The organism is Silvanigrella paludirubra, assembly GCF_009208775.1.
Classification (GTDB): Bacteria; Bdellovibrionota_B; Oligoflexia; order Silvanigrellales; family Silvanigrellaceae; genus Silvanigrella; species Silvanigrella paludirubra.
In genome coordinates this window covers 461,372-519,042 of record NZ_WFLM01000002.1, presented here as the reverse complement: position 1 = coordinate 519,042, position 57,671 = coordinate 461,372, and the positions used below count along the sequence as shown (strand labels likewise).

Sequence of the window (57,671 nt, the reverse complement as noted above, 5' to 3'; positions counted from 1 at the left end):
ATCAAATATATCTGTAAGGGAAGGTAATAAAGATAAACTAGGATCACGATTTATTTGAGCGCATTCGCTAATTACTTTTGCACAAGCAACTAACATTTCATTATTTACGCGCGTAGCTTTAGAAGAAACTACTCCTAATCCTAATCCAGGGAACACAAAAGCGTTGTTACATTGTCCAATTGGATAAACTTTTCCATTATATCTTACATCTTGGAAAGGACTTCCTGTAGCAACAAGAACTTTTCCGTTTGTCCATTCAATTAAATTTGAAGGTAAAGCTTCACAGCGAGATGTCGGATTGGATAAAGGGAATATCAGAGGACGATCGCAGTAAGAAGCCATCATTTTTACAATTTCTTCTGTGAAAGCTCCTGTTTGTGTGGATGTCCCAATTAAAATGGTCGGTTTTACATTTTTTACCACTTCAGAAAGCTGGATAATTTTACCTTTTACTCTATCCCAGTCCGTGTAAACCTCTACAGGCTGTGCATATTTCTTTTGAAAATATTCTAAATGATCCATATTTGAGTGAAGCATTCCGTTCATGTCTATCAAAAACATTCTTGATAAAGCTTCTTTTTCTGATAGCCCATCTACCATCATGGCTGCTACAATTTGATCAGCAATGCAGCATCCTGCTGTTCCTGCACCATGAATGACAACTCTTTGTTCACTCATTTTTGTTCCGTTAACTTTGAGTCCTGCAAGAATTGCGCCTAAAGTAACAGCCGCGGTTCCTTGCATATCATCATTAAAAGTACACATTTCATCTTTATATCGGTCTAAGTTTTTTCGAGCAGTTTGGCGGCCAAAGTCTTCCCAATGTAAGTAAACATTAGGAAAACGCTTGCGAAGTGCACTTACAAAAGCATCAATAAAATCGTCGTATTGTTCTCCACGAATTCTTTCGTGGCGCCATCCTAAATAAAGTGGATTTTGTAAAAGATCTTTATTATTTGTTCCAACATCTAAAACAATTGGCAATACTTTTGTTGGGTGAAAGCCTGCGCAAAGTGTATACATGGCAAGTTTTGCTATGGAAATAACAATTCCGCCTACCCCTTGATCGCCAATTCCTAAAATAGCTTCTGAGTCAGTAACGCATACAGCGCTAACATCATACGCTTCAGGTATATTATTTAAGATATCTTCAATTTGTGCCATTTGAGGATAAGAAATAAATAATCCTCTAGGTCTTCTAAAGTTTTGATTAAATTGTTGAACAACATCACCAACAGTAGGTGTATAAAAAACGGGAACCATTTCCACTAAATGTTCCTGAAGTAACCTAAAAAACAAAGTTTCATTTCTATCATAAAGCTGAGTTAAAAAGATATTTCTTTCGATATCGGTTTCTTTTTTTAGATATTGTCCATAAACGCGGACTGCTTGTTCATCTAAGGTCTCTACTACATTAGGAATTAAACCATTTAGTTTAAACTCTCTTCTCTCTTCAAGTGTAAAAGCAGTATCTTTATTTAAAAAAGAATTTAAAAGAAGCTGTTTACCTGTAATAGAAACTTCGTAATATTTTTTTCCATCAAATGAATTTCGTTTTTCTTTAAACATGAAAGACTCCAAAAAGTAATTTTATAAATTCCAATCAATTTCATTTTGTCGATATGATTTTAATATTTCATTAACTGTTGAAAAATGTTTGCAGCCAAAAAAACCTCTATGTGCTGAAAGAGGTGATGGATGGACCGATTTTAATATTTTGTGATTTGGATTTGTGATCATTTTTGCCTTTGATTGTGCGGCTGCACCCCATAATAGAAAAATAATTGGGCTTTCTTTTTCATTTAATAGTGAAATAATTTTATCGGTAAAAATTTCCCACCCTTTTTCACGATGTGAAAAAGCCATATTTTCCCTTACAGTTAAAACTGTATTTAATAAAAGCACCCCCTGATTTGCCCAACTTTCAAGGCACGTTTTTGTAGGTCTTTTTCCAGTGTTTGCATGTATTTCTTTAAATATATTATTTAAAGAAGGTGGTATAGCAGTGCCATTTTCTACAGCAAATGACAAGCCATTCGCCTGTCCTTTTCCATGATAAGGATCTTGTCCGATGATCACAACTCTTGTCTCATCATAGTCTACAAGTTTTAATGCGCGAAATATTTTATCTTTAGGTGGAAAAAAGGTGTGACCTGCCTGAAGTTCATTTTTTAAATGCAAGCGTATTTTTTCCATGTAGGGTTTTGAAAACTCATCAAAAAGAAAAGACCTCCAACCTTCCGCTAAGAAGGTGAGGTCTTTATTTTGATTTATTTGAGCATTACTCACAAGTATATCTCCAGTAAAATATCAAAAGAAGTTTAGTGCTAAGAAGCACATTTCTCGCTTTTTATCCTACTATCATTTTACAGATATACTCAACTATTTGCTGTTTTTCCTTATAACAATCTAAGTTATTAGGAATTTATTTTAGGCAATAGGGTAGTTTCTTTTTCCAGAGGTTTCAGAAGACTTTTTAGCAACGCCTCTGCCGCCAAATCCACCCATACGCTCAGGTTTTCCGCCTGGTTTTTTATTGTCTCCAAAACGATTACCAGAACTGTTTCCACCAAATTTTCCACCACGATCAGAAGAAGAGCGACCTCCTCCACCGTAACGTCCACCGCGATCACCACCACGACCGTAGCCGCCTCTTTGTGAGCGTCCACCGCGTTCAGATGAAGTAGAGAATTTTGCATTTTCTACATTAGAACCAAATTCTGTCTTGAAAGGAGGTGCGATGTCTTCTACATGAAGGCTTTTTCCTAGCTGTCTAGAAGCTTCTGATTTTAGAAGTGTGCCAAGAATTTCTTTTAATTTATCGCCATCAAGTTTTGAAATAATCTGTTCAACAGATTGATTTATATAGTCTTGAGCAGCAACAGTATTTTCATTTACGCGAAATAACATGTTGTTAAAAAATTGTGTTGCAATTTTTTTAGCATCAGGAAGTTCAATACGTGTTGGATTAATTTTAATTTTGTTACAAACAAATTGAAATTCTCTGCGTTCAACATGAGTAATAATTGTCCAAGCTTTACCTGTTGCTCCTGCGCGGCCTGTACGACCTGCTCTGTGCGTGTAGGTTTCTACATTTGTTGGAACAGTATAGTTAATAACGTGTGAAAGGCCTGTGATATCAATACCACGTGCAGCAACGTCTGTAGCCACTAAAATACGAAGTTGGCGATTTTTAAAACGCTCCATAGTTTGGCTACGGTCATTTTGTGTCATTTCACCATTTAAAACGCCTGCCGCAAAACCTCTTTCTAAGAGAGAGTTATGGATATTGCGTGTGTCTTCGCGTGTCTTACAGAAAATGATGGCATGCTCTGGATCATGATAAATAAGTAAGCCTAAAAGAGCGTCTAAATTACGACCCATTTTTACTTCAATAAAACCATGCTCAATTAAGCCAGTGCTTGTATCTGTGCTAGCCACTTTAACTTCAAATGGGTTTGAAACCATTTGGCGTGCTATATTAGTTACTTTTGGAGGAAATGTAGCTGAAAATAATAGAGTTTGAGCTTTTTTTCCAATAGCACCTTTGATTTTGATAATGTCTTCGGCAAATCCAAAATCAAGCATTTCGTCCATTTCATCTAAAACAAGAATCTCAACGCCAGTAAGGCTAATAGAACCTTGCTCTAATAAGTCATTAAGACGGCCAGGAGTCGCTACGACAGCGTCTACACCACGTTGTAACGTAGATGTTTGGTAACGATAGCTTTTACCACCTGTGATTGCGAGAATTTTGTAGCCTTGAGGTTTAAAGTTTGTTTCAAAAACATCTGCTACCTGTTGAGCTAGTTCTCTTGTAGGAGTAAGTACTAGAATGCGAGGTTTGCCTGCTACTGGCTTTTCAAGTCTAGCAAAAGCAGGTAATCCAAAGGCAAGGGTTTTGCCAGAGCCTGTGCGGCTTTGAGCAATTACATCACGCCCTGCAAGAACAGGAGCGTAGGTTGCTTGTTGGATAGGAGTTGGTTTAGTAATACCTTGTGATTCAAGGCCTGCGCGAATTGCTTCTGGCAATAAGTTAAAAATAGAAGACTCTTCTGTTGCAACAGTATTGGTATTTGTCATTTGCTTCCCAAAAAATAAAGAAAAGAAGGGGTTAGCTGCATAGAGCTAAGAACACTCAGGCGAGAATTGAGAAAGAATCATACAAGCCTGTATAAGAACAAGCAATATTAATAGGTTGCAACTTTGCGCGTCTAACGTGTACGCTTTGCAACAAAAGAGTTAGTCTTTCTGAACCCCTGCCAGCAGACCCTTAAACTGTATTATATGAAGGGTGTCAAGAGGGTTTTTTTTATTATTCAAAAATGGTATGTTAAGCGAGTTTTTGAACAGATTGATACGATGAGGTGTAACTATGGAAAATCATGATGAATTAAGAGTAGAGTTAGAAAAACTTAGAGCAGAAAATGCAGCTTTGAAAAGCGAAAAAAAACCAGCATCTTTAAGAGAAATTAGCTTTAAAGTTGCGGAAAAAGGAGGACTTTCTGTTTATGGATTAGGTCGTTTTCCTGTTACTCTTTATAAAGAACAATGGATCCGACTTCTTGACAAACAAGGTGATATAAGAAATTTTATTAAGGATAACGAAGAAAAGTTAAAATCAAGAGAATAATTTTATTTAGATTGGCAACAAAGTTGTGAAATTTTTAAAAGAGTTTAAAGAAATTGTTATTGTTTTTATTTGTGTGTTTGTATTTCGTTCTTCTTTTTTAAATTGGTATTTAATACCTTCAGGTTCTATGTTGCCAACTCTAAAAATTGGAGATCATGTAGTCGTAAATAAACTCTCTTATGGTTTTATGTTACCTTTTATGGAAACTAGAATTATGAGTTGGGATAAGCCTAAAAAAGGCGATATTGTTGTTTTTCAAGGACCTTCATCAGAAGGTGCTCAAGTTTTAATTAAACGAGTTATTGCTACAGCTGGCGATTATGTTTCGTTTGAAAATGGTATATTAAAAATAAATGGAATACCTTCTAAAGAAACAATAGAATTAAATAGATCTGTGCTTGAAGACATTGGTAATAATGATGATCTTTCAGATTATTTATTAATAAATGAATCTGGATTTTCAAAGTTACCTTATCATATTTTGCGCAAGAAAAAAGGTGGAGTAACAAGTGCGGAAAAGAAAACATGGATAGTCCCAGAAGGAAAAATATTTTGCATTGGAGACAATAGAGATAACTCCTATGACGGCCGCTTTTGGGGATTTATCGATCAAAGCTCAGTGTATGGAAGAGCATTTTTAATTTCTTATTCTACTGGGGATAAAGGAACTTGGCCTCATTTTAGAAATGAACGTTGGTTTATGAAGCTTACGAATTAATTTTTGAAATTATTTAGATACAAGTTTATCAGCTATATCTTGTCCTATATGATATAATTTTATTTTAGAATTTCTCATGAGTTCGTTTGCAGTATAACCCATATTTTCTTCTTCAACTAAAGTAATAATTTCAGATAAACCCAATTTTAATTTTAATTCTTGTTTATTTTTTGTTACGTTTCCGAATATTCCAATAAGTTTATGCTGATTTTTTAAAGCAAGTTGAGAAACAGTGCTCACTGTTTTTCCGTATAATGTTAAGTCGTCTAAACTACCTTCACCACAAACAATTAAATCGGAGCCTGTGAAACTGGGTGCTAAAGCGATAGCTTTTGCAATTTTTTTAGAACCCATTTCAATGCGAATATTATTAAATACAGCGGATAATCCAATACATATTCCTCCTCCAGCACCAGTAAAAGCATCTTCAAGTCGAGGAATATAGGGGAAATCATTTTTTAATATATTCCAAAAATGATAAATTTGTTTTTCAATATAAGGAATTGTGGAATCTTTAGCCCCTTTTTGTCTTAAAAAAGAAGCTAAAGTAACACCTGGGCCTTTTGCAGGAGCATTCACATCACATAAAGCTGTAATGCGACATTTTTTCATATAATCAGGAATCTCTTCTTTTTGAAAAGATCTTATTTTATTCATATTTTCTATACATGGACGTAGTCTTTTACCATTCTCATCATAAGCAGAAAGTCCAAAGGCACTTGCTATACCCCAGCCAGCATCTGCTGTTAATGTACCGCCTATACAAAGCCAAACCTCTTGGGGGCGTAAAGGAAATGCTTTTTGCAAAAGTTTGCCAAAGCCCCATGTATTTGATTCAAGTAATATTTCTTCAGTAGCTAAAGATTTTGCATTCCCCAATATTTCTGCTGATTCTAAAACGGCTAATCTTCTTGCATTTTGCCAATAAACATTTGCTTCCGTTGTTCTTCCAAGAAGATCGCAAACTTCAACTCTCAAGGAATCCATTCCTAAACTTGCAGCTAGAAGAGAGGCGCTCCCTTCTCCGCCATCTGCCATTGGTCTTTGAATAATTTCAATTTTTGGATTTCTATTTCGAATGCCATCGGCGACGAGTTCGCAAACTTGGCGTGCAGTAAAAGTTCCTTTGAATTTATCAAAGGCAAGAACGATACGCATGAATTTGGCCCCCTACCTCCGATCCATTTTCGGAGATTATAAGTTTTTTAACCCTAATTTAGTATATTATGAAAATCAGAGTTGTTCAAAAGTTACTCTTAATTGTGCATTGCTTTTATCATTCCTCTTTGTTAAAGAAGCCTAAGCAGAGGTATTTGTTAGTAACACTACAAACTGCTTCGTTTTTAGATTAAATTCTTCATTTGGGGTAATTACAATGGATACGCAGCTTGACGCAAAGCAAATGGAAATGAAACTTATTAAGATCGTAGCGGAAAAGTTGAATATAGAGGAAAAAAATATAACAACAGCTTCACGCTTTCAAGAGGATCTTGGTGCAGATTCACTTGATATTGTTGAGCTTCTAATGGAAATCGAAGAAGTATTTGGTGTAAATATTTCTGACGAAGAGTCTGAACGTCTTAAAACAGTTGGCGATGCTGTAAAATTCATCGTTGCAAAGCTTTAAGAGCTAAAGTGAATGAAGGCACCGTTTTTGGTGCCTTTTTTTTTGTTTTGAAATCGAGTTTCTCCATATGTACCAATTATACTTATGAGGGTTTATTATGAAAATAGCAATTGCAGCAGATCATGCTGGTAGAGAATTGAAAAGTTATGTTATCGATTTTTTAACTCTGACTAACCATCAGGTTCTTGATTATGGCGTTGCAGCAGATTCTTCAGCATCTGTAGATTATCCAGATTATGCAGATATCGTAGCTTCAGAGGTTTCAACAGGAAGATGCGATAGAGGAATTTTAATATGTGGAACTGGAATTGGAATGTGCATTACTGCCAATAAGTTTCCTGGTGTTAGAGCGGCTGTTGTCAACGATGAATTTACAGCTCGCATGAGTAGAGCACATAATGATTCAAATATTATGTGCTTAGGTTCAAGAATCGTAAATTATCAACGTGCCATCGATTTTGTTAAAATTTGGCTAGCCGCTGAGTGTGAAGAAGGCCGCCATAGAAGTCGAATTGGTAAGGTAACAGCTATAGAAAAGAGGCTTTCACAATGAATCATTTTCTTTCTTTTGATCGCACTGATTTATTAAAATCAGATCCTGAAATTGCTAATTTGTTGGCTAAAGAGAGTCATCGTTTGAATGATGGCTTAGAATTAATTGCTTCTGAAAACGTAGCAAGTCCTGCTGTATTAGCTGCTTTAAGCAGTGTTTTATCAAATAAATATGCAGAAGGTTATCCAGGCCGTCGTTATTATGGTGGTTGTGAGTTTAATGATCAGGTAGAGCAAATTGCTATAGATCGTATTAAAAAACTTTATGGTGCAGAGCATGCAAATGTGCAGCCTCATAGTGGAGCTCAAGCAAATCAAGCCGTATTTTTAGCGTTTTTAAAACCTGGCGAGACTTTTTTAGGTATGAGTTTACCTCATGGTGGTCATTTAACACATGGCTCTCCAGTAAATATCTCAGGTCTTTATTATAAAGCGGAATCTTATGGGGTCGATGCAAATGGTTTTATCGACTACGAAGAGCTTGCTAAAAAAGCTCGTGAATGCAAACCAAAATTAATTATTGCGGGAGCAAGTGCATATCCTAGAGTGATCGATTTCGCTAAATTTCGCCAAGTAGCAGATGAAGTGGGAGCGCTCTTAATGGTCGATATGGCTCATATCGCAGGATTAGTTGCAGGAGGACAGCATCAAAGTCCTGTTCCTTTTGCCGATTTTGTTACAACGACAACCCACAAAACTCTTAGAGGTCCAAGAGGTGGAGTGATTCTTTGTAAAGAAAAATATGCAAAAGCAATTGATAAAGCTATTTTTCCAGGATTGCAGGGCGGTCCTTTAATGCATGTGATTGGAGCTAAAGCGGTTGCTTTTGGAGAAGCTTTAAATCCTTCATTTAAGTTATATGCAGAACAAATTGTTGTGAATGCTAGAGTATTAGCAGAGACATTATTATCAAATGGAATTCATCTTGTTTCTGGCGGAACGGACAATCATTTAATTCTAATCGATCTTAAAGAATCACCGCTCAGCGGAAAAGATGCAGAAGAGCGTCTTGCTAAAATTGATATTACTGTGAATAAGAATAGTGTACCAAACGATCCACGCAAACCTATGGTAACAAGTGGGATTCGAATTGGAACACCAGCTGTAACGACTCGTGGTCTTGTTGCTGAAGATATGAAGATTTTAGGAGAAGCGATAGCTTTTGCACTAAAAAACGATGATTCTCTTCTTGAAAAAGCAAAAGAAAAGGTTTCATCTTTGTGCAAAAAGTACCCGCTTTACAATGGAGCTCTTCTCAACAAAGGTTATGTTTCCCCTTATTAGGAAAGTTTTTCCCATGAAGTGTCTTCAATGCCAAAACCCTGAAAGCAAAGTGCTTGAAAGTCGCGAAAGTCGTGATGGGAGGACGGTTCGAAGAAGAAGAGAGTGCGTAAGTTGTGGGTATCGATTTACAACGTTCGAGCGCTCGGAAGAACAACCTCTCTATATTATTAAACGAGATGGAACTCGTGAGCTTTTTAGTAGAGAAAAACTATTAAAAAGCATGGGAATAGCTTGTCAAAAAAGATCAGTTAGTACAAAAAGCCTCGATGCCATATGTGATTGGGTTGAAAGTGTTTGCCATTCCTCAGAAGAACGAGAAATTACAACCCAGAAAATTGGGGAGCTTGTTCTTGAAGCTCTTTTAAAGCTGGATCCTGTAGCTTATGTCCGTTTTGCATCCGTATATCGAGCTTTTTCAAGTCCCGATGATTTTGTTATTGAATTAAAATTATTAATTGAAAGAGCGCAAAAAAATAATTTTAATTTGGATCTTGAAAAAGAAAATTGAACTGAATATTTTGAATATATTGTGGTTATATTGTTAATTGGAGTTTCATATGTTTACTGGAATTGTGCAAGATATTGGTATTGTAGAATTTATATATCGCAATGAAAACTCGATAAGAATGGCAATATCTTCTGATCTAGATAAATGCCATATGGCTTTAGGGGCAAGTATATCTTGCAATGGTTGTTGTTTAACAGTGGTTGAATTTTTTCAAAATTCAAATAAAAATGTTTTTGTCGTTGATGTTGGATATCAAAGTCTTGCCTTAACAAACTTTGATAAAATGATTGTTGGTTCTCGTATAAATTTAGAGCCTGCTTTGCGTGTTGGTGATGCTCTTGGAGGACATCATATGACAGGGCATATAGACTATTTGGCAAAAATAAATGAATTTTACAAAATAAGTGATGAGTTTTGGAAATTGGTAATATCTATTCCAAAGCAATATTCTAAATGGATGGTTCCAAAAGGAAGTATTGGGATTGCTGGAATAAGTTTAACAATTGCTGGGATTACTTTAGAAAAAAATGAAGATTCTCTTATTGAAATTATGATTATACCACATACATATCTAAAAACAAATTTGCAGTTTTGCGCCTCACAAATGAGCATTGAAATTGAATTCGATCAATCTGTCAAAGCTATTGCTTCTATAGTCGAATCTATGTTACCTAATTATATTCAGGCTCGTAAATAAACGGCTTTAACAATTCAGGAAAATAATACAACTTATGTCATTTGATCTGCAAAAACAAAATGTTGCGGTTCATGCCTCTCGCCTTACTCCGGAATTCAGAAAAGCAATTCATTCAGAGTCTGGTATTACTCATTTGAAGCATGTAAAATCTATCCGGCAAGTAAATGATACAAGTCATTCTCAGGTTCTTGTTGAAACTTCAAAAGAAGATTCCCTTTTGATTTCAGATTCAAAAATTTATGCTTTGAAAAAGAGGCTTCTTGCACCTTCATGGTGGGTAGAAGGACTTTTATTGACATTAGGTTCAAAAGAAGCTTGGTTTGATTCTTTAATTTCAAAACGAGCGGGTAAAATAATTACTGCTCCTACTAATATAAATGCAAAAAATATGACTCTCATGTTTGCTATATGGCATGAGGCTTTGTCCCGAATTTTTTCATTAAAAAATGATGAAATGACTTTAAAATTTCCAATTAATAAATATTTAATTGGTACTCAAAAAGATGTTTATGAAAATTGTAAACAATTAGAAGATCTTTGGGCGGCTCCTTTAAACTTATTTGAAGTTAAACCCTCAAAAAAATCAAAATCTTTATCTTTATCGCGCGCGGGAAGCCTTGGTTTTGTTAGGCATGCACAAATAGAAAATGATGTAGATGGTATTTGGTTTTCATTAAGTCTTTCTCAATCCATTCAATCCTTTTATTATCCACAACGTATGAACCAGGATTCTTCTGCTATTAAAGCCTCATTTATTAGTATTAATCCTGTTGTAATTCAATCTATGGGGACAAAAGCAAGTCTTAAAAAAATTCTAAATTATTTGTTTTTAGAATTTTCAAAACAAGAAGGTGTTGAATATAACATTAATAATTGGAGTTCTGTTCCTTTAGATGCAAAAAATATCAGCTCTTTTCATAAAGAAATTTTAGCTAATGTTCCTGCGCTTTATGACCATGGGGTTTTAGGATGGAATATTGCTGCTCCTAATATAAAACTTTCAGATTTAAAAAATAAAATATTAGAAAACTCTTATAATGTAGATAACTCGTCAATGGGGTCTGTTGTTTATTGCTGGCAACTTTCTGAACAGGCTAAAGAGGCTTCTGAATTAGAACAGGCTATTAGTGATAAATTAATGTCTATGTCGCCTTCTTACGCTTCTCAACACCCTTCTTTTGCCGCTCCTATCGCTAAAATTGCAATGAAGTGTTCGGCAACTGGAGAAACTCTTTTTCCTGAGCCACCTCCAGATCAATTAAATAAAATTCGTAAAGAAAAGGCATTAAAAGCGGAAAAAATTGAAAAAAAGCAAGATAAAAAAGTGATTGTAACCAAAAAAGAAACTGTCGTAAAAAAAGCTTCTAAAAAAACAACGCATCAAACTCTTTTTGATTCTTCAGATCTTGTTCATAATGAAGATTTATCTTTAGATAACGTTATAAATGAGACTAAAAAGCAAATCATTAAAAAGAAAGTTATTTCTGTTAAAGAAACACTATCTGATAATGACTTTATAATTTTAGTTTCAGAGTTTTATGAATCTTTAAAACCATTGCAGAAAAAGGCTTTTGAGAGAGAACGGGCTGGTATGAATCCAGAGCAATTTAGAGTTTACATGACACCTATTTTAAAGAGAAAAAAAAGTAGAAAATTAAAATAAATGTAATTTAGTTATTTGTTTTTCTTTTTTAATATTTGTTTCATGGTTTCAAGTAGGCGTGTTTTTGCTAGCGGAAAGCTTTCTTTTTCTAAAAACTCAGTTTCTGAATTTGTGAACTTCCCTAAAACCCAGTTTGCAGTAGCACCCTTATGTTCAGGCTTACCAATTCCAATTTTTACACGATAAAACTTGTCTGAGCTTAGTTTATCCAAAATATCACGGATACCATTATGGCCGCCATGACCGCCTCCTAGACGCGTTTTAACGGCCCCTGGAGCTTGATCTAAGTCATCAAATATAACGATAAGTTCTTCTTCGTCTATTTTAAAAAAAGAAAGGGCTTGTTGCACACTGTTGCCTGATAGGTTCATGTATTCCTGCGGTTTCATTAGAAAAACATCATGACCCTGCCATCTTGTACGGGCAGTAAGCGCGCCAAATCTATTTTGAGACAAAAAAACACCGGATTCTGCTGCGATTTGATCGACAAGCATGAATCCGATGTTATGTCTTGTATTTTCGTAATTGCTCCCAGGATTACCCAGGCCAACAAGGATAAACACTGCTTTTTAGAGCTTCACAAGAGAAGCAAGAGCAAGGTTTTGGCCTTTACCAGTACGAACAACAATGCCTTCTCCAAGAGTAATATCATGAAGTTGGATAGATTGTTCTGCTTTTAAACCACTTACGTCAACATCAATTTGTTTTGGTAGCTTAGAAAGTGGAGCTTTTACTTCAAGGTAACGAGTACGGATACTGAATGAACCTTCTTTTTCTTGCTCACGTGTTAAACCAATAAAGTTTAAAGGAACGTGTGTACGAATGAGGTCATTAGGCTCTACTTCTTGAAAGTCAAAGTGAATTGGCTTGTCGTTGAGTGGGTTTACTTGAACTTCACGCATAAGAACTGTTTTTTCAACGCCGTCAAGAACGAGTTTTAAAACGCTAGAACGAGTGTGGCCTTTTGGAAGGTCGGAAACAGAGATTTCAATTTTTGTTGAAACACCCTTTTTGTAAAGGATTCCAGGTACAAGCCCGCTATGGCGTAGCTTGCGAACGGTTCCTTTAGATGCATCTCCGCGTAATTTAGCGCGGATTACAATGTTTTCTAATGTCATAGAGGTTACTCCTGTTAAGAGATCATTACCATAGAGTTTTATGGCAATGGAGTTCCTTATATCAAAAAACAGTCCTGAGCAATAGAAGGTTTTTAAAGTAATAAAAAAAGATTGCAGTTAAATAAAAGAACATTTATGTTGTTTTTCAATTCTAAAAAGGTGAGTTATTTATTGACTTTTACATTGTTTGAATTAAAGAGAAATTGTATTTGATTTTTATTAGTTTCTTCGTATATAACTTCATTTCTTAGTAGTTTTAAGGTCGTTAGTTTAACGTTAACTATGGAGTCCCCCATGAATTTTTCTAAAGTTATTCTTGCATCATCTGCGCTTTCTTTAGCATTTTTTGCAGCAAGTTGCTCAAGTACAAAAAAAGCAGAACAGCCAGCAGAACAACCAAAGCCAGTAGAAGTATCTTCTGAACCAGCAGCAAAAGTAGCAACTCAAAATCCTGAAACAGCTGGTGAGTTTAAAACTGTATATTTTGACTTTAACAAATTCGATATTCGTGGTGACCAAAAAGAAGTAGCAAATCAAATTGCTGAGCACTTAAAGGCTGCTCCAACTGTACAAGTTCAAATTCAAGGTAACACAGATGATCGCGGTTCTACTGAGTATAACATGGCTCTTGGACAAAAACGTGCTCAAGCGCTTAAAAACTATTTAATCGCAAACGGTGTTCAAAATACAATTGAAACTATCAGCTACGGTAAAGAGCGTCCTGCTGTTGCTGGAAATGATGAAGAAGCTTGGTCTAAAAATCGTCGTGATGATGTTGTTAAAATGAAATAATTTCTTTTTAATCATTTTTTCATAATTCCCAAATAAGATAATATATCTATTTTGGGAGTTTTTTTTTGTTTATATTTGAATTTATAAAAATAAATATTTAGTAAATTCTTGCAGTCAAATATCTAGAATCTAGGTAAAAAATTCTTTTTTATTTTAAAAAAATTAATATAACTTAACGAGAAACGTGTAGCTAATTTTAACGTAAAAATTTAAAATGGTGAAATTTATTTATGAAACAAAATGTATTAAGAAAAATAAATTTAATTTGTTTTTATAATTTTAAATATTTTTTAGCTATAATTTCTTTATTTATAATAACAGGATGTAATCAACTTTATGATTTAACTGATCCCTCTATTCCTTTACAGGCTTCAGCTTTCAATTCATTAGATGAACTTGTAAATTACTCGGCCTCTTTAGGATATGTACCTTCTTATACAACAAATGGCCGTGAATATGGCCTTATTAGTGGTGCCGATGTTGGTACTTGTGTTGTTATGAAAAATGGTAAAATCAAATGTTGGGGAAATAATTCATTTGGTGCATTAGGTAATGGAACAACTGTAGATTCATACACTCCTGTAACAGCTTCTATTCTTCCAGTAACAACTGTATCAAGCTCAGGTGATTTTGCTGTTGCCGTATCCGCTGCTTACCAAACTACATGCGCTTATTTTAAAAGCGGTTTTAAATGTTGGGGGAGCAATACAGTTGGGCAATTTGGAACAGGTAGTGTAACAGGAACAGCTGTATTAACGCCAACAACAGTAACAAATATTTCTGGTAAAAACCTAAAAAGTTTTGCTGTTGGAGATTCTCATGCCTGTGCTTTATACACTGATAATACGATTGGTTGTTGGGGTGATAATACACAAGGTCAATTGGGTGATGGTACGAATACAGCTAGGTTATCTGGAATTTACCCAAGTTTACCAGCAACTGATAAAGCAGTGTCCTATCTATCCTGCTCAGATGCAATGACCTGTGCAATTACAACATCTGGAAAAGGATATTGCTGGGGAAACGCATTAAGCGGCGGCGGAGGTTATAGAGGTTTTTTATTGTCAACATCACCAACATTATTATCAAATGGCTCTACGTCGGTTTCAAGTGGGGATGGAGACCATATGTGTTTTATAAATCCAAACCAATCAATGAGCTGTTATGGATCAAATGGTTCAGGTCAGTTAGGAAATAGTTCAATCACAAATTCAACGACTTTGGTTGGTGTTTCAAATATTTCTGGAGCAAGTATGAATGTGGGAGGAGATAGTCATACATGTGCTGTAACAAATGACTATTCTTCGGTTTATTGTTGGGGAGATAATAACTATGGACAGCTTGGTAATGCTTCGGGATTAACTCAGATTACAGCAGCAACAACACCAGTTTCAGGTTTTCCTTCAGGTACTAAAATTGTAGATATATCCGCCTCTGATAAAAATACTTGTGCTTTATTAAGCAATGATGATGTTTACTGTTGGGGAAGTAATCAAGGATCTAGCGGTGCTTATCTTGGTGTAGCAGCTGCCCAAGGGACAAAGTTTAATACAGCAGTTAAAGTGTTAAACAGAGCAGATCCTTAATTTTATGCCTTTGAGTTTTGCCTGATATTTTCTTCTAAAGAATCTACTATATCTTTTAAACTTAATTTATTTCCTACTAAAAGAGTTTGGATACCTAAGGTGTGAGCAGGGAGATCATAATAGGGATCATTTCCTATCATAATGGTTCTTTCTGGAGTTGTTCCAATTTTTTTTAAAGTTTCATTAAAAAAGTTTTTATGGGGTTTGGTGCTTTTCATTACATCCCATGAAGTAACAAGATCGAAATCATGTAAATACAAATCACTTGCTTTTAATCTTAATTCAATTTCTCTTCTGCCGAATACAGCGTTGGTTGCTAGTGTTATATGCCTATTACTTGTATGTAAAAGATCAACTAATTTTCTTGCATATGGGTCTGAATGAAGAAATAAACAAATAAATGGATAATCTGAATCAAAAAATTTAGACATAAATCTTTCAATTTTTAATCTATTTGTATTTAACTCAGTTGCAAGAGTTTCAAAAAAAGCATCTTCATTTGAAGAAAAAGAATGAGATGAAAGTAAAATTTCTTTTGTTTTTTGAGCTGCTTTTATTAATTGAGAGATAGATCCAAAACTTCGCATTCTGAATAAAACACCGAGGGCAAATAAATTATGAAATAAAGCACCAGGTTGATCAATTAATGTTCCATCCATATCAAGAAGAACATGTGTTTTACCATTCCACCAATCACCAGAAATTGTAATTTTATTACGAATTCGTTTTAACTCTGAACTTTTTTGAATAGGTTTAGAAAGTTCTTGTTTATTTTTCATTTTAAAGTACCTGTGGAAAAAATAACCATAGTGTTACAAAAAACTTTAACAACTTAATTTAGAATATTCCTTTTTAATAAGTTGAAGTCAATTGATTAACAGGCTAAACCTACAGGACTTGAGTTATTTTTGTTTCCTACGGTTATAAAAATTTCTTCAACCATTTTTTGCTCAAAAGAATTTGTAGGATAAATATGGAAAAGTTGCGTTAAAGATTCTTTTGTTGTGTTATTTAGCTGCCCAGCACGTTCCAGCCCTTTAATTAAAAAGTAAAGGCTTTGAATAGAGGCGTTCGTGCTAATATTATTTTGCATTTTTTCTATACCAATCGAAAATTGCCCTTGCGCAACAAGAATATAACCATGTAAAACTTTTGTGTCCAAAGGTACTTTTTGAATATTATCATAAGAATCAATTGCAGCTTCAAGCAATGTCTGCGCTTTTTTAAAATCTGTACCTTTCATAATGATGCTTAATGCTTCAAGTTCAAATAACTTTTGTTTTGTTACTTTTCCAGATAATCCATGATTATTTTTAGCTATAGATAACCATTCGTCTACGAGTGGCCAATTGCCAGATAAACTGTAAATTTGAGCGATACATGCAGATAAAGTAGCAAAATTTAATTCTTTATTATTTTTTTGTTTAAGTAATAACAGCATTTCTTGAACTGCTGTTCGCGAATTATAACTAGCACCAGATTTTGCTACAAAAAGAAGAAGATTGTCATTTAAATTTTCGCTAACTAATATAGCGCATTTTGCAATATTCCAAGCAAATTCGGAAAAATTATTTTGAATACATTCAAATCCATATTTCATTAACTTATCACAAAGAGCTTCTCTCTGATTTGCAGAAGAATTTGTGTTTAAAATAAATTCTTCTAAAAACTTAACAATAGCTTCATTTTCTTTTAAAAATTTATTTGATTCTATATTTAAGCAAGAGCGTAAAAGCAAGATTAAATAAGAATGATTCCAAGGATCAATAGTCAAAGATTTTTGAATTTCTGAATATGAATTTTGAAAATCACCTTCAGAATAATAGGCAGCAGCTATACTCCAATGCAACTCATTTGATTGCTGTTCTGATAAACTGGTTAACTGCAATCCTTCTTGAGCGATTTCTCTTGCTGTTGAATAATCTCTAATTTTAAGAAGAAAGAAAATATATCTTAATATTCCATCAGAATTAAAATAGTCTAATGAAAACATGTATTGGAAATATTTTTTAGCATCCTTATTGTTGCCTAATTTTGAGTGAATTTCAGCAAGATAATAATGAACTTCTGGATCAAATTGATAAATATTGTAAAGTTCATCTAACTGAATTAAAATAAGTTCGCTTGGTGTTTCATTTGAGATAGAGTCCCTAATTTTATTTTTTTTCAACATGTAATCGCTTACATCTACTTGGGATACTTTTAATCCACAAAGTAACATGCAAAAACGAATTTCAGGACTTCCATGTAAATTTTTATAAGCAACTTTTAGACATTCTAATAGGCCATCTGAAGGATTATTACTGACACAGTGAGATGCTGTTTGAATAACAAGATCATGTGAGGAATCTTTAGAAATTAAAATTGCAAAGTAACAGATACGAGCAACGGGTTTAAGCCCATATTCATCGCATAGTTGGGCAATAAAATAAATTTGATTCATATCGCGTGGCGATTTTTTACATGCAATTACAATATTTTCAACTTCAGCACGACAAGCTTCTGATGCTGGAATATTATTTGCCAATTTATAGGCTTGCATAGCACCTAATAAACAGAGTATTTCAATTTCTACAGGGACTTCCCCATATTGTTTTTGAAGCCAATCAGCTAAGGTTCTTAAAGCATTAATCGCATTTTTATGATCACCTAAATTTAAAAATTCATTATATAATGCAGTATGTGTTTCAAAATGACCATGAACTAAAAATTTATCAACTGCTTCAAATCTTTCAGCATAATTTGTGTTTGGATCAGAAATAGCACCAATTTGTTGGAGCTCTGTCAATGTTGCTAAAATAGAAGTTGAATTTGATTTTAATGAAAAAGCGTGTTTCCAATGTTCTATTGCTTCGCTAAGGCGGCCAATGCTTTCTAAGGCACAACCAGAAATGAACCAAGCTGCATAGTTCTCAGGATAATTCATTTGAAGCTCAACAGCCTTATTATAAAGTTCTTCTTTGGCGTTTAAGTTTTCTGTTACTCTATTTTTATTTTCATTCGGAAATTGAAGTTCTTGAATAGGAAAATCTTCTGGGAAATAATCATCAGGAATATCCAGAGTTCTATTTATTCTAATTTTTTTATTAGAAAGAATATTTATTAAAGGAGTTTTTGAATTATTTGGGTATTCAATTTCTCTATGAGAATGTTCAATATGTTTTCTGACATCTGCTTTTTTGTCTTTTTCTGTATCATTTTTAGACGAAATCCGTATACTTCCTAATAGTATAGCAAAATTGATAGCCTTGGAATCAGGGTGTTCTTTGCTCAATTTTTTTAGGTCGTGTATGAGTTCGGAGAGCGTATCTCTTTTTGTAGATACTTCCACTCTTCTAAATAAGATTTCATAATCATTAGGGAACTTAACAGAAAGTTGTTTTAAAATGGTTTCTGCTTTTTCAAAGTCTTGAACAAATATAAATTTGTTTGCTGTTCCTAGTTTGTTTTCGAGTTCATTATTGATTAGCTTCCTAGGGCGTGTTTTAGAGGAGAAATTCATGCTACAGACAATATTTTGTCTTAGCTTCAGGCTTTTGTATTGTGAACCTTTTGCCCTTACCTGCATAATTTCTCCAACAAAGGTTTGACTACTTATATGAATTCGGTCTTTCTGATGGATAGCTGAAGTTTATTTTAAGGACTTAATGTTATTTGACTATATTTTAAAAATGGATTCATATAAAGCACTGAAAGTGCTGCCTATTATGGAGATGATAGAAAAATGCAGAAGATTCTTGGCCTTGATATTGGAACCTATTCAATTAAGGCTGCTATTATTTGGAATGATTATAAAATCATAAATGATTATAAAAATTACCTTGTACATCAACTTATTGAGCAAAAAATTGAATATAAAGAAGGTATCAATGAAAAAGAAGCTCAAACTCAGGCCATTGATGCACTCATAAAAAATTATAATTTGGAATTTGACACTGTTTATGCTGCTATAGATTCAAAAAATGTTTCTATTCGAAAAGTTGATTTTCAAAATATTCGTAAGAGAGATATTGTTGGATTTTTAGAAAATGAGCTAGAAAGTTCAAGTCCTTTCGCAATAGAAGATTCCATTTTAGATTATCAAATTATTGAATATACAAAAAATAAATCCTCTGTTCTATCTGTTCTATCTAAAAAAGAAGTTATCAAAGATATTTTAGATATTATTGAAAAAGAACATTTAAGAGTTAAAGTTCTTGATATTGATAACTTAACATATTTAAATATGCTTTCTTTTTTGGATAAAGAAACAAATAGTAACTCAGAAAATATTCATGAAAATGTTGAAGAAGGTGAAAAGCAAAACATCTTTTCAAATTTAATCATTAATATTGGACATAGTAAAACAACACTTACTTTTTTAGCAGACAAAAAGGTTTTATATACTAGAATAATAAGTATTGCTGGTGATTATTTTAATCAGGTATTAAAACAAAAATTTGAATTAAATTATTCGGAAGCAGAAATATTAAAACATTTTGTGAGTTCAATGGAAATAAGCTCTACTGAGGAAAGCGATAGTAAGAGAAATTTAGTCTCTATTGTATTATCTCAAGCTATTACAGAACTAGGTATTGAAATTTTAAGAACAATTCAGTCTTTTATTGCAAAAGAAAATATTAAAATTAAATCCGTATTTTTAACGGGTGGATCAAGTAAAATTAAAGGTGTAAAAGATTATTTTCAGGTTATATTAAATTTACCAGTAACTGGTATAAAAATTAGAAAAGAAAACTTCATGTTTCAAGATGATGAGTTTTCTGATAATGCGAGTGAAGCAAGTTTATCTGTATTTTCGCAATCTCTAGCAATAGCTATGCGTGGTTTACCCGTAATTGGGATTGCTTCTAAAATAAATTTAAGAAAAGGTGAATTTGCTCAGGTAAGTAACTATGATAAATTAATAAAACAAATATTTCTTTATTCCAGTTCTGTTGCAATCGTTCTTTTCGCTTTGTTTTTGAGCTACTTTATTAGGTCTTTTTTGTATAATAAAGAAATAGATACTTTAAAAAACCAATTTCGAAAAGACGTAATTGCCATGTCAAATGGAGAACCTTATAATTTAAGGGCAATATCTGGCAAAAAAGATTGGGATTTTAAAACATATGGTGATGAAGCAATTCAATTTCTTAAACAAAATATGAAAGATAAACAGATCATTATTGAAAATTATTCTTCCTTAGAACCAGCACTCCCTTTGAGGCTAATGAATCAGGTTTCAATAGCAATTCCTAAAGATATTTACTTTGAAGTTTCGGAATTTAGATTTCAAGATAATCAACTTTATATTGAAGCAGAGACAAATAACCCAGATAATATAAATAAAATAATTGATAAATTATCAAAAATAAAAGAATTAAAACAAGTTTCAAAAAAATCACAATCAAACAAAGTAGGTAGTGAAAAGAAAATAACTCACTTTTCTATTATTGCTTCAGTAACAAATGGAGAAGGGTGAAAATGAGCAATAGATATTCTGAAAATTTAGCTCAAGTAACACAAACGGTAAAAACATTTATTTTTGGAGAAAACAATAGCAGACTAGATTATTTAATTGAAAATTTTTATAGATTAAATCATGAACGCCGTTCATTAATTATTGTTTCTTCTATTATTTCTGCAATTGTTTTATTTGTTCTAACAATTATAATTTATTTAGTTGGTCTATTTTCTTTACAAAATAAACTATCAAGCGCTTATATTAACTCAAATGCATTAAAAGAAGTAAGACCCGCTTATGTAGCCGTTCAAACAAACTTTGACGAGCTTGAAAATGGAATTAAATCAACAAATGCAAATTTACCTATTATTAATTTATTAGATCAAAAAGCAAAAGATATGGGACTCCAAATTTCTGGGTTTCCCGTGAAACCTGTTATTGCAAAACTTCCAAATCAAAATCCCTTAGCAGAGCAGTTTCAAATAGTGAGTGTAGATTTTAAGTTATCAGGGGTTAGTTTAAAGAAAATGATGGAATACATAAATGCTGTTGAACAAATGCCTAATAAGCTTAAGGTTTCAAAATTTCGATTAATATCAATAACCGAAGCGAAACTTTATTTTGATGTTTTGTTGACAGTGGAAGCTCTTATGCCAATTGAAAAACAAAATAACTAAAATTCAATTTATCAAGGTGTTTTATTAATTATGAATAAAAAAAAAATTATCAGTTATTTTATATTAGGTATAATATCTTTTATTGTTTTAATATATCAAACATTTCCCTATTCTTTAGTTAAAGAAAATATTGTTTTAGAAGTTCAAGGTATTTTAAATAGATCTAAATTCCCTCTAAATTTTTCAATTAAAACATTAAAGCCTTATTGGTTTACTGGTCTTGAGCTCCAGGGGATAGAAGTTTCAAATAAATTTGATTCCAAAGGTGCTTTATTAATAGATAACGTAACAGCTAGGCTTTCTATTTTATCTTTATTTATTGGAAATATTACTATTAATTTAGAGGCAAAACAAAATAATGGGGTTCTTCAATCATCAATCACATTGCCCTTATTTTCAGTTATTTCTGGAGATGTTTTTATTAAAAAAGCCGACGCGAATTTTAAAGATTTCATGCTTGATAATATTTTCAACCAAATATTGTTTGCCGTTAAGTCTTTTGAAAAACCTGAATTAGCATTAGTTCTTCCTATTATTTCAAAGACTTCTTTGGGTGGGAAATTAAATGGTAATATAGATTTTCAAGATAAGACGTTTGCAAAAGTGAATTTAAACTTAAAAAATGGTTATTTAAATATGGCAAATGAATCATTAAATATTCCCAAACAAATTTTTTCTAAGGCAATGTTAGATTTAAATTGGAATGGCAAAAAGATAAATATATCTAATGGAACAGGATTTAGTTCAGAAAATATTAAGTTAGAAACTAATGGGGCTATTGATACTCCTGCCGATCCAAAACTACCTTGGCAATTAAATTTAATGATAAATCTTGTTATGACAGGTGAAGTAGAAAAAGATTTTGGTTTTATTATTCCTCAACTATTAAATTGTCCTTCAAACGTCATTTTAGCGGGAGTTATGAAAATAAATTTAGTTGGTGATTCAACGGGTTTATCATGCCAATAAACTATAAAAAAGGTATTAATCTTTTTTATAGTTTTCTTTTTTAATTTCTTCTATTTCTTTTTCAGTTATTTCCATTCTTTTTTCAAAAACTTTTTTCATATTTTTATTTATAATATCTAAATGCTTTTTATATCTCATACAATTTTCGCACAAAAACAAATGGAATTGTATTCTAGCTTTTTTAATAAAAGAAATATCTTCACTTTTACTTAAGATTGTTACGATTTTTTTACAAGAACCCATACTATAAGTTACCTTTACATTTTTTTAACTTTGCCTTCAATGCATTCACGTAGTCTGTTTTTTGCTCTATAAATAATAACTCCAAGATTTGAATAGCTTAAATTTAATAATTCACAAATCTCTGAATTCTTTTTTTCCTCAATTTCTTTTAAAGCAAATGCCATTTTTAATTTAAGAGGCAAACTTTCAAGGCATTTTTCAATAATTTGATTTGATTCGGCGCCTAAAAGAAATTTTTCAGGATCAATTGGGGGTTTCACCCAATTTCCTTTATGATCGAATCTTTCATTCATAATATCATCAACAACGTCAGGACCAAGGAATTTTTTCTGTTCTCTGCGAAATTCAGATGCTTTATTGTATAATATTCCAAATATAAAAGTTCGAATATGTGATTTTCCTTTAAATTCGGAAATGATTTCATATAAGGTTGTCCAAACGATTTGAGTTAACTCTCTGGAATCATTTCTATTAAATCCTAATCCTAAAGATGTTCTATAGAGCTGCTCTGAATAAGTATTTACTAAGCTATTAAAAGCATTGTGTTCTTTATCTCTTAATTGAGTTAAAAACTCAGTAGAACTAAAATTAAGATTTGATTTGTTTTGCATATTTTAATGAAGTCTCTTGTAATAGGCTAAAATTAAACAATAAAAATTAATTACACAATTTTCATAAAAAATTAAATAAAAATTTTGTAAAAAATTGGTGTCCAAGCTCACTAACATACAGAACGATTCATTGGGAATCGTTTATAACATAGGGAGAGTCTATATGAGTAAGAGTCAATTTTCAAAAGTTTTAACTGGTGCTGTTGTTTCGGCAATTTTATCAAGTGGTGTGGCCTTGGCGCAGGACCAAGCACCTAAATCTGCTACAAATCCTTCTAATCCAACTGAAAAAAATGGATGTAAATCAAGCGATAAAAAAACAAAACAAGATAAAAACTCATGCTCAGGCAAAGATGGTTGTGGACAAAAAGAATCTAAAAAAGACAAAAACTCATGCGCAGGTAAAGATGGTTGTGGGCAAAAAGAGTTGAAAAAAGATAAAAACTCATGTGCAGGTAAAGATGGTTGTGGGCAAAAAAAATAAATTAAATAATATTTAATTTATTTTATGGTCCAGACTTATATTTTTTTGATACAATTATTCATAAAAAGGTTTTGAATTATGATTAGCGGCTTTAAAGATCTTGGTGTTGGAGTTGGACTTCGTCCACAGCATTACTATGAGTTTTTAAATCAAAAACCAAAATCAGTTTCATGGGTTGAAGTGATTTCAGAAAATTATATGGACTGGACTAATAATTATAAGAATGAACGTCCTTTTAAAGTTTTGGAAAATGTTAGAAAAAATTATCCTGTTGTGCTTCATGGTGTTTCTTTAAATATTGGTTCAGTAGATCCTGTAAATATTGCTTATTTAAATTCATTAAAAGAGTTAATAAATAAAATAAATCCAGCTTGGGTTTCCGATCATTTGAGTTGGTCAGGTGTATTTAATGAAAATTTTCATGATTTATTACCTCTTCCCTATACTGAAGAAGTCTTAGAGCATGTAGCAAATAAAATTCTACAAGTTCAAGATATTTTAGGTCGCCGCATTTTAATGGAGAATCCTTCGACTTATTTGCAATTTATTCAATCCGAAATAAGTGAAGTAGAATTTTTAAATTTATTAGTTAAAAAAGCGGATTGTGGTATTCTTTTGGATATTAATAATGTTTATGTGAGTTCTAAAAATCATAATTTTAATGCATTAGATTATTTAAAAGCAATACCAAAAGAGAGGGTTTGTCAAATTCATTTAGCGGGGCATACTGATAAAGGAACACATCTTGTAGATACACATGATGCTCCAATTTGTGATGATGTATGGGATCTCTATAGATGGTCTGTTGGTCATTTTGGAAATAGAAGCGTTATGCTTGAACGCGATGATAATATTCCAGAATGGGATGAAGTTCAAAATGAAGTGTTGAAGATTGCAGAAATAAGGAAACAAGAAAATGAAAAATCTTTCATTCAAGATACTTCAACAACAATTCGCTGATTATTTAAAAACCGGAGCAAATGAAATTGAAAATGTAATTTTAGATCAATTACCAATTTCTGTATTTGAAAGATTATTAGTATATAGAACAGCATATAATCAAAGAATTTATTCTTCTTTAAAAGAAGATTTTCCTAAAATTTATGAAATATTAAATGAAGATAATTTTAATAAATTAGTAGAAGAATATAGAATTAAATATCCTTCTACGTACTGGAGCTTAGGTGAGTTTAGTAAGAACTTACCAGATTTTATAGCAGAATCAAATTGGGGTAAAGAAATTAAGTACATGGAAGATTTAGCTAAATTAGAATGGATAAAATGTTTATGTTTTTTAGCTAAAAATTCAGATTACTTTAATTTTTCTTCAATTGCTTTAGTACCAAGTGAAAAGCAGAATAAAATTATTTTAAAATTAGATTCTTCCGTGATTTTTTTTGAATCACCTTGGGCTTTGCATAAAAAAAGCATAAAAAAATCTATTTCAAATAAAATAAATTATTACATAATATATAGAAATAATGGAATAATCAATGTGGAATGTATTTTAAAAAAAGATTGGAATATTCTTCAAAAAATTTCTCAGGGATTGAATATTGAAGAAATAGTTGAAAAAACTCAAGTATGTAATGAAAAGCAAATTTCCAAATGTTTTTCAAATTGGGTTAAAAAAGGTATTATTAGTCACTTTATTTATCGTGGGGAATGAAATGTTAAAAAATTTATATTTAGAAAAATTCAGTAAATTTTCTGAAAATTTACAATTATTGGTTGTATTATTAATAAGAATTACGATTGCAGGAGTATTTGTTTTTTCCGGTTGGGGAAAACTTATGCATTTGGATAAAACAATAGACTATTTTACAAGTTTAGGAATGCCATTTGCTTCAATATTAGCTCCTTTTGTTGCAAGCTCTGAGCTTATATTTGGTTTTTTTATCTTTATTGGTTTTGCAACTCGAATTTCTGCAATACCATTATCAATAATTATGCTAGTAGCTATTATAACAGCTAAATTAGAAGAAATTTCATCAATAAGTTCCTTATTTGGATTAAATGAATTTCTATATATTATTTTGCTTTTGACTTTAATTACAAAAGGAGCTGGAATATTATCAATTGACTCAGTTTTGAGAAAAAAAATATTAAATTGTAAACGGTTTTAAAGAACCTATTTTTTTACTTAAATACTCCAAGTATTCTTCTTTTGAATATAAATTTGATAATATGTTTTGAAGGGTCAAATCTTTTCTCGTTTTTTGTTATTATATTTTGATTTATTATGTATTTTTGAGGATAGAAAAATTCATTTTTATACATTCATAATCTTTCTAATATAAAAAATGAATTGCCTATTTTGGCAATTTAAAATTTTATTATTAAATTTTAATTTTAATTGCAAATTATAATACCTAATTTATTTATATATAATTTGTACTTCATTTTTAATTTTATAAGATATATTTATTATTAATATTTTTTAATTTTATTGATGCAAAAAAAAAGTTATGGTATTTTTCTAATCTTATTTCCGTAACGATAGAACTTGTTCGCATAAAACTTTTTAAACTAGCTTATTTAAGCATTTAAATTTACGTGCTTAAAAAGCGATTTATTCAAGGAGTATTTGCATTGAGTTATTTGAAATTTCCTTTAAAAACTTTAGGTCTTTCTCTTTTTGTTACGATAGCATTAAATGCTTCAGCTGCGAGTAATTCAAATTCATCAGAATTAAAACAAAATTTGAGTATTGGGGTAACTCCACAAAAGTATTTACAAGAAACCTTTGATGGATGGTACCATTCAGATGGTACTGCTTCTATTATATCAGAGCCAAACTATCAGTCCTTAAATTTTGTTTTATCTGGTGAAAGTGAAGAGGACAGTAGAACTTTAGTTTTAATAGCAAAAGATTACATAACTCAAAACGCAAATAAATTTGGATTGAATCAAAAATCAATTTCTGAATTGACTGTTACTTCAATAAGACAAAATAGTGATTTTTCTGTTGTTCGCTTAGAACAAAAGGTGAATGGACTTTCTGTTTATGGAAGTTCAATTGCAATTACAATAAATAGAAATAGCAAAATAACTTTTGTTGCAAGTAATACAATTACTGGAATTGATTTTGATAAAAAAATGACTTCAAATAATAAATCTAAAATAACTAAAGAACAAGCTATAGCAATAGCTAGTTCTTATTTAGGATTTAAAGAAATTAAATTTAATAAAGCTGAATTAGTTTTTTATAAAGAACAAAGTGGAAATCAATTTGAAACTTGGAAAATTAGAATATCTCCAAATGGAGGAAAAGCTTCTGATTGGGAATTGCTAATTGATAGTTCTACTGGAAAAATTTTAAGAGCAGAAGATAAGCTAAGAAGAATTGAGGGAAAAGGAATGGTTTATAAACCAGATCCTGTTACGGCAACTCATCATATTTATGGGGACAAAGGTTTTGTAGATAATACTGATTCTCCAACATCAAGTAATACATCTCAAATTCCTAAAGATTCCCCTGTTCTAACAGCCGCAAGATCAAGTGTTACTTTAAAAGATATAAAACTTGTTAATGGAAAATACATTTTAGAAAGCAAGTATGCAAAATGTGATGATACAGAGCAACCCAAAGATAATGCGTGTCCAGCTGAAGTAAAAGCAGAATTTAATTATACAAGAACGAATAAATATTTTGATGCTGTTACGGCATTTTATGCAATTGATACCTTTATGCGTTATATAAATGAAACTTTAAATGTTAAAGTAACGCCTTATCAATATAGTACGGGAGTTAGTTTTGATCCTCATGGTCTTAATGGTGAAGACAATTCGCATTATTCTGATGCGTCTGGGAAAATGGCAATGGGTCAAGGCGGAGTAGACGATTCGGAAGATTCCATGGTTGTTGTTCATGAATTAGGGCATGGGATTCATGATTGGATTACACATGGTAATGCAGGCAATACGGATGAGGATGGAATCGGTGAGGGCACGGGCGACTATTTAGCTTCTGCCTATGTTCGTGACCTTCCTGAAAATACTTGGAAACCAACGGATCCTCAATACAATTGGGTTATGCGTTGGGATGGTCATAATCCATTTTGGCCCGGTCGTGTTTCTAACTGGAATATTGGTAGAAAATACCCTACTGATGTTGTGAATACGGGAGACTCACATAAGTCTGGACAATATTGGTCCTCTTGTAACCTTGTTGCACGTGATAAAATTGGTGGTGTTGCAATGGATAAGGCATTTTTGAATGGTTTATCTAAAACAATAGAAACTACAAACCAAGTAGGAGCAGCACAAGCTATTATCAATGCGGCAAAAGATATGAACTATACAAAAGATCAAATTAATGCCATTGCCTATGCATATAATACAGCTTGTACCTATAATGTTAAGGTACCAGTAACAGAATAAGTTTTTTTTATAAAAATTAAAATAGTATTTGCTTCTAAAATTAAAATAGATTAATTATAACTCTCAAGTTCTAAATAAAAAATATAATAATTTATCCCTTACTTTGGGAGTTATAATCTATGAAAATAATCAATTTATTATTTTTTGTTATGATTTCTGTATTTCTATATTCATTTCAAGATAATCAAACTCAATCAGTTAAAACAAGTGATATACCGAAAGAAGTTTATGGTGATAAAAATACTTCAAAAAAATTAAAATTAAGCAATGGGGGAGCGGGTCCAACAGGAATTTTGAAAGAACTAGCAAATGATTATTTATCTATACATAAAGATACTAACATTGCTATTGAGTGGTATCAAAACATTTCTTTAAATAGTTTGAATCTTTTAAAAGAAAAAAAAGTAGATATTGCTTTGATTTATGAGCCAATTGAAGCAAAAAAAGCGATGAATGAAGGATTGGTAAGTAATTTATCTACAATATTTAATGATCATTTTATTATTGTTGGACCAAAAAATAATTTTGTTAAATTAAATAAAAATGATTCTCCAGCAAATTCATTTGCAAAAATATATAATTACTCAGAAAAAAATCCTGGAAAAAAAGTTTTTTTATCAAGAAATGATTTTTCAGGAACAAATGAAAAAGAGAGACTTTTATGGAAACTAATACATAAAGAACCTTATTCAGAGAATTTAGAATGGTACTTTAAATTTTCTGTATTTCCTGAAGATGCTTTATTAAAAGCAGATAGTGAAAATATATATACGATAACAGACTGGGGAACATGGTTAAAGGCTTCTCACAAACTGAAAAATTTAATCGTGTATATAAAAGGTGGATATGAACTTTTGAATCCTTGTGTCGCTTTGTTACAACAAAACCCAAGTACGGAATCCATTGAATTTTTAAAGTACTTAAAAAGCGATAGATCTCAAAAAATAATAAAAAACTTTGGAAAAGATAAATATAATGGGAGTGCTTTTTTTACAGAAGCAAATCAAATAGATTTTTAGTTTGAATCGCAATATTTATTATAATACTTAAATAGTTCATTCTGAAATCCAAATAAACTAAGTCCTCCTCCAGAGTGAATAAACAAAATATTTCCTTGTAAGTCATTTTTTTCTATAATTTTTTTGCCTTCATGAAATAGTTTTGCACTATAAATGGGATCGGTAATAATTCCATTATTTCTACAAATATCAATTATACTTTTAAATATGGATGCATTTGTAGAGCCAAATGATTTTGCAGAGCTTGGAAAATACAATTCGTAGTCAGATAAAGTATTTATTTGAATTTGAAATTGTTTTTGAAAATAATCTAAATAAAATTGGATTGAATTGTTAAATTCATCTTTATGACCTGCAACTTGTAGAACATGTATTTTGGTGTTTTTGTTTAAATAAGAGAAACCTAAAATTAAAGAAATAGCCATTAAACCTGTTCCAGAGTCTACAAAAATATGATTAAATTCTATATTATTATCTCTCTCATTTTTTATAATATCAAAACATAATGAAAGAGCTCCTGGTAAAGCCTCTTTCATATTTGCTCCTTCTTGAATTATTCCAACATTAATTCCTTTTTCTTTTTTATGTTGACAATAATTTTCAATAATTAAATTTAGACTACTAAAATCAGATTGATTTAAAAAATGAATATTATTTTTATCTATTAATAAAGAAGTAAGCAAAAAATTACCACGCCTATTTTCATTTTTTATTTCTGGTAGAAATAAAATGGGTTGTATATTATTTTCAATTAATAATTGAGATGCCGTAAGTATATTATTTGAATATGCGCCTCCGATAACTATAACTTCATGATATTTGTTTTGTATTAAAAAAGGAATTAAAGATAAATATTTTCTTAATTTAGATCCGCTCGCTCCAAAGCCAAGCTCATCATCTCTTTTAACATAAATAGAATTTAAACTTGAAAAATTCTGTAATTTATGAATTCGCGATGTTGATGGATAATTTGCAAAAGAAAATGAGTAAACTTTTTCTTTAAAAGAATTTAGTTTATTTAATTGTAATTGAGATTTCATGAATTTCCTAAAAAATACCTGTTACAATAAGAGAGGCTCCAGGCCTATATACATTTGTATTATCTGGTAAAACCCGATCATATTCAAATGAAGCGCTAAATGTACCAATTAACCAGTCTAGTATAAAGTAATTTATAGCTGCTGTTGGAATAAATTTATATTTGCTTTGAATAGGTGAGATAAAAGTATATAAAAAGTCGAATGTAGTGCCAAATTTTAAACTTGTTTTTGAATTAATGGAATAACTTGCAGAAGGAGTCGCAATGATTTCAAAAGTACTTCCCACTGTATCTGAAGTATTAAACATAATTTGTTCTTGGCCTTGAAGATTTAAATCCAAAACAAATGGTCCGTATTGTCCTAGTCCCAATGAAAAATACTGATTGTAAACTAAACCGCTTCTTTGATTTGAAACTGTTCTATCAGAAATATCTATTTGTACACCTGCATTTAATTCAAGTGATTTATAGACTCCTCCTCCTAAAAAATAAAGATTATCTTGTTTATTATCAACAAAAACAGCACCACCCGTTTGGTATATACGCACGGAATCGTGTTCTTTTTTTTCTTCGTCTTTCATCCAGCGTCTTGTTTCATAAACGCTGCCTTCTAAAACAAGAGCATCTAAAGAACTATAATCATTTGTTAAGTTTTTTATATAAAAGAGCTTTGCGCCTCCTCCTAAAAACCAACCATCATTATTTGATTCTTTTGAACTATCATAGGAGTAAACGCCTCCTGCGATGGATCTAAAAACACTTTTATCGGTGTATTGACTTGGTAAAGATTGATTTTGTGCAATGGATAATACATTTGAGTCATATTGAATTCCTAATGGAACAAATAGGCTCCAAGGTTTTTCAATGTTAATTCTTTTTAAAAATTCAGCTGCAGATTGTCTTAATGAAGGATCAAGTTCTGTATCCCAAACAGCACTCTGAAACGTATTTTTTGCTAACAGCATTTTATTATTAAAAAAATACGGAACACCAACATAATACCCGTATTCATGATCTACTTTGCTACCTTTTGGAATATTTTTATGGGCAAGTAAAAATTCATTTTCAGCATAGGGATAATTTTTTTCTTCAAGATAAATTAATCCAAGTTGCCAATGAGCCATTGGAAAATTACTATCCATTTTTTTAGCGTGAATAAAGTATTTTTTTGCATCTTGGTTTTGATATAATCCTTTTTTTGCAAATCCTAAATAATATGAAATTCGAATGTCTTTATCTATTAAATTTTGAAGAGGGGTAAGAAGATTTAACAATTCAAAATATTCTTCATTTTCAGCTAAAATAGCAGCTCTATCTAAAATTTCGGAAAGATTATCAATGTTTTTTATTTCATATCTTGCTTTTAATTCTTCTTGTGTCGTAGTAAAAGCAATAAAATAATCTATTGTCGAGCTATTTGGTGTTGCTAATGGTTTAATTGTACCGTCTTCATAAATTGTGAATTCAAGACCCGTTCCTAGTTTAATTTTATCATCATTAAATTTTTCGGATTCCTTTATAAAACGAATATTAGGAATAAGCTGAGCTTCACCGCTAAATACGATTATTTTAGTAAATAGTTTATTATTTTCTTTTCCTCTTGTCATAACGACATCTGCACCACGAGAAACAAGAATACTTATTTCTTCTGTTTCAATTTGCATTTTGTTCGTAAAGCTTTCTGTATTTTGATCGGTATCATTTCTACCACCAGAAGCTTTCACTCTTAAACTTCCTAAATTTAATTTAGCTTTTCTTAATTGATCATCATCGGTAGGACTTTGAATAGATAAATTTGAAGAAGGTAACAAAAACCATAAACCTGATTCTGAATCTGAAATTTTTAAAGTGTCTAAATTATCTGTTTGGAAAATCCCATTTTTCCAATTGAAAAATCTTGAAACAGAACCAATATAAAGAATATAATCGCTTTGAATAAGTGTTCCTTTACCAAAAATAGCAGAAACTTTTTGACTTGAAAAAGAATCTATTGGGTCATTTTTGGGCTTAACATATTCTGTTTCTTTGTTTAAAGATTTGGAATCAAACCCTTCTTTAGAGCGAATTTCAAATTCATAGGTATATGTTGTTCCGCCATATTCGTTATAAGTAATGATGTCTAGAATGGGCGCTCTATCCAAATATTCTGATTCTTTAAGAACAATTGGGCAATAAACTCCCGTACATATTTTTTTATTATTAATAGACCATATTATATGAGAATTTTGAGAAGAATAATCATCGCCAGGTGTTACTTCTAGTAAAACTTCTTTATCATAGGCGGCCTGTATATTTAAAGGGGGGCCCGACCGCAACGTAGGAAGTTCTTCTTTTATAAAAGTCTTAGGCAATTGAGCATATATTTTGTTTTCAAAAAAAGAAAAAAGAATAAAACAGAATAGTATAATGATAAAGAATAAAAAATTATTTTGAATTTTCCTCATAAGCTTCCCCAGCAAGGAGACTTAAAATTCTCTTTAATTCGGTAATTGTTCCATTACTATCCTGAATAAAGTTCTTTTTACGAATGGCAAAAATAAGTCTACCATCTGGAGTAATGCGCATACCCTTAACTTTGCGATTGCAAACATCGAGAATGCGTTTTACGAGTTGTTCACTTGATTCATCATAGGAGTCCGGCTGTAATACCCCTTTCCCAAGACGCACTTCTGTAGAATCATCTCCTACAATGAGTGATATTGCTCCCAGGGATAATAACCATCTTCTTATTCGAGCAAGTTCGGATAAGTTTTTCACTTCAACAGGAATAGTTCCAAAACGATCTTCGCATTCTGTGATAAGGTTTTGCAATGCGCTTTCTTGACGAGCACCAAAAAAACGACGGTATGTTTTTAAACGTTCTCTAGAATTTTCAACATAATTTTCAGGTATTTGTGCAATAAGAGGAATTTGTATTTCTACTTCGGTATGATTTGTTACTTTATTTCCGCCAAGAGTTTTAATTGCGTCATCTAACATTTGTAAGTATGTTTCCAATCCAACATCGCTTACTTTTCCACTTTGTTCATCACCTAATATATTTCCTGAACCACGCATTTCCATGTCATGACTTGCAATAACAAAACCGCTTCCTAATTCTTGATGTTCCTTTAATATTTCAAGTCTTTTCATTCCTTCTTGATCTTCTTTTGCGTTTTGTGAAGTTAAAAAATAAGCATAACCTCTTGTTGACCTTCTCCCAACGCGTCCTCTTAATTGATAAAGCTGTGCTAAACCAAAATAATCTGCATTTTGTACAATAATCGTATTTACATTTGGCATATCTATACCAGACTCAATAATTGTAGTGCATAATAATATATTAAATTTGCCATCTAAAAATTCAATTATGGTTTTTTCAAGATCTTTTTGAGTCATTTTTCCATGACCTATGCATATTTTAGCGTTTGGAACAATTTTATGTAAATATTCGTAAACACTATTTAGCTCTTCTACCCGATTATGTACATAAAATACTTGTCCACCTCTATTTAATTCAAACTGAATACTTTCAATAATAATGGATTCTTCAAAAGGACAAACAAATGTTTTTGTTGCCAAGCGTGATTTAGGTGGAGTCGTAAGTAAACTTAAATCTCTGAGTCCTACCATGGCCATTTGTAACGTTCTCGGAATAGGAGTTGCTGTCATGGTTAAAACATCAACTCCGTAGGACATTGATTTAATTTTTTCTTTTTGTAAAACTCCGAAACGCTGTTCTTCATCAACAATTAATAAACCTAAGTCTCTAAAATCGATGTCTTTAGATAAAATGCGATGAGTACCTATTAATATATCAATTTCACCTTTTTTGAGTTTTTCTAGAATTTTTGAAGCTGAAGTAACAGAACGATCTAATATACAAATATTTGCAGCAAAATCAGAGAATCTTTCTACTAACGACCTATAATGCTGATGGGCTAATACAGTTGTAGGAACTAGCCAAGCCACTTGTTTTCCATCTAATATACTTCTATAAGCGGCACGCATGGCAACTTCTGTTTTGCCAAAACCAACATCTCCACATAATAATCTATCCATTGCTTTAGGCTGATTCATGTCAGACATAATTTCTTTTATGGCACGCAATTGATCTAAAGTTTCATCAAATGGAAAAGCATCTTCAAAAGAAATATAATCTTCATCAATTTTAGAAAAAGCATGGCCTGGTGTCATGGCTCTTTTTGCTTGATGTTCCATAAGTTCTTTAGCTAGTTTTTCAACATCAATTTTAGCTTTTGCTTTTCTTTTTTCCCAAGAAGTTCCTTTTAAACTGTCTAATGAAGTTCCTTCTGAAGAGCCAATATATTTTTGAATTAAATTTAATTTATGAACAGGTACATATATTTTATCATTTTCTGCATATTCTAAAGCAAGAAAATCACCCGTGATATCCAGAATTTTAATGGTCATCAAACCACGAAAACGTGCGATACCATGTTGAACGTGGACAACAAGATCACCTTCGATAAAATCAGAATATTGTGCGGTTAAAAATGCTTCTGAATTTTCTTTGGAACTTTGTTTAGAGTCAATTTCTGTAAAACTCTCAAACTTTTCTGCGCTTGCGACACCTCTGATCCAATTTTCAGATATAGCTAATGTTTTTGATTGGGGTAAATAAAAACCTTCTTTTGAGTTAAGTAAACAACAATGAATTTGTTTTGTTATTTTATTACCTGATAAATTATGTGATAGAATATCTTTTATTTTAAATTTTGGAATATTAATTTGATTTTTGTATTCATTATTAATATTAAAATATTTTGATGATATCCCTATAAATTCTAGAAAACTATCATTTGTATTGGCAAGTATTAAAATATTTTCAATTTTATTTTCTGAAAGCAAGTTATTTAATTTTTCAATTCTATTAGATAGTTTTTGTTTTTCAATTTGTTTTAAAACTTCAGAAATATCTTTTGGAAAAGAATATCTAGATTTAATAGAATTTTCTTCTGTCATATATTGTTTTGCTTTAAATATATTAGGAAAAACAGATTCTATTTTACCTACAGGGTAATTTTTTCCAAAAGCAGCGGAGTATGAATTTTCATATAATTTTTCAATTTCATGAATAGATTTTAAAAAATGTTCTTCTTCACCAATAAAGCCTATAGAAAGAATAGTATTATTTTTTATTGATAATTCTTTTATATAATCATGAAAGGATTGAAAAACATCTTGAGAAAACATATAAAAAATATCATCAATGCCAGCAAAAGGAACATTTGCTTTTAAGTCTTCAAGTAAATTTGAACGGCTTACGCCCATTACTTTTTGATGTAAAATAGCTGTATTAAATTTTTCAACAGAAATTTCTATTTGGCTTTTATATGGCCATACAAATTCTCTAGAAGGCAATATTGTTACTTTATTTAAAGTTTGAAAGGATCTTTGATCAGAGGGGCGAAATGATCTTATTTTATCAACCGCATCTCCAAATATTTCAATACGAGAAGGGGTTTTTTCTCCTGGAGTCCAAAAATCAACAATTGAACCTCTGACACAAAACTCACCTACTTCTTCTACTCTTTGAACTTGTAAATAAGCTAGTTGGGATAATTGTTCAATAAGGAGATCGGGATCGAGATCGTCACCAACTCTTATTTCATATTTATTTTTTTGAATCCACTCTATAGTTGGAAAATTTCTTGTGAAACCAGCAATACTACATATAATAACTCTAGGGAAATGAGATGCTAAAAGAAAAGAAGCTTCTAATCTTTTAGCAATAATTTTACGAGCAGATTCAAATCGAAAAACACCTGCTTGAAAAAAACCTGGGATATAAAGAATATCTTTTGCAGTTAAGTATTCATCGGAAGCATTTTTAATAAATTCTTCAAATTCTTGGGCTTCAGCTTCTGTATTTGTGATAATAATTTTTGTTAACTTAGGATTTTCTATCAGTGTAGCAATTGTTTCTATCAGACTAGATTCAACCGAAAATAGATTCATAAAGTAAAGTTTCCTAATTTTGAATAATAAAAATTTTCACCAATTAAATTCAGAGCCTTGTTGCCGATCGTTTAATAAAGAAACAGCTTCTATAATGGGAGTGTCTTCATATAAAACTTTGTAGGCCGTATTTATAATTGAAGTTTCAATTCCAAGTTTTTTGCTAAGTTCATTTGCGCTATTTGTTGTAGCGATTCCTTCTACGACTTGTGCCATACTTTTTAATATATTTTCTTTGCTTTCACCCTGCGCCATTCTTAAACCAAATTGTCTATTTCGTGATAAATCACCTGTGCATGTTAAAATTAAGTCACCAACTCCACTTAAGCCTAAAAATGTCATAGGATTTGCGCCTAACTTTACTCCAATACGAGCAATTTCGGCGAGTCCTCTTGTTATCACAGCAGCTCGTGCATTATTCCCTAATTTTAAACCATCAACAGCACCTGCTACCATTGCAATTACATTTTTAAGAGCACCTGAAATTTCAACTCCAATAATATCTTTTGAGTCATAAATTCGAAAATATGGGCGATGCAATAAATTTGAAGCTAAATTTAAAAGATCTTCGTCTTTTGACGCAATAACAACACAAGTTGGTAATCCTTCTAACATTTCTTTTGCAAAACTTGGACCACTTAGGGAACCTATGGAAGCATTTTCTTGCCAGATATTTTCTAGAATTTGAGATGGTAATAAAAGAGTTTTTTGTTCTATTCCTTTAGCAGCTGAAATGATATTTATTTTTTTTGTTTCTTTACCATTATTTTGTTCAGTCTTTTCCCAATGTCGATACATCCATTCGTTCACATTTCTCAGACTTTGACAAGGGATTGCTAGTATTATTAATTTATAATCACTAAATTTTGAATTAAATTTATCGAATGTTTCCATTTCACAATGTTTAAGAGTATTATGACGCTTAAGGGATTCGAATGGATCTGCTTCTCTAGCAATGATTTTTACTTGATTTGAAGGACTATGAATACAAGCGGCGATTGCTGTTCCAAAGGCACCAGCTCCTATTACGAGGGTCTTATTTTTATTTGTTAAGGCCATAGTAAGTATACTCCTTTAAGTTTCTTCACTGCTCTCAAGTACCTTTAATTTATAATTTAGTGAAGGCTTCTTTTTTAGATTCTTTAAATCAAATGCCTGCTTTATTTGATGTCGTACTTTCTGGCTTCCCCTTTTTCTTCTGAAAGGTTAAGCTAGGCATAGTCCCCTTAATTAAAGAAGAGGTTTAAATAAATGCCAGATTTTCAAGAAACATCTTATGCATCCCAAAAATTTGTAGAACTGCTGAATAACAAAGTTTTTGGACAAAGTGAAATTATTGAGCATATTGTCGTTGCCGTGATCTGTAATGAGCACGCTCTTTTGACGGGTGCTCCAGGTGTGGCAAAAACGACTTTAGTTCGAAATATAGCTTCCGCATTGGGAAATAAATACAAAAGAATTCAATTCACACCCGATTTAACACCATTTGATATTTTGGGTGGAGATACAATCCAATTTGATGAAAAAGATCCAAATTTAAAAAAAATTGTTTTTACTCCTGGCCCTATTTTTTCCCCATTTATTCTTGCAGATGAAATTAATAGAGCTTCTCCAAGAACACAATCCGCTCTTTTAGAGGCTATGCAAGAGCGTCAAGTGAGCATAGGTGGTGTTTCGAGAGCATTACCATCTCCTTTTTACGTGTTTGCAACGCAAAACCCAATAGAGAACGAAGGAACTTTTCCTTTACCAGAAGCACAACTCGATCGATTTTTATTAAACCTAGAAATTCCTTACCCTGATTTTGATTCCGAAATAAAAGTAGCGTGTTTACCAAAAAAAATAGAAGATTTAACCGCATCTCCTTTTGCTAAAACATTATTAAATTCTAGAGAAACTGTTGAAAATGTTTCTATTAGTAATGAGCTTTTAAGTGGTGTTGTTCGAATTGTACGTAACACAAGACCGCAGGAATCAAAATTAAATGTAGCAAAAGATTATTTAGATTTTGGTGCTAGCCCAAGAGCAACGCAAGCATTGCTAGTCGCAAGTAAGGCAATTGCTTTAATTCGAGGAAAAACAGAGGTTCAATTTGAACATATAGCTGAAATAGCACCTGCCGTATTAAGGCATAGATGTATTTTAAATTTTAGATCTCTTTCTGAAAAAAGAAGCTCTTCAAATATTATTAATCAGATTGTTCAAGAAACAATTCTTTAAATAAGAGAAAATATGAAATGAAAAATGAAAAAGATTTGGAAAAATATGCTGTTTTTCTTGATGCATCGGGAACTATATTGCAAGGCTCAACATCAAACGCTATTGGAGTTCAAATCTGTCCCGATGCAAAAGAAATATTAGCAGCTTTAAAAATAAGAAAAATAAATGGTTTTCCTATTAAGACTGGAATTATTACAAATTGGGGAAACCGCATTAATGGTATGTTAAGAGCTTTAAATATAGATAACTGTTTTGACGTTGTTATAAGTTCGGATACTGTTGAAAAAGGAAAACCTGATCCTAGTGTATTTCATCATGCTTGTTTACTTGTTGGAATCGAAAAACAAAACGCAATTCATATTGGTGATTCTTTACACGATGATGCCTTAGGCGCACAAGAAGCGGGTTTACATGGATTTTGGATACGTAGAAGTAATTATTTACCGGAAGAATCCAAGTTTTTAAAATACCCTATTTTTAATGATTTAAACCAAATTTTGAAATTTATAGAAGAATCTATCATAAAAAATTAAGTTATTTAATTTTATATAGAAATCATAGTGTTGAGTATTAGTCTGGAAAATTATTTTTTAGAGAATACAAACAAAAAATAAGTGAATTTTTAAACATATCTCCTTCAGTATACGAAAAAATATCTATATTTTTTTTAGCTTCCATTAAATTTTCATCAAGCAATAAATTAATTAAAGTAATTTTTTGAATTAAATATTTTTTTTGAAGATTTAAATTATTATACTCTGTTTCGTTAGAGGATTTGTTAATGAGATCTTCAATTTGGTTAATTTTATGATTTAATTTATTTTTAGTTGTATTGTATAACTCTTTTAAATCAAGGGATTCCCGTCTGCTTTTAAAATCATTAATGATATCAGAATATTTTAGGCATTTTTTATTAAAATCTGTTAAATTACTTTTAAAATTATTTTCTGATTTTTGTTTTTCTAAATTCATATTATGTCCTATTTAATTTTATAGTTTTTTTGAAAATTAAAATATCTTATTTTTTGATTTTTAATATTCTTTCTTATTTTAATTGTATGTAGTGAAATTAAAAATTGAGCAGGCATCATTTAAGCCTATAATATTCACTGTAAAATAGGATTAAAAATTTATCAACAATTTAGATAAATATTATTGAATTTCTAATAAAATTTTTAAATTATGTAATTTTTAGTAATTTTAAATATTTATCTTGAGCTTAACAAAGTGTTTTTTTCTATGTAAATAATATCATTACTTTCTACCGTATGTCTTATATCTGGTTTAATTTTGTTATCCCAATAAATTTTTAATTTTCCTGATTTAGCATCGTGAGGAATTTTTATAGAAACAATATCTAAATTTTCATATTTTTTATTTTTTGTTTTTGAAAAAGAATATGAAGTTTTAGAAGGTTTTTTTGCTCCATTAAAGTAAATATATCTGTGAGAAATATTATATCCTATTAAAGTAATTGTGTCGTTTACGTTTGCTTTTGGAGGAAGTTTTTCGATCCAGGTATTTAATGCTTTATGTCTCCATCCTGCCGTAAATTTATTTTTAGGAGAATCCAATTGTTTCCACAATCCATTTTCACAGTCTCCTCTATTTGTTAATTTATATATAGATACTCCCGCTTCTTTACCTGTAGCTGAGTTTACACAGGACCCATTATCGGCTCTTTTTTTGCAAACCCATGATGCGGACTGAATTGCAATGCATTTATCGGGATCAAGAACAGCAAGAGCATGTCCAGGAAAAGCAAGGATATCTCCAGCTCGTGGTTTAAATAGATTCCCATTTTTTTTTAAAGGAACAAAATTCTTTAATTCCGAATTTGATTTTCTTTGAGCAAAACTGTGGCTTAAAATCGGTGCTCCTTTTGTTTTAGAATTAAAAGGTAAATTCATTTTTTCAGAATATAAATGCCAAAGGAATCTGGTGCAATCAACACCATTTCTTCTCATAAAATCGTATTTATTTTTTGAGTTTAGGTATTTATTATCCCAATTTTTAGCAATTCCATTCGATGCATATGGAATTTTTTTTTCACTTAACTCATTTTTTGTTTCTTTAGAATAATTTAAAAAGGATCTGACTTGTGATGAAGCATTTGATGAATATAAGCTTTTCCAGTCTACTTCAACACGTGTAGGATCTACATAATTTTGATTATAGTTAATATATTTTCTATGTGAATTTTTAGTAGATGTGCATCCTGTCACAAAAAAATAAAAAAAACAGAATGTTGGAAGTATAATATGTTTAAACATGGTCACTTTCCTTGTTGTCATTCCAAACATTATGAATATATACCTTCTTTAAGAGTTTTTTGTATGTAAATTCATGCAAATTTTACCTATCTTCTAATAAATGATACGAAATTAGATTCATTTTAAATTTATTTTTTAGGTAAAACTCTAAATTGAAATGTAGAATTCCTATTTTTTTGGAGTACCTTGTTTATGATGAAAAATGTCACACCAGAAAAACCAGAAAGTTTTGGACAGTATATTGCAATACATATGAAAAACTTTAGAAGAGAATATGGTTTGAGCCAAGAGCAACTTTCTGAGAGATCTGGAGTTCCAAGAAGTACCATTGCAAGTTTGGAAAGAGGGGAAGGAAACCCTACTTTGCAAGTATTAGTTGGCATTTCTCAAGGACTCGGTGTTGAAATGTCTGCTTTATTGCAAAAACCGACTCCAACTGCAGCATTATATAAAAAAGAAGAAGCTGTAAAAATCCCAAAAAAACTAATTTACTCAGATGAAAATATTGTAAAATTTATCCATGTACTTCAACTAACTCCAGAAAATTCAAGATATTTAATTTTGCAAGAATATTCTTTAAATGAAAATGAACGATTTCCAGGCTCACCACATAGCCCAGGTACTGAAGAATATTTCTTTTGTTTTTCAGGTTCATTTGAAATTATGGTGGAGAGTGAATTTTTTACGATTAATGAAGGAGATTTATTGTGTTTTGATGGGCACCAAAGACATGCTTATGCCTGTAGAAAAGGATTTAAAACTTCTAAAGGTTTAAGTATTGTTGTTCAGGTACCCAAATTTTAAGACTCTAATCTAGATAAGAGTCTTTATAAATACTTACAATTGTTTTGTGGTTTGAATAGATGTTGATTTTCTCTAATGACTCCACAGTTTTTTCTAAACTTGGATTGCCAGTGCCCCAATAAATTTTTAATTTTCCACTTTTTGCATCGTGTGGAACATTTAAAGAAACAATTTGATTTGCATCATTTTTGAATTGATTTTTCTTCCCTTTTTTCCATAAAGAGGCTTTAACTGGTGTTTTGCTTCCTGGAAAATAGATGTATTTACCCGCTAAATTTTTTCCTTTTAAAAGTATTCGTGACTTTGGTACTGCTTGAGAGGGCATGCTTGTAATCCAAGTATCAAATGCTTTATGTCTCCAACCGATGGTAAATTTTAATTTATCGCTATCCATTCCCTTCCAAATGCCATTTTTACAAAAGCGTTCGCTGGCTAAGTGATAAATAGAAACTCCTGCAGATTTACCGTAATCAGAATCGACACAGAATCCATTTTTCATTTCTTTACAGAGCCAAATACTAGATTGAATTGCAATACAATTTTTAGGATCTAAAACAGCTATGGTATGGCCAGGGAAAGCTAAAATATCGCCTGTTTGAGGTTTAAATCCATTTTTTGTTTTGGGAATTTGGATAAAGTTTTTGAGTTGACTTTGATTATTTTGAAGCGTGAATGTTTTGCTAACAATGGGAGCATTTTTTTCTTTAGAATTATAAGGAAGATCTAACATATTCACAAAAAGATAGCGGAGAAGTCTTGTACAATCGACTCCATATTTTCTCATATAAACAAATTTATCACTGGAAGTGTTGTATCCATTTTCCCAGCGGTTATTTATTTTATTTGAAGGATAAGGAATGCCACCATAAAGAAGTCTTTGATAAACAGTATGTGATGATTTAACAAACTGTTTTGCCATTGGTGATGGATTTGCTTCAATTAAATGATCCCAATTTACATCTGTAGAAGATGGATTGGTATTTTTGGGATCGGAAGCATATGAATTTATTATAAAAGCATGAAATAACAGAACAAAAAGAAATTTAATTTTCATCTATTTAATTTGAAAAGGCAAAACTCCTTTTTGCCGTAATTCTTGCCTTTCTTTAAAATGAGCCTTTATTGAGTCAAAAACTCTACCTCCCATAGCTTGGCGTGTTTCGTGCGTTGCACTGCCTATATGAGGAAGTATAAATATATTTTTTGCTGTTTTGAGGTGCTCAGACAAAACAGGTTCGTGGCAAAAGACATCCAGTCCTGCACCAGATAGGTGGTTATTATTTAAAGCATCTGCCAAGCTGGGTTCGTCGATAAGTTCCCCTCTGGCTGTGTTAATAATAACAGCTCCTTGCTTTATCTTTGAAATTCTTTCTTGATTCAACCAGTTTTTTGATTGTTCCGTTAGTGGGCAGTTTAATGAAATAATATCGGAAACCTTAAAAAAATCGTTTTCAGAAAGGCGTTCAATTTCAATACTAGAGTTTTTATCTATTGAATCCCAATTGTTAGATTTTAATGCAACACATTTTAAGCCAAATGCTTTTGCTCTTTTTGCCAAAGCTTTGCCAATTTCGCCGTAACCAACAATACCTAATGTTTTATTTTGTAAACTAGTACCTAATAGATAATCAGGGGCCCAGCCAGGGTATTTAGATGTATTTTTAACAATAGAATACCCTTCTGCTACCCTTCTTGTTACACACAATAAAAGTGTAAAGGCAATATCGGCAGTAGCCTCGGTCAGTACTCCAGGTGAGTTTGTTACTCTAAAACCAAGATTTTTAGCATAATCAATATCTATATGGTTAAATCCAACACCAAAGTTTCCAATATGTGTTACGTTTGGTAAATATTCTTTTATAGCTTCTAACTCTTTTTTTTCTAAGTTATCTATAATGCAGGTAATAAAGGAATATATGTTATCCACATTTTGAGAATTTGCAAATATTTGAATTTTTTGAGCTATCGTTTTTTCAGGAGTATCAGGAAGGGTAAAACCAATTATACCGTCTTTAGTTAAAGGAATTCCTGGAAAGATTCTGGTCCCTAAATAGTGGAATGTTTTTTCTACCGTTAAATTCATTGTTGTTTTCCCTAAATATAATGTCTTCTAACTGAGCGTAGCGAATATCTTCTTCTGTAATGGGAGAGTTGATTTCAATATCATAGTACTCAATTTTATGAGAACTTAATTCTATATCTTCTAATACAAGTTCAAAATCTTCCATAATGAATTACTCCTGTTTTTGTACTGTTAATGTCTATTTTTATTATCTAAGTATTTTCATTGTGGGATTAGGCAAAATTGTTCTTACGAAACATTTTTGCCTAACGTATAGGCATTTTTTTTCTAGGATACTTTATCAATTTGTATGATTTCATTCTCATCTTTTTGGGAATCAAAATAATTTATAATTTCTGTAGTATATTCTTTGTTTTCAGTTTCACATAATCTACAAGCTACAAACGTAACATCGTCTTCCAAAGGTTCCCCTTGAGTAAATTCAATTAAATCCATATTTATCATTTTAATAATTTCGGAAGTGTCCTTTGTTTGCAGGCTTTTTAATTTTTTAATTAATCTTCTATCAGAATATTCTCTTTTTCCTGTGTTTTTAGCTTCTGTTAATCCATCACTATATAAAAATAATACATTATCAATTTTAAAATCTATTGTATGAATTTTAAATAAACTTACTTTTCTGTGGCTTATTGGGCTTAAATAGCCCAGTCTTTTACCGTTACCTAATAGAGTTATAGGAGAAGTTGTATTTGTATTTTGATCAATAACAAATGGAAAGTTTTGGGCAGCATTTGAATAAGTGAGCTTTTGTTTAATTGGATCAATAATCGCAACGAACATGGTCATCATTCGTTCCTCACCGCCAATGCTTCTAACAACAACATCTAATTCTTCTAGAATTTTTGAAGTATCTAAGCTTTTTCGAGCATAAATTGAATCGCAATAACCTTTTACAGCCGCTGTTAACATGGCACTTGGGGTTCCGTGACCTGTTACGTCGCCTAGCATAATCATAATTCGTTTTTCACTTAAAGGATAAAAATGCCACCAGTCTCCTCCGCACTCGGATGCAGATTGAAAAAAACCAGAAAGTTCAAAAAAACCAACTCTTAAATTTTTTGCTTTTGGAATAAATGACTTTTGTATGATTTTAGTTGTTTCTAGTTCGTTTGCCATTCTTTGTTGTTCTTTTTCATCTTTAATTAGTTGAATAATTTGTCTAACCATAAAATTAAAGTTAATTTTTAAACTTTCAATTTCATCATTGCCAAAATATCCCTTTTTTAAAGGTGTTTGTATTAAATTATTTTTTGCAATTTCAATGCTTGCTTTTTCTAATTCTTTTATTGGATTAATAATAACTTTTCTTATCACTAAAAAGCTTGTTAAAATAATAACGAGTCCTAATAAAGTAGAAAGAATAACGGATTTATAAAATATTTCGTTATTTGCTATGGCAATATGATGAGTGGAGTAAACCATAATTAAATATCCAACTTTGATATTTAACAAATTTGATTTTTTTGTGTTTTTAAAAAATAAAGGATATGCTAAAGTAAATGTTTCATTTTTGTCATCTTTAATTTGAAGAATAACTGTGTTTTTATTATTATACTCCATTTTAAAAAGTCTGTCTTTATCTTCGTTACTAATAAAGTCTTCTAAATTTAAATTTAATAATTCTTTTTTTGAACCTTTTTCTACATAAGAGATAGAGTAACCTGTTTCAGAAAAAAGAGAGACTGAAATAACATTAGGGTTTTTCATCATTTGATTTAAAGTGGAATTAATTGTCTTAAAATCTATTTCCCAAAGAGCATTTTCCATTACGGGTAATGCAGAGGTAAATGCGGATATGTTATTTTTCTTTTCATAATTTTCCATATCTTTTCTATTTTCTTTAATATCTAAAAATGTACTTACTCCCATTACAATAAAAATGATTAAAATAAGAGATAAAGCTATTTTAATAGTAAGAGGAAATCTTATATTTTGTAATTTCTCTTTATTAAACATAGAACCCTTAATTTGTTTAAATTAAAAAACTCTTATGTTTAGTCGGTTTGAAAAGTATCTACTTTAGGCTGGTTAATAAATGCAAAATGGATTCAATTCGAAGTTCTGCTTGATGAACAGAATTTCCAAAACAATAAATCCCATGATTTTCAATATGAAAAGCACACATAGGTAATTTTTGCTGATGTTTAAAAAAATAATATTCGATCAAATGGGAAAGTTTTTCCATATCTTGATCATTTTTTATGACAGGTAAAAAATAATCCTCTAAATGAGTTTTAAAACCTAATGCTTTTAAAACTTCATGACCTTTTATTTTATAATAGCCACAAGTTAAATATTCGTTTTCATTTTTATCCTGTTTCAAAATTTCGCAATTTAATAAAGATATGGATTCTAATTCGGGTGCATGACAATGAATCACTGAATGGGCTACGCTAAAATTTCGATAAATCATTGCATGCAATAATGTTTCATCACTTGGCTTTGGAGAAATTGGATGCAAAGGTTTTCCAAATAAATTTGTACGAATAAAATGAGTAGGATTTAAATTTCTTTTATGAAGGCCAGATCTCGTAATTAAAAAAGCATCATCATTTTTTGCACGAATGCTAAAATTGCTACTTGTAGCAGGAATAGCATTTCTATTATCCAGTCTTTTAGCAACAGTACAAATTTTATTTAATTCATTTAACTCAAAAAGTGATATTGGAAAAAAGGTAGAGTCTTTTATTATTTTTTTATAAGTTCTCATGTTTTATCAAGCTCTTCTCTAAATTTTTCAATGCTTTTTTGAATTCCTTCAGGGCTTGAAAATATTCCTGTACCTGCATTTAAAACAAAATCATTTCCAAAATCTTTTTTTGCCAAAGGAGCATGTTCAGGTTTAATTCCAGCACTAGGAACTGGCATCATAGGTTGAATGGGCCAATTTTCATTTTTTGTGAGACAACAATTTGCAATTTCTAGAGCTATGGATTTTTCAAGACCAAGTTTTCCATAAGGACTAGGGAATAGGCTTAAATCGGCTCCTGCTGCACGAATAAATTGCGCTAAAGTAACGCGAGGGTGAATTGTTGAATTTTCCTCTGATAATCCAAAGGCACCAACTAAACTTGGATGTGATAATATAGGAATATTTGTTACTTTACGAATTTCTTGTAAACATTCTATTCCTGAAGTCCAGGTATTGATTAAAAAGGATTGGGCACCTGCATCTATTAGTCTTTTAGCATGCTCAATGTATTTTGTACCTTCTATTTGGAGATGAACAGCATAAATAGATTTTATATTTCTTTTTGCAGATTCATTCGCAATGATTTCTACTCTTTTAATAGCTTCTAAAGGAGAATTATCATGACGAATTTCATCATCTTTTAATATATGAGTTCCTGCTTCCGAGGCCTCAAGAAATAATTGAGATATTTTTTCAGCACTCATTGCAACATTGGGTTTTAATATTCCCATAAGCAAAGGGCTATCTTTTTTTGCTCCAACAAGAGATCGAAGGGATTGCGGAGAATATTTTGGTCCTATTAAATTTTCTTCATCAAAACAATCTGGTGAAAACCAAACAGAATTTAATTGAACACCTTCATAAAAACTCATTTTTCCAAATAAAATTGCAAATAACCATGACAACTTCCGGTGCCAAATATTTACAGGAAAAGCAACAGTGGCTTCGTGAAAATTTTCATTTGATTCACAAGCGATAATTTTAGCTACTTTAGTTTTTAAAAGACGCGGTTCAACATGTTGTTCTTCCCATGCACCTATAGACTGACCTATTGCAATTTCTTCAATTAAGCTTGCAGAATATTTTTTAGCATTAATTCGAAATTTTGCAAAAGCGTGTGCTTCTTTGGTAAGAGGAGAAAGTAATTCTTTATTTTTAATAAATGAAACCATTTCATTTTCCTTAAATTTAACGAAACAAATTATTTTTGTTTCTTTAATAAAAATTCTTTAATATTAAATTCACCATCTAAATTTTTCGGAATGACTCCTAATTCAGTAACAATTCCTGTTATTAATTTAGCTGGTGTGATATCAAAAGATGGGTTCCAAACATCAATGCCTTTTGCTGCAATCTGAATTCCATTTATGTGAGTTAATTCATGTTTTGGACGTTCTTCAATATGAATTTCTGATCCATTATTTTTTGTGCAATCAATTGATGTTATTGGTGCGGCAACATAAAAAGGAACATTGTGGTATGCTGCTGCGATAGCAAGTTGATATGTACCAATTTTATTTGCGGTATCTCCATTGGCAACAACACGATCTGCACCAACAACTACACCATCAATTCCTTTTTCTTTCATTAAAAAAGAAACCATAGAGTCAGTGATTAAGGTTGAAGGTATATTTTCATATACAAGTTCAAAAGCAGTTAATCTTGCTCCTTGGTTATAGGGGCGTGTTTCGGTAGCATAAGCGTGTTCGAGCTTATTATTGGAATGAAGAGAACGAATAATTCCTAAAGCTGTTCCGTACCCCGAAGTAGCCAAAGAGCCTGTATTGCAGTGAGTTAGTATTTTTATTTTTTTATTTAAGGGAAAACATTCTGAACCAAATTGACCTATCGCTTTGTTGTCTGAAATATCTTTTTCTAATAAGTTTTCAGCGTTTTCAATAAAAATTTGTTTTAATTTTTTAGGATCAATTTCTTTATCTTTATTAACTACATTTTCAATAAGCGATTTCATTTGATCGGACATTTTAAATAAATTAACGGCAGTAGGTCTACTTGTGCATAAATAATCTAGTTTATCAAAAATGTATTTTTTTAATCCCGTAACAGAATATTTATCTTCCAAATGATAAAGTTCACATGCGAGTGATAGTGCTGCTGTAATTGCAATGGCAGGAGCTCCACGAACTTTCATTTGATGAATGGATTGCCATCCTTGTTCCACGGAAATACAATCTTCATAAACAAAGGAATCTGGCAAAAGTAACTGATTTAATATTTCTAGTTTATTATTTTTATATTTAATAGCTTCTAAATTTGGTTTCATTTCATCCTCATTATTAAAATAAAAATAGATAAATATTTCTATTTATCTATTTCCAATATTTTCCAAAAAGTAAATCAAGGTTTCTTTTTGTTTCTTGAGGAATTAAACTTAAATTTGTCATAATTGAATTTTTTGCTGCTTCAAAAATAGGATTACTTGTTTCTTTTGGCAAAAATTTATGAATTGCTTTTGCAATTCTTTTGGAAGCTTCTACATTTTTATTTAATACGGCAATAACAGCTTCTACCGTAACGGCTTCTGTTTCTTCTCTCCAGCAATCATAATCGGTTACAAAAGCTAAAGTTGCATAAGCAATTTCTGCTTCACGAGCTAAAATAGCTTCTGGCATTGCAGTCATACCTATAATCATAGCTTCTTCACGTTTAAAGCTATGGCTTTCTGCACGGGAACTAAAACGTGGACCTTCAATACAAACAAGTGCGCCACCAAAATGTGTTGTTACCTTTTCTTGTTCGCATGCTTTTGCAATATAGGATTGAAGTTCTGGGCAGTATGGATCTGCAAAACTTACGTGACCAACTACTCCATTTCCAAAAAAAGTGCGTTGTCTTTGACCCGTTGTTTTATCAATAATTTGAGTAGGAATTACAGCTGTTCCAGGAGCTGTTTTTTCTTGAAGTCCACCAACAGCACTTACGCTGACAATATGTGTCACACCAAGTTTTTTTAGAGCATAAATATTTGCTCTATAATTCACTTCGGAAGGTAAAAAACGATGACCCTTACCATGTCTTGGTAAAAAGGCGATTGGTTTTCCATCAATTGTACCAGTTGTTATTTTATCGGAAGGACAGCCAAAGGGAGTTGCGATTTCAATTTCTTCAACATTTTCAATTCCAGGAAGATCATAAAGCCCACTTCCTCCAATAAAAGCCAAAAATGTTTTTTTCATTTCTTTCATGATAACTCCTTTATTTTAAACTGTCAGAGAGAGTTTCTGCAAAAGCAATGTCCATAGCAGTCACTCCCCAGGTTGGTTGATGCGTACATACTTCTACTTTAATTTGGTTGAAGTTTTCAAGAACAAAATGAGAGTGATGATCTGATGTTTCTTGTAAATCACAAATTACCTGAATGGCATGAATAGCTTCATCATAATGTTTAAATTGAACAGTTGTTTCAATATAAGGACCTTTTTCATTTTTATTTGTTTTCCAAAGTATTGCTTTGTTACCTTTGTTTTTTAATGATATTCTTTCATTTAATATTTTAACTTCTTCCTCTATATCTTTTATTAAATTACGTGAAGAGCTTTTAATATATTTTGTTCCCTCTGTATCAATAATAAGTTCTTCTTTGGTATCATTTTTGAACTTTTCATTACTAAGAATAAGTTCATTAATATAGGAGTGATTTTGAATATTTTTAAAATAATTAAATGCTTTTGTATTTGAATTTGGAAGAATAATTTTAGAATTAAATTCGTTTGCAACTAAATAATAACAAATAAAAGGTGCAAAACAAATATCGACTGCATTTAATGAACTCCCACCAAAAAATGGTGCGTTTATTTTTTCAAGTAATTCTTCTAATTTTTCAAAAACCATTGGAAGTTTTTGAAGTGATTTTCTAAACTTCACTTCACTGCCGTTTGCATAAAAGCATCCTAATAAGGCAGGAATGATTTCGCTTGAAATTCTTTCAATTAAAACTTTGTTTTTTGCAATTTCTTCATTGCTATTTCCATATAAATTTGGTGTATTTGTATTTAAATTGTTTAAATATTCTACAATAATCATACTTTCAGCAAAACCATCATTTCCTTTTATTTGTAAAGTAGGAACGGTGAGGTTTGGATTGATTTCTATAAAATCTTTTGGTGGATTTTTTAAATCTATTTCTTCAATTTCAATTAAATCTTTTGGAATTTTTTTTTCATGAAGTGCTAATTTAACTCGGTAACAAAAAGGGCAAAAAGGGATAGAATAAATTTTCATATAAAGACCTCATCCTATTTAAATTAAAAAGAATTTAAAGCGATCAGAAAGGCGCGGGCTCCAAAAATAGGAGTATTTCAAACTTATAGCCTAGAAAAAAATTTCCTCCAATTCTTTCCCAATTTTATCCGATCAGTCTTTTAAGCACTTTCTTAAGGAAGAGAAAAAATATGCTTATTAAAACTATTGATTATTTACTGACTTATATTGGTGTTTTTTTAGGAGCGATCGTTCAAGCTGTTTTTTTAATGCTACCAATTGATTTTAAAAACTGGGAAGATGATTCTTTATATGTCCTAACCTACGTTGCTTTTCAGGGGGCTGCTGCCGCTTTCATTTTTATATTAGTTCCCTTTTTGCTAGAAATTCGTTCTCTTCAAGTTAATACTCTTGTCGCTCTTTTAATTGGAATTTGTATTCTTGCTGCCATCAGGGCAACCCGGATCATTCCTCTTGAGTTCACATTTCCTTTGAAAGAAAAAGTGATTCCCGCCAAACCTATCCTTTTTAACGAGTTTTATGATGCAAACCGCTATTCCATTTTGGCCGATTTTTCATTTGATTTACCAGATGGAGAATTGCGTTATAATGAATTTAAGGAAAGATTAATGAGGACTCGTGCAGAGGATAACGAGAGTATACTTGAAGAGCTCATAAGTAATGAAAACGATATGTTTAGCTAATCTTTTTCTTTAAAAACAAATTCTTGTGATTCCAAAATAGATGTTCTAAAATGATGCGAATTGTATTTTAAAAATTTGCAATGTCTTTCTAAAAGATCATTGCATTTTGTTTGGAATGTTTGTATCAATGCCCTTCACAGGAGCACGAACCTCTTTACAAGTTGTTCTAACTGTGCTTATCCTACACATGATTTTTTTTGTTTGTTTTTTTATTTATGTTGCCTACACTGGAGGATTATACCGTGGCAAAGGAAAAATTTGAGCGCTCCAAGCCTCATATGAATATCGGTACCATTGGTCACGTTGACCACGGTAAGACCACTCTTACAGCTGCTATTTCTGCTGTTCTTTCTACACGTCAAGGTAAAGTTGCTACTAAATTCGACGAAATCGACAAAGCGCCAGAAGAAAAAGCTCGTGGTATTACCATTAATGCTTCCCACATTGAGTACGAAACTGCGAATCGTCACTATGCACACGTTGACTGTCCTGGTCACGCGGACTACGTAAAAAATATGATTACGGGTGCTGCGCAAATGGATGGAGCAATCCTAGTTTGTGCTGCTACTGATGGTCCAATGCCTCAAACTCGCGAGCACATTTTGCTTGCTCGTCAGGTAAACGTTCCATACATCGTTGTATTCTTGAACAAATGCGACATTGCTGACCCTGAATTAACAGACCTTGTTGAAATGGAAATTCGTGAACTTTTAACTAAGTACAGTTTCCCTGGTGACGACACTCCTGTTATTCGCGGTGCTGCTCTTGGCGCACTTCAAAATCCAGCAGATGAAAAAGCTTCAAAATGTATTGTTGAGCTAATGGACGCTGTTGACTCTTTCATTCAAGAGCCACCACGCCCAGTTGACAAACCATTCCTTATGCCAATTGAAGATGTTTTCTCAATTTCCGGTCGTGGTACAGTTTGTACTGGTCGTATTGAGCAAGGTATCTGTAAAGTTGGTGAAGAGCTTGAAATCGTTGGTATCAAGCCAACAACTAAAACTATCTGTACTGGTGTTGAAATGTTCCGTAAGGTTCTCGACCAAGGTCAAGCTGGTGATAACGTTGGTGTTCTTCTACGTGGTACAAAACGTGAAGACGTTGAACGCGGCCAAGTTCTTTCTAAGCCAGGTTCAATCAAACCTTTCAAGAAATTTACTGCTCAAATCTACGTTCTTAATAAGGACGAAGGTGGACGCCATAAACCTTTCTTTAAAGGCTACCGCCCACAATTTTACTTCCGTACAACTGACGTTACTGGTGTAGTTGATCTACCTGCAAACGTTGAAATGGTTGTTCCTGGTGATAACGTTGAAATCACAGTTGAACTCATTACTCCAGTTGCGATGGAACCAGGTCTACGCTTTGCGATCCGTGAAGGCGGCCGTACAGTTGGTTCTGGAGCTGTTGGTAAATGCATCGAGTAATCTAAATTTCGAATTAAATCGGAATTTACGATTATAAAAAAACCTGAAAGTTTAACTTTCAGGTTTTTTTTTACCTCTTCTTGTGACCAATATAATACTTCAATTTTTTGATTGTGCGATACCCTTTTTCTATGCGGCAGCGATTACAATAAGCTTCAAATTTATAAAGATCAGATAGGGCTTGTTCATGAATTAAATTTTCAGGAATGTTTTTACTTCTATAAAAATGAATTAAAATATAATAAAATATATTATAAATTCCATAAATTCTATTTTCGAGGTTTTGTAATGCTTCTTGTCGTTTAGATTTTTTATTTTTCTTTTCATGGTCTTCATTTATTTTTAAACAATAATAATGCATATCTGAAATATAAACATATAAATTTTCAACCACAGTCCATAATTCAAGCCAAGGTATATTCGACTCTTTTATTTGATTAAAGTTTTTTACATATAATTTTGCATTAACGAGCAATTGATCTATCTTTTTTAATTCATCATATCTTCTAGCAAAAATTCCTAAATAGCTATATTGATTCCAATGAAGACTCGACATTTCAATTTCATCATAAAGATATTGAAGATAAATTTTTCTTTCATCTAAACTTAACGATAAGTCTGGATTTAAATAAATACTTGTATTTATTATAGAAGAGTTTTTAATTATATCTGGTTGATTAAATTTAATTGGACTTACATTTTTTTGTAAGTTTTTTATTTTATCATAATCAAAATTATAGTTACTTTTGTTTCCTTTTATATCACATATAATATTATCTTTACTTAATGTTAATAATCCAAACGAAAAATCATTTGGTTCTGCTGAGCAATATAAAGTGTTTTGTTTTTTATTTACATGGGCGGGTTTTTTTGAGGAACAATTTCCAACAATAATTTGGTAAGAATGAACACTATCTATCAAAACTTGATTGTTATGCTCATGCGCTGCAATAAATAAATTAAATTTTAAGTTTGGATTTGAATTTTTTTGAAAATTTTCATTAATAAAATTATGAAGTCCTATCACATCTGGTTCTGAAGCATGGTGTCCATTTGTTACCAAAGGATGGTGAGATACTAAAATTTTCCATTTTGCTTTTGAGTTTGTTACTTTATTTTTTAGCCATTCTTGTTGTTTCTCGTGAAATAAAATTGTGTTTGAGTCAATGCAAAAAAGTTCAAAAATATGATTTGAATCTTTAATTGAATAATAAAATCCGGGCATATACCAATTTTTTGATTTTGTTGAATATTGAACTTGAGCCTGAGGGCTTGATCTATTTTTTCTAAATAATAATAAATTTTTTAAGCCACCTAAAAAAAACTCTCCGTAATCATGGTTTCCTAAAATAGGGAAAAAAAACTGGCTTGTAAAATGTTTAGCATATGGTGTTTCAAAACAGGTTTTAAAAAGTGGGGATTCTGTATTTTCAACTCCAGAGTCATAAAAATTATCTCCATTAAGAAGAAAAAAATCAGGAGTTATTTGATGATTATTCAAGTAATTTTTAATGACATCAGTGTGTTTTTCACTCCCTTTTCCATGGCATCCAAAAAAAACAATTTGATATTTATCTTTATTATGAAAATTTGAATTTAAAGAAGAATTTATTGCATTATATGGGAATATAATTTCAATGCCATCTCCGAGTTTTTTATTTATCATTCCTTTGGCCTTTAATAAATTAAATTTAATCAATATTTAATCAAATATTAATAAAGTCATGATAAATATATTCTGACTTTAATTTATCTTATTAGTAAAAAAATATTATTCAAGAAAATAAAATTACTAAATATGAATTATTTTTTGTTTTAATTAACTCATTAAGTTAATTAAATAATGAATTATAAATTATAATCCAGAATGTCTTCTTAGAAAAAACAATGTAACATATTGTTATTAAAGAAATTATATTCATCAAAAATTAGCAATTATATTATAATTATGCTAAAGGGCTTATAAGTAATTTATCTGTAGGCGTTTTTTGTTAATAAACATTTTAGGAGGAATCCTTATGAAGAGTCCGTTTTTATATAAGAGTAAACAGACTTTAGTTATGTTAGCAGCAACAGCGGTCAGTGTTACAAGTTTCTTTATTTCTACAAAATCAATCGCATCGACTCCGCCCTCTCAGCTAAAGACACAAGCGCCTGGATATTTTCGGATGCCTTTAGGGGATTTTGAAATTACAGCTCTATATGATGGCTATATTAAATTAGATCATAATCAGTTACTAAAAAACGTCACAGCCCCAAATTTAAAAAAACTATTGGGAAAAATGTTTATTTCTAACCCCGATGTCCAAACTTCTATAAGTGCTTACCTTGTAAATACGGGATCAAATTTAATATTAGTAGATGCCGGAACTTCGAAATGTTTTGGACCGACAGCGGGAACTTTATTAGAAAGTTTAAAAGCTTCGGGTTATGAACCAAGTCAAATTGATACCATTTATATTACTCATTTACATGGAGATCATATTTGCGGAGCAACAAGTACAGAAGGAAAAATTAATTTTCCAAATGCAATACTTCGCATGTCTCAGGCAGAGGCTGATTTTTGGTTAAGTTCAAAAAATTCTGAGGCTGCTCCTGAAGAATTTAAAAAATATTTTAAAATGGCTCAAGATTCTGTTAAGCCTTATCAGGCAGCAGATAAATTAAAGCCTTTTGCAGCTGCTGAAACATTATCGCCAGGCTTAAAAGCGATTCCTACTCCGGGGCATACCCCAGGGCATACAAGCTATCAATTTAGTTCTAAGGGAGAAACTATATTGATTTTAGGAGATGTTATTCATAGCTACGCAACACAATTTCCAGATCCCAAAATTGGGGTTCAATTTGATGCAGATAGTAAAAAAGCAATAGCAATGAGAGCTTCTTTATTTTCAAATGCGGCAAAAAACAAAATTTGGCTTGCTGGGGAACATCTTCCTTTTCCAGGAATCGGTCATATTCGTTTAGAAGGGAAAGGTTATGTTTGGGTTCCAGTTGAATATGCTCCCTATGGTACACAAACTACAAAGTAAAAATGAAATTTGAAAATCAAAATGAAGTAAAGAAACAGCCTAATTTAATCACACCTGAAGGGTATAAAAAATTAGTTGATGAATTTAATGAGCTTTCAAAAAAAGAAAGACCTTTGGTTGTTCAAGAGGTCTCCGCTGCTGCAAAGCAGGGAGATCGGTCTGAAAATGCTGAGTATCAATATGGTAAAAAAAGATTACGAGAAATTGATCGTCGTCTGCGCTTTTTAGATAAACGTATTTCTGCTGCTAGAATTGTAAATCCTAAAGAACAAATTGGAAATAAAATTTTATTTGGAGCCACTGTTAAGTTAGAAAATGGCGAAGGTGCTATTGTTACTTATCAAATTGTTGGTGAAGATGAAGCTAATTTAAATTTAAAAAAAATTAGCTGGAGATCTCCTTTAGGAAATGAATTATTAAACAAAAAAATTGGTGAAATTATAGTAGTAGAAGTTCCTGCTGGTACTCGTGAATTTGAAATTATTGATTTTAAATTTATTTAATTAAAAGGAGATTTTTTATGAAATGTTATGATATTGAATATAGAGTTCAAGATACAAATTGTAGGGGATATATTGTTGAACCAAAATCACAAGGAATAAAACTTCCTGGTATTGTAATGTACACAGATTTTTGGGGAATAAATCCAAGACAAAAAAAAGTTGCTGAAAAATTAGCAAATATGGGGGCTGTTGTCCTTGTTGCCGACATGTATGGAAATCAGCAATACGCTTCAACTGGAGATGAAGCTGGAAAATTAATGAATTCTGTAATTGAAAATAGTGATATTTATAAAGATAGAATTGTTGCTCCTTTTGAACTTTTAAAAAGAAATTCAAATGTAAATACTTCTAAATTATTTTCTATTGGCTATTGTTTTGGTGGTGCATCTTCATTGCAGTTAGCAAGGTATGGTGAAGGTCTAACGGGTGCTATTTCTCTTCATGGTTTATTAACAAGTAAAATAAGAGTTCCTTCTCACCAAAAAATGCCTAAAATGCTTATTTTACACGGGGCAAGGGATCCTTTGGTTTCTTCTGAAGATATTAAGAATTTTTATGATGAGATGATTGCTTGTAATGCTGATTTTACATTTGTGTCCCATGGAATGAGCACACATGCTTTTAGCAATGAAGATGCGGCTGGTAATGAAGTAACAGCTTATCATTATTTATCCGATAGACGTTCCGATTCATTCATAAAAATGTTTATAAATGAAAACCTTTAATATAAATTTTCGTACAAAATTTCATTGTGTTTTTTATTACTAAAATATTGATTAATATTTTTGTCTGCAACAAATTTTAAAATTATTTCATTTATATCACTTGAGTATTTATTATGAATTGTGTGATTTAAAAATCCAAAATTAAAGTTTTTAGTCCATATTTTATTATTTTTAGTAATTACTGTGAAATTATAGCATAAATAAATAGGATTATTTAATTTTGTCTTTTCTATTTTTTCAATTGAATAATCTATATAATATATTACCATTATGTCATGAATTTGTGGGCTAATTTTTTGAATAAAAGTAAATTTATTGTTAGGGTTTAGTAAGTTTGAAAAACGATCTTTCAAATATAAATTTAAAAAATTATCTATTTGATGAAGATTATTTTTATTTAAAGACCCTAAGCAAAATTTCGTTACCATATTATCATTGTTATTTGTTGCCGTTAAAAAGTGATTTTCTAATTGCGTATAAGAAGGAATATCACTTGTAAGAGATTCAATATTTAGTTTTCCAATTGAGCTAAAACCAATAATTGATTGATATGTTGTATTATACCTTTTTGAAATATATCGTTCATTATAAATAATATTTTGTTCATTCCACTCTTGAATCGTAGATTCAAAATCAAAACGAAAACTTTCTAAAAAATTCTTACCAAAAGTGAATTTATGTTTGCCTAAATTAATAACATTAATAAAACTATAAAACGGAATTCTAAAACCACATAAAGAAAGGTTTTTATAGGTTTCTAAAATAATAAGGCAAATTATTTTTTTTGATTGCAAACTTGAAATTAAGGTTTTTTTATTAAAATAATTATATAAAAAAACACTTATTTTTTCTTTTCCTAAAAATGGATCTAAAGTATTTAAAGTGTTTTTAATAATTTCATTATTAAATGAATAAAAGTTAATTAAAAAGAAAATCCAAAAACTTTTTTCATTTATGACATTCATATTTGATTTCAA

Annotated in this window: 53 protein-coding genes (2 of these 53 running past the window's edge); 27 read left to right on the top strand and 26 right to left on the bottom strand. The window is 31.1% G+C overall.

Annotated features, from left to right (window positions below; translation table 11 throughout):
• The 3 genes from GCL60_RS06380 to GCL60_RS06370 form a co-directional block, all read right to left on the bottom strand.
• Nucleotides 1–1,569, bottom strand: the 5' portion of a protein-coding gene (locus GCL60_RS06380; protein WP_153419363.1) for an NAD-dependent malic enzyme. It extends 156 nt beyond the left edge of the window; 1,569 of the gene's 1,725 nt are visible here — the first part of the coding sequence; the start codon lies at nucleotides 1,567–1,569; its stop codon lies off the left edge, out of view.
• A gap of 21 nt (nucleotides 1,570–1,590) precedes the next feature.
• Complete coding sequence (ung, locus tag GCL60_RS06375; RefSeq protein WP_237639046.1) at nucleotides 1,591–2,289, bottom strand: uracil-DNA glycosylase; 699 nt, start codon at nucleotides 2,287–2,289, stop codon at nucleotides 1,591–1,593.
• Nucleotides 2,290–2,430: 141 nt separating this feature from the next.
• Entirely contained in the window at nucleotides 2,431–4,083 is a 1,653-nt protein-coding gene (locus GCL60_RS06370; protein ID WP_153419361.1) for a DEAD/DEAH box helicase, read from the bottom strand.
• 292 nt (nucleotides 4,084–4,375) lie between these two features.
• Between GCL60_RS06370 and GCL60_RS06365 the strand changes: the two genes are divergently transcribed.
• Nucleotides 4,376–4,633, top strand: coding sequence for a hypothetical protein (locus GCL60_RS06365; RefSeq protein WP_153419360.1), 258 nt, complete (start codon nucleotides 4,376–4,378; stop codon nucleotides 4,631–4,633).
• 25 nt (nucleotides 4,634–4,658) lie between these two features.
• Complete coding sequence (gene lepB, locus GCL60_RS06360; RefSeq protein ID WP_161998103.1) at nucleotides 4,659–5,351, top strand: signal peptidase I; 693 nt, start codon at nucleotides 4,659–4,661, stop codon at nucleotides 5,349–5,351.
• A gap of 9 nt (nucleotides 5,352–5,360) precedes the next feature.
• Here lepB and GCL60_RS06355 read toward each other — a convergent pair whose 3' ends face one another.
• A complete protein-coding gene (locus tag GCL60_RS06355) occupies nucleotides 5,361–6,509 on the bottom strand; it encodes a glycerate kinase (protein WP_153419356.1) in 1,149 nt (382 codons plus the stop codon).
• A gap of 217 nt (nucleotides 6,510–6,726) precedes the next feature.
• Between GCL60_RS06355 and acpP the strand changes: the two genes are divergently transcribed.
• The 6 genes from acpP to GCL60_RS06325 all read left to right on the top strand — a co-directional run bounded on the left by acpP (nucleotide 6,727) and on the right by GCL60_RS06325 (nucleotide 11,682).
• Complete coding sequence (acpP, locus tag GCL60_RS06350; protein ID WP_280589996.1) at nucleotides 6,727–6,978, top strand: acyl carrier protein; 252 nt, start codon at nucleotides 6,727–6,729, stop codon at nucleotides 6,976–6,978.
• Nucleotides 6,979–7,075: 97 nt separating this feature from the next.
• On the top strand, nucleotides 7,076–7,531 hold the full coding sequence (gene rpiB, locus GCL60_RS06345) for a ribose 5-phosphate isomerase B (RefSeq protein ID WP_153419354.1): 456 nt from the start codon (nucleotides 7,076–7,078) through the stop codon (nucleotides 7,529–7,531).
• Nucleotides 7,528–8,814 carry a serine hydroxymethyltransferase gene (locus GCL60_RS06340; protein ID WP_153419353.1) on the top strand — a complete coding sequence of 429 codons (1,287 nt, stop codon included), beginning with the start codon at nucleotides 7,528–7,530 and terminating at the stop codon, nucleotides 8,812–8,814. Before rpiB ends, GCL60_RS06340 begins: the two co-directional genes overlap by 4 nt.
• A 13-nt stretch (nucleotides 8,815–8,827) precedes the next feature.
• Nucleotides 8,828–9,322, top strand: a complete 495-nt coding sequence (gene nrdR, locus GCL60_RS06335) for a transcriptional regulator NrdR (protein WP_153419351.1) — start codon at nucleotides 8,828–8,830, stop codon at nucleotides 9,320–9,322.
• 49 nt (nucleotides 9,323–9,371) lie between these two features.
• Nucleotides 9,372–10,019 carry a riboflavin synthase gene (locus GCL60_RS06330; RefSeq protein WP_153419349.1) on the top strand — a complete coding sequence of 216 codons (648 nt, stop codon included), beginning with the start codon at nucleotides 9,372–9,374 and terminating at the stop codon, nucleotides 10,017–10,019.
• Nucleotides 10,020–10,053: 34 nt separating this feature from the next.
• Entirely contained in the window at nucleotides 10,054–11,682 is a 1,629-nt protein-coding gene (locus GCL60_RS06325; RefSeq protein ID WP_153419347.1) for a hypothetical protein, read from the top strand.
• Nucleotides 11,683–11,693: 11 nt separating this feature from the next.
• Here GCL60_RS06325 and pth read toward each other — a convergent pair whose 3' ends face one another.
• Both pth and GCL60_RS06315 read right to left on the bottom strand, forming a co-directional pair.
• Nucleotides 11,694–12,245 carry an aminoacyl-tRNA hydrolase gene (gene pth, locus GCL60_RS06320; RefSeq protein WP_153419346.1) on the bottom strand — a complete coding sequence of 184 codons (552 nt, stop codon included), beginning with the start codon at nucleotides 12,243–12,245 and terminating at the stop codon, nucleotides 11,694–11,696.
• A gap of 6 nt (nucleotides 12,246–12,251) precedes the next feature.
• On the bottom strand, nucleotides 12,252–12,800 hold the full coding sequence (locus GCL60_RS06315; RefSeq protein WP_153419344.1) for a 50S ribosomal protein L25: 549 nt from the start codon (nucleotides 12,798–12,800) through the stop codon (nucleotides 12,252–12,254).
• A gap of 294 nt (nucleotides 12,801–13,094) precedes the next feature.
• Here GCL60_RS06315 and pal point away from each other — a divergent pair, with 294 nt between their 5' ends.
• Both pal and GCL60_RS06305 read left to right on the top strand, forming a co-directional pair.
• Complete coding sequence (pal, locus tag GCL60_RS06310; protein WP_153419342.1) at nucleotides 13,095–13,592, top strand: peptidoglycan-associated lipoprotein Pal; 498 nt, start codon at nucleotides 13,095–13,097, stop codon at nucleotides 13,590–13,592.
• Between the two features lie 230 nt (nucleotides 13,593–13,822).
• Nucleotides 13,823–15,178, top strand: a complete 1,356-nt coding sequence (locus tag GCL60_RS06305) for an RCC1 domain-containing protein (RefSeq protein ID WP_153419340.1) — start codon at nucleotides 13,823–13,825, stop codon at nucleotides 15,176–15,178.
• Nucleotides 15,179–15,180: 2 nt separating this feature from the next.
• Here GCL60_RS06305 and GCL60_RS06300 read toward each other — a convergent pair whose 3' ends face one another.
• Both GCL60_RS06300 and GCL60_RS06295 read right to left on the bottom strand, forming a co-directional pair.
• Nucleotides 15,181–15,957: an HAD family hydrolase gene (locus GCL60_RS06300; protein ID WP_153419338.1), complete on the bottom strand. Its 777-nt coding sequence runs from the start codon at nucleotides 15,955–15,957 to the stop codon at nucleotides 15,181–15,183.
• A 95-nt stretch (nucleotides 15,958–16,052) separates the two neighbouring features.
• Nucleotides 16,053–18,746, bottom strand: a complete 2,694-nt coding sequence (locus GCL60_RS06295; protein WP_153419336.1) for a tetratricopeptide repeat protein — start codon at nucleotides 18,744–18,746, stop codon at nucleotides 16,053–16,055.
• Between the two features lie 156 nt (nucleotides 18,747–18,902).
• On the opposite strand from GCL60_RS06295, the gene pilM reads away from it, so the two are divergent.
• From pilM to GCL60_RS06280, 3 genes are read left to right on the top strand one after another with little or no spacing between them, the layout of a single operon-like run.
• Entirely contained in the window at nucleotides 18,903–20,639 is a 1,737-nt protein-coding gene (pilM, locus tag GCL60_RS06290) for a pilus assembly protein PilM (protein WP_153419334.1), read from the top strand.
• A gap of 2 nt (nucleotides 20,640–20,641) precedes the next feature.
• Nucleotides 20,642–21,298, top strand: a complete 657-nt coding sequence (locus GCL60_RS06285; RefSeq protein ID WP_153419332.1) for a hypothetical protein — start codon at nucleotides 20,642–20,644, stop codon at nucleotides 21,296–21,298.
• 30 nt (nucleotides 21,299–21,328) lie between these two features.
• Nucleotides 21,329–22,267 (top strand): hypothetical protein, encoded by a 939-nt coding sequence (locus tag GCL60_RS06280; protein WP_153419330.1) that lies wholly within the window; start codon nucleotides 21,329–21,331, stop codon nucleotides 22,265–22,267.
• Between the two features lie 15 nt (nucleotides 22,268–22,282).
• Here the strand turns inward: GCL60_RS06280 and GCL60_RS06275 are convergent, their stop codons facing one another.
• Together GCL60_RS06275 and GCL60_RS06270 are read right to left on the bottom strand one after the other, a co-directional pair.
• A complete protein-coding gene (locus GCL60_RS06275; RefSeq protein ID WP_153419328.1) occupies nucleotides 22,283–22,510 on the bottom strand; it encodes a hypothetical protein in 228 nt (75 codons plus the stop codon).
• Nucleotides 22,511–22,524: 14 nt separating this feature from the next.
• Nucleotides 22,525–23,121 (bottom strand): RNA polymerase sigma factor, encoded by a 597-nt coding sequence (locus GCL60_RS06270; protein WP_153419326.1) that lies wholly within the window; start codon nucleotides 23,119–23,121, stop codon nucleotides 22,525–22,527.
• 163 nt (nucleotides 23,122–23,284) lie between these two features.
• Between GCL60_RS06270 and GCL60_RS06265 the strand changes: the two genes are divergently transcribed.
• The 6 genes from GCL60_RS06265 (at nucleotide 23,285) to GCL60_RS06240 (ending at nucleotide 29,007) form a co-directional block, all read left to right on the top strand.
• A complete protein-coding gene (locus GCL60_RS06265) occupies nucleotides 23,285–23,605 on the top strand; it encodes a hypothetical protein (protein ID WP_153419324.1) in 321 nt (106 codons plus the stop codon).
• Between the two features lie 78 nt (nucleotides 23,606–23,683).
• The gene (bufB, locus tag GCL60_RS06260) at nucleotides 23,684–24,565 is read left to right on the top strand and encodes an MNIO family bufferin maturase (RefSeq protein ID WP_153419322.1); all 882 of its coding nucleotides are present in this window, start codon (nucleotides 23,684–23,686) and stop codon (nucleotides 24,563–24,565) included.
• Nucleotides 24,522–25,274, top strand: a complete 753-nt coding sequence (locus GCL60_RS06255) for an HvfC/BufC N-terminal domain-containing protein (protein ID WP_153419320.1) — start codon at nucleotides 24,522–24,524, stop codon at nucleotides 25,272–25,274. Before bufB ends, GCL60_RS06255 begins: the two co-directional genes overlap by 44 nt.
• A gap of 1 nt (nucleotide 25,275) precedes the next feature.
• Nucleotides 25,276–25,731 (top strand): DoxX family protein, encoded by a 456-nt coding sequence (locus tag GCL60_RS06250; protein ID WP_161998102.1) that lies wholly within the window; start codon nucleotides 25,276–25,278, stop codon nucleotides 25,729–25,731.
• A 466-nt stretch (nucleotides 25,732–26,197) separates the two neighbouring features.
• Nucleotides 26,198–27,988, top strand: coding sequence for a PepSY domain-containing protein (locus tag GCL60_RS06245; RefSeq protein ID WP_153419316.1), 1,791 nt, complete (start codon nucleotides 26,198–26,200; stop codon nucleotides 27,986–27,988).
• A gap of 119 nt (nucleotides 27,989–28,107) precedes the next feature.
• On the top strand, nucleotides 28,108–29,007 hold the full coding sequence (locus GCL60_RS06240) for a substrate-binding domain-containing protein (protein WP_153419314.1): 900 nt from the start codon (nucleotides 28,108–28,110) through the stop codon (nucleotides 29,005–29,007).
• On the opposite strand, the gene GCL60_RS06235 is transcribed toward GCL60_RS06240, so the two are convergent.
• Genes GCL60_RS06235 through GCL60_RS06220 form a run of 4 tightly spaced genes read right to left on the bottom strand, consistent with a single transcriptional unit; the run spans nucleotide 29,004 to nucleotide 37,066 of the window.
• Nucleotides 29,004–30,047 (bottom strand): pyridoxal-phosphate dependent enzyme, encoded by a 1,044-nt coding sequence (locus GCL60_RS06235; protein WP_153419312.1) that lies wholly within the window; start codon nucleotides 30,045–30,047, stop codon nucleotides 29,004–29,006. The genes GCL60_RS06240 and GCL60_RS06235 overlap by 4 nt on opposite strands.
• Before the next feature lie 7 nt (nucleotides 30,048–30,054).
• Nucleotides 30,055–32,490, bottom strand: coding sequence for a tetratricopeptide repeat protein (locus tag GCL60_RS06230; protein ID WP_153419310.1), 2,436 nt, complete (start codon nucleotides 32,488–32,490; stop codon nucleotides 30,055–30,057).
• A complete protein-coding gene (gene mfd, locus GCL60_RS06225; RefSeq protein ID WP_153419308.1) occupies nucleotides 32,471–36,007 on the bottom strand; it encodes a transcription-repair coupling factor in 3,537 nt (1,178 codons plus the stop codon). The genes GCL60_RS06230 and mfd overlap by 20 nt, the downstream gene beginning before the upstream one ends.
• Nucleotides 36,008–36,043: 36 nt before the next feature.
• On the bottom strand, nucleotides 36,044–37,066 hold the full coding sequence (locus GCL60_RS06220; protein WP_153419306.1) for an NAD(P)H-dependent glycerol-3-phosphate dehydrogenase: 1,023 nt from the start codon (nucleotides 37,064–37,066) through the stop codon (nucleotides 36,044–36,046).
• A gap of 192 nt (nucleotides 37,067–37,258) precedes the next feature.
• On the opposite strand from GCL60_RS06220, the gene GCL60_RS06215 reads away from it, so the two are divergent.
• Together GCL60_RS06215 and GCL60_RS06210 are read left to right on the top strand one after the other, a co-directional pair.
• The gene (locus GCL60_RS06215; RefSeq protein WP_153419304.1) at nucleotides 37,259–38,227 is read left to right on the top strand and encodes an AAA family ATPase; all 969 of its coding nucleotides are present in this window, start codon (nucleotides 37,259–37,261) and stop codon (nucleotides 38,225–38,227) included.
• Between the two features lie 17 nt (nucleotides 38,228–38,244).
• Nucleotides 38,245–38,760, top strand: a complete 516-nt coding sequence (locus GCL60_RS06210) for an HAD family hydrolase (RefSeq protein ID WP_153419302.1) — start codon at nucleotides 38,245–38,247, stop codon at nucleotides 38,758–38,760.
• A gap of 37 nt (nucleotides 38,761–38,797) precedes the next feature.
• Here GCL60_RS06210 and GCL60_RS06205 read toward each other — a convergent pair whose 3' ends face one another.
• Nucleotides 38,798–39,199 (bottom strand): hypothetical protein, encoded by a 402-nt coding sequence (locus GCL60_RS06205; RefSeq protein WP_153419300.1) that lies wholly within the window; start codon nucleotides 39,197–39,199, stop codon nucleotides 38,798–38,800.
• Nucleotides 39,200–39,435: 236 nt separating this feature from the next.
• Nucleotides 39,436–40,500, bottom strand: a complete 1,065-nt coding sequence (locus GCL60_RS06200) for a hypothetical protein (RefSeq protein ID WP_153419298.1) — start codon at nucleotides 40,498–40,500, stop codon at nucleotides 39,436–39,438.
• A 192-nt stretch (nucleotides 40,501–40,692) separates the two neighbouring features.
• Between GCL60_RS06200 and GCL60_RS06195 the strand changes: the two genes are divergently transcribed.
• Complete coding sequence (locus GCL60_RS06195; protein WP_153419296.1) at nucleotides 40,693–41,304, top strand: helix-turn-helix domain-containing protein; 612 nt, start codon at nucleotides 40,693–40,695, stop codon at nucleotides 41,302–41,304.
• A gap of 4 nt (nucleotides 41,305–41,308) precedes the next feature.
• On the opposite strand, the gene GCL60_RS06190 is transcribed toward GCL60_RS06195, so the two are convergent.
• The 8 genes from GCL60_RS06190 to GCL60_RS06150 all read right to left on the bottom strand — a co-directional run bounded on the left by GCL60_RS06190 (nucleotide 41,309) and on the right by GCL60_RS06150 (nucleotide 50,321).
• A complete protein-coding gene (locus tag GCL60_RS06190) occupies nucleotides 41,309–42,358 on the bottom strand; it encodes a hypothetical protein (RefSeq protein WP_153419294.1) in 1,050 nt (349 codons plus the stop codon).
• Nucleotides 42,359–43,387 (bottom strand): NAD(P)-dependent oxidoreductase, encoded by a 1,029-nt coding sequence (locus GCL60_RS06185; RefSeq protein WP_153419292.1) that lies wholly within the window; start codon nucleotides 43,385–43,387, stop codon nucleotides 42,359–42,361.
• A 267-nt stretch (nucleotides 43,388–43,654) separates the two neighbouring features.
• Nucleotides 43,655–45,343 carry a SpoIIE family protein phosphatase gene (locus tag GCL60_RS06175; protein ID WP_153419288.1) on the bottom strand — a complete coding sequence of 563 codons (1,689 nt, stop codon included), beginning with the start codon at nucleotides 45,341–45,343 and terminating at the stop codon, nucleotides 43,655–43,657.
• Nucleotides 45,344–45,401: 58 nt separating this feature from the next.
• Nucleotides 45,402–46,097: a class II aldolase/adducin family protein gene (locus tag GCL60_RS06170; protein WP_153419286.1), complete on the bottom strand. Its 696-nt coding sequence runs from the start codon at nucleotides 46,095–46,097 to the stop codon at nucleotides 45,402–45,404.
• Nucleotides 46,094–47,251, bottom strand: coding sequence for a RuBisCO large subunit C-terminal-like domain-containing protein (locus tag GCL60_RS06165; RefSeq protein ID WP_153419284.1), 1,158 nt, complete (start codon nucleotides 47,249–47,251; stop codon nucleotides 46,094–46,096). Before GCL60_RS06165 ends, GCL60_RS06170 begins: the two co-directional genes overlap by 4 nt.
• Before the next feature lie 29 nt (nucleotides 47,252–47,280).
• A complete protein-coding gene (mtnA, locus tag GCL60_RS06160) occupies nucleotides 47,281–48,363 on the bottom strand; it encodes an S-methyl-5-thioribose-1-phosphate isomerase (RefSeq protein ID WP_153419283.1) in 1,083 nt (360 codons plus the stop codon).
• Nucleotides 48,364–48,409: 46 nt separating this feature from the next.
• Complete coding sequence (mtnP, locus tag GCL60_RS06155; protein ID WP_153419822.1) at nucleotides 48,410–49,276, bottom strand: S-methyl-5'-thioadenosine phosphorylase; 867 nt, start codon at nucleotides 49,274–49,276, stop codon at nucleotides 48,410–48,412.
• Nucleotides 49,277–49,295: 19 nt separating this feature from the next.
• Nucleotides 49,296–50,321 carry a glutathione S-transferase N-terminal domain-containing protein gene (locus GCL60_RS06150; protein ID WP_153419281.1) on the bottom strand — a complete coding sequence of 342 codons (1,026 nt, stop codon included), beginning with the start codon at nucleotides 50,319–50,321 and terminating at the stop codon, nucleotides 49,296–49,298.
• A 170-nt stretch (nucleotides 50,322–50,491) separates the two neighbouring features.
• Here GCL60_RS06150 and GCL60_RS06145 point away from each other — a divergent pair, with 170 nt between their 5' ends.
• Entirely contained in the window at nucleotides 50,492–51,004 is a 513-nt protein-coding gene (locus GCL60_RS06145) for a hypothetical protein (protein WP_153419279.1), read from the top strand.
• A 242-nt stretch (nucleotides 51,005–51,246) separates the two neighbouring features.
• On the top strand, nucleotides 51,247–52,434 hold the full coding sequence (tuf, locus tag GCL60_RS06140; protein ID WP_148696735.1) for an elongation factor Tu: 1,188 nt from the start codon (nucleotides 51,247–51,249) through the stop codon (nucleotides 52,432–52,434).
• 70 nt (nucleotides 52,435–52,504) lie between these two features.
• On the opposite strand, the gene GCL60_RS06135 is transcribed toward tuf, so the two are convergent.
• Nucleotides 52,505–54,100: a metallophosphoesterase gene (locus GCL60_RS06135; protein WP_153419277.1), complete on the bottom strand. Its 1,596-nt coding sequence runs from the start codon at nucleotides 54,098–54,100 to the stop codon at nucleotides 52,505–52,507.
• A 352-nt stretch (nucleotides 54,101–54,452) separates the two neighbouring features.
• On the opposite strand from GCL60_RS06135, the gene GCL60_RS06130 reads away from it, so the two are divergent.
• Genes GCL60_RS06130 through GCL60_RS06120 form a run of 3 tightly spaced genes read left to right on the top strand, consistent with a single transcriptional unit; the run spans nucleotide 54,453 to nucleotide 56,694 of the window.
• Complete coding sequence (locus GCL60_RS06130; RefSeq protein ID WP_153419275.1) at nucleotides 54,453–55,466, top strand: MBL fold metallo-hydrolase; 1,014 nt, start codon at nucleotides 54,453–54,455, stop codon at nucleotides 55,464–55,466.
• A gap of 2 nt (nucleotides 55,467–55,468) precedes the next feature.
• Nucleotides 55,469–55,969: a transcription elongation factor GreB gene (gene greB, locus GCL60_RS06125; RefSeq protein WP_153419273.1), complete on the top strand. Its 501-nt coding sequence runs from the start codon at nucleotides 55,469–55,471 to the stop codon at nucleotides 55,967–55,969.
• A 17-nt stretch (nucleotides 55,970–55,986) separates the two neighbouring features.
• Nucleotides 55,987–56,694, top strand: a complete 708-nt coding sequence (locus GCL60_RS06120) for a dienelactone hydrolase family protein (protein WP_153419271.1) — start codon at nucleotides 55,987–55,989, stop codon at nucleotides 56,692–56,694.
• Here the strand turns inward: GCL60_RS06120 and GCL60_RS06115 are convergent.
• A protein-coding gene (locus tag GCL60_RS06115; RefSeq protein ID WP_153419269.1) for a hypothetical protein crosses the window boundary here: on the bottom strand, nucleotides 56,691–57,671 show its 3' portion. 972 nt of this gene lie beyond the right edge of the window; 981 of the gene's 1,953 nt are visible here — the last part of the coding sequence; its start codon lies off the right edge, out of view; it ends in the stop codon at nucleotides 56,691–56,693. The two genes, GCL60_RS06120 and GCL60_RS06115, sit on opposite strands and share 4 nt — an antisense overlap.

Bases quoted from the DNA above. Each gene is read 5' to 3' on its own strand.
- GCL60_RS06315 (WP_153419344.1), bottom strand. From the start codon at position 12,800: ATGACATTAGAAAACATTGTAATCCGCGCTAAATTACGCGGAGATGCA.
- greB (WP_153419273.1), top strand. From the start codon at position 55,469: ATGAAATTTGAAAATCAAAATGAAGTAAAGAAACAGCCTAATTTAATC.
- GCL60_RS06265 (WP_153419324.1), top strand. From the start codon at position 23,285: ATGAGTAAGAGTCAATTTTCAAAAGTTTTAACTGGTGCTGTTGTTTCG.
- GCL60_RS06295 (WP_153419336.1), bottom strand. From the start codon at position 18,746: ATGCAGGTAAGGGCAAAAGGTTCACAATACAAAAGCCTGAAGCTAAGA.
- GCL60_RS06120 (WP_153419271.1), top strand. From the start codon at position 55,987: ATGAAATGTTATGATATTGAATATAGAGTTCAAGATACAAATTGTAGG.
- GCL60_RS06235 (WP_153419312.1), bottom strand. From the start codon at position 30,047: ATGAAATCTCAATTACAATTAAATAAACTAAATTCTTTTAAAGAAAAA.
- GCL60_RS06285 (WP_153419332.1), top strand. From the start codon at position 20,642: ATGAGCAATAGATATTCTGAAAATTTAGCTCAAGTAACACAAACGGTA.
- GCL60_RS06240 (WP_153419314.1), top strand. From the start codon at position 28,108: ATGAAAATAATCAATTTATTATTTTTTGTTATGATTTCTGTATTTCTA.
- GCL60_RS06195 (WP_153419296.1), top strand. From the start codon at position 40,693: ATGATGAAAAATGTCACACCAGAAAAACCAGAAAGTTTTGGACAGTAT.
- GCL60_RS06305 (WP_153419340.1), top strand. From the start codon at position 13,823: ATGAAACAAAATGTATTAAGAAAAATAAATTTAATTTGTTTTTATAAT.
- GCL60_RS06185 (WP_153419292.1), bottom strand. From the start codon at position 43,387: ATGAATTTAACGGTAGAAAAAACATTCCACTATTTAGGGACCAGAATC.
- GCL60_RS06270 (WP_153419326.1), bottom strand. From the start codon at position 23,121: ATGCAAAACAAATCAAATCTTAATTTTAGTTCTACTGAGTTTTTAACT.
- GCL60_RS06330 (WP_153419349.1), top strand. From the start codon at position 9,372: ATGTTTACTGGAATTGTGCAAGATATTGGTATTGTAGAATTTATATAT.
- GCL60_RS06300 (WP_153419338.1), bottom strand. From the start codon at position 15,957: ATGAAAAATAAACAAGAACTTTCTAAACCTATTCAAAAAAGTTCAGAG.
- pal (WP_153419342.1), top strand. From the start codon at position 13,095: ATGAATTTTTCTAAAGTTATTCTTGCATCATCTGCGCTTTCTTTAGCA.
- GCL60_RS06205 (WP_153419300.1), bottom strand. From the start codon at position 39,199: ATGAATTTAGAAAAACAAAAATCAGAAAATAATTTTAAAAGTAATTTA.
- nrdR (WP_153419351.1), top strand. From the start codon at position 8,828: ATGAAGTGTCTTCAATGCCAAAACCCTGAAAGCAAAGTGCTTGAAAGT.
- pilM (WP_153419334.1), top strand. From the start codon at position 18,903: ATGCAGAAGATTCTTGGCCTTGATATTGGAACCTATTCAATTAAGGCT.
- GCL60_RS06370 (WP_153419361.1), bottom strand. From the start codon at position 4,083: ATGACAAATACCAATACTGTTGCAACAGAAGAGTCTTCTATTTTTAAC.
- mfd (WP_153419308.1), bottom strand. From the start codon at position 36,007: ATGAATCTATTTTCGGTTGAATCTAGTCTGATAGAAACAATTGCTACA.
- GCL60_RS06280 (WP_153419330.1), top strand. From the start codon at position 21,329: ATGAATAAAAAAAAAATTATCAGTTATTTTATATTAGGTATAATATCT.
- GCL60_RS06210 (WP_153419302.1), top strand. From the start codon at position 38,245: ATGAAAAATGAAAAAGATTTGGAAAAATATGCTGTTTTTCTTGATGCA.
- GCL60_RS06190 (WP_153419294.1), bottom strand. From the start codon at position 42,358: ATGAAAATTAAATTTCTTTTTGTTCTGTTATTTCATGCTTTTATAATA.
- GCL60_RS06130 (WP_153419275.1), top strand. From the start codon at position 54,453: ATGAAGAGTCCGTTTTTATATAAGAGTAAACAGACTTTAGTTATGTTA.
- GCL60_RS06170 (WP_153419286.1), bottom strand. From the start codon at position 46,097: ATGAGAACTTATAAAAAAATAATAAAAGACTCTACCTTTTTTCCAATA.
- GCL60_RS06325 (WP_153419347.1), top strand. From the start codon at position 10,054: ATGTCATTTGATCTGCAAAAACAAAATGTTGCGGTTCATGCCTCTCGC.
- GCL60_RS06250 (WP_161998102.1), top strand. From the start codon at position 25,276: ATGTTAAAAAATTTATATTTAGAAAAATTCAGTAAATTTTCTGAAAAT.
- GCL60_RS06340 (WP_153419353.1), top strand. From the start codon at position 7,528: ATGAATCATTTTCTTTCTTTTGATCGCACTGATTTATTAAAATCAGAT.
- mtnA (WP_153419283.1), bottom strand. From the start codon at position 48,363: ATGAAACCAAATTTAGAAGCTATTAAATATAAAAATAATAAACTAGAA.
- GCL60_RS06365 (WP_153419360.1), top strand. From the start codon at position 4,376: ATGGAAAATCATGATGAATTAAGAGTAGAGTTAGAAAAACTTAGAGCA.
- GCL60_RS06220 (WP_153419306.1), bottom strand. From the start codon at position 37,066: ATGGCCTTAACAAATAAAAATAAGACCCTCGTAATAGGAGCTGGTGCC.
- GCL60_RS06150 (WP_153419281.1), bottom strand. From the start codon at position 50,321: ATGAAAATTTATTCTATCCCTTTTTGCCCTTTTTGTTACCGAGTTAAA.
- GCL60_RS06165 (WP_153419284.1), bottom strand. From the start codon at position 47,251: ATGGTTTCATTTATTAAAAATAAAGAATTACTTTCTCCTCTTACCAAA.
- rpiB (WP_153419354.1), top strand. From the start codon at position 7,076: ATGAAAATAGCAATTGCAGCAGATCATGCTGGTAGAGAATTGAAAAGT.
- GCL60_RS06230 (WP_153419310.1), bottom strand. From the start codon at position 32,490: ATGAGGAAAATTCAAAATAATTTTTTATTCTTTATCATTATACTATTC.
- GCL60_RS06175 (WP_153419288.1), bottom strand. From the start codon at position 45,343: ATGTTTAATAAAGAGAAATTACAAAATATAAGATTTCCTCTTACTATT.
- acpP (WP_280589996.1), top strand. From the start codon at position 6,727: ATGGATACGCAGCTTGACGCAAAGCAAATGGAAATGAAACTTATTAAG.
- GCL60_RS06275 (WP_153419328.1), bottom strand. From the start codon at position 22,510: ATGGGTTCTTGTAAAAAAATCGTAACAATCTTAAGTAAAAGTGAAGAT.
- bufB (WP_153419322.1), top strand. From the start codon at position 23,684: ATGATTAGCGGCTTTAAAGATCTTGGTGTTGGAGTTGGACTTCGTCCA.
- GCL60_RS06215 (WP_153419304.1), top strand. From the start codon at position 37,259: ATGCCAGATTTTCAAGAAACATCTTATGCATCCCAAAAATTTGTAGAA.
- GCL60_RS06145 (WP_153419279.1), top strand. From the start codon at position 50,492: ATGCTTATTAAAACTATTGATTATTTACTGACTTATATTGGTGTTTTT.
- GCL60_RS06200 (WP_153419298.1), bottom strand. From the start codon at position 40,500: ATGTTTAAACATATTATACTTCCAACATTCTGTTTTTTTTATTTTTTT.
- mtnP (WP_153419822.1), bottom strand. From the start codon at position 49,276: ATGAAAAAAACATTTTTGGCTTTTATTGGAGGAAGTGGGCTTTATGAT.
- GCL60_RS06135 (WP_153419277.1), bottom strand. From the start codon at position 54,100: ATGATAAATAAAAAACTCGGAGATGGCATTGAAATTATATTCCCATAT.
- GCL60_RS06355 (WP_153419356.1), bottom strand. From the start codon at position 6,509: ATGCGTATCGTTCTTGCCTTTGATAAATTCAAAGGAACTTTTACTGCA.
- GCL60_RS06255 (WP_153419320.1), top strand. From the start codon at position 24,522: ATGAAAAATCTTTCATTCAAGATACTTCAACAACAATTCGCTGATTAT.